Below are 57319 nucleotides of genomic sequence, written 5' to 3'. Positions count from 1 at the left end.
GACGGAAATCTGGTGGTATACGCCGCCGGTGGCGGTCCGGGCAAGGGCGGCGCGCTGTGGGCAACCGGCACGTCGGGTCACTCTGGCGCATACGCATTGATGCAGGACGACGGTAACTTCGTCGTCTACCGCGGCGGTGGTGGTCCGGGCACGGGCGGCGCACTGTGGGCGAGCGGAACTTGGCAGACCGCCCGCTGACCCGCCGGCTCCCGGGCGCGGCACCCAGGCACCATCGCTGCCCCGAGTTTCCCCGCTACCGGCTCGTCACACGGCCTTGGCCGGGTAATCGACCCGCTGCTCGTCGGCCAGCAGACCACCTCCAAGACCTGATCTTGGAGGTGGTCGTGGGACGTCGGCCGAGTGAGTTCGTCCGGCCGGTCACGATGGACGAGGGCCGGAAGTTCCACCGGATCAGCCGGACCGCGAAGGACCCGGTGAAACTCCGCCGGGCGATCGTGGTGCTGATGTCCGCCCAAGGCCAGACTGTCAAAGACATCACAGCGCTGATGCAGGTCGGCGAGGCTACACCCGCGATGACATCCACGCCTTCAGCGAGCGGGGGTTTGACGCGCTGGAACCCAAAATGGAGAGGGGGACGCCCCAAGACGATCAGAGCCGCTCTTTAGGGGCCGGTCCAGCCAGCCACGGGTTGGTCACAGGCCTGATCAAGTATCCCACGCGTCACCAAGCAGATCTCCTCACAATCCCGTCGGAAGTGGCACGAGGAACGCGAGCAAGGGAACGTCCCGGTACTCCCCCTCGGCCCGGTGCTTGAGCGGGACGAAGCGGGTCTGGCAGTCTTCACGGTTCGCCTTCGCACTCGCTGCCGCAGGTGCTACGGCGTTCGTTCAGCAGATGGCGGCGGACTCGTGGGCGCAAGCTCGTGATCGCATCGTCTCGTTCTTCTCACGCCGTGGCGGTGAGGAAGACGTGATCGAGGGAGCGCTAGAGACCTCGCGCGGAGAACTGACGTTGGCCATGTAGGCCGGCGACGAGCAGACCGCCTCGGATGTCGAGACGGAGTGGCGTACGCGATTGCGGCGCACCCTGGTGGCCAATCCGGCTGCCGCTGCCGAACTTCGGGAAGTAATCGACGAATTGGTGCCCAGCTCCAATGAACGACAGGTAGTGGCTGTCCGCAACACAATCAGCGGAGGCGTGCAGCACGGCACGGTGGTTCAGGCCGGCACTGTGGGCTCCCTCAACTTCGGTACACCTCCTGCTCAGGGGTGAGCTGAAGACCCTGTGTGGCCCATGAGCGGACCGCGCCACACGTGCACCGTCTAACCTCGATTCGTCAGCGGTCGTGAGGCAGCGTGACTGGATCGTTGGTTCGCCCTGTTTGTCCAGCGTGATCGCGGGCAGGGACTTCGCATGTCGCTGCGGCTGCGCCGGGGTTCCACGGCACCCGGAGGTGGTGCAGGGTGCTCCTTACTTTGTCGTGTCGGGGTTGTTGGGCCGGTCGTCAGGTAACGGCGGCAGGGCGGTCGGTCGTTGCCAGCAGGTGAAGTTCCACCCTGCCCTTTCCCTGGGTCCCAGACGACGCGGAACGCATGCTGGAGTAGGAGCGAGCGAACCTCACGTGCAGAGCCAGCGCCAGAGCCGGATCGAGGCGACGGTGACCGTCCCGTGAAAGACGTAGGCACTCTTGTCCTAACGGGTCGCGACCGCGCGGAAGATCTTCAGACGGTTGATCGTCCGCTCGACTTCGTTGCGCCGCGGGTAGATCGCTCTGTTGGAAGATCGCCGCCAACACCCTCAACCGGCACTCCCATCACCAGCCGTGCCGTCCGGCCCACCGATCAACAACCGGTCAACACGCACGAGCCGCCGTATCCGCAGTAGCATCCGCGCCAGAGGAGGTCATCCGACTACTCTCGGTCGGTCTGCCAGGCAGCACCACACTGCGGCGGGTGAACAAGTCCTCGCTGTGCCGGGCCCACGCCCGCCTGGGCCCGGAACCGCTGGAGACGCTCTTCCGCCCGGCCGACCTCGATCAGGCCATCGCTTCGCAGGGTGGCGATGGCGTTCCGGATGGTGGGGCCGGGAGACACGAAGGGCGGCAGCCTCACCGTGCCCGAGCGAGCGGACGATCCAGCACGGATCCAGCAACGGGAAACACAACGGGGCCGACCCCCGATGGACCCGACCCCGCTTGACCTGCACGTTTGCGAAATCGCCGCGCCAATGCTACAGCGGGCACTAAACGTTGAAGCGGAACTCCACCACGTCCCCGTCCTGCATCACGTACTCCTTGCCCTCCATGCGGGCCTTGCCCTTGGCGCGGGCCTCGATCACCGAGCCGCAGTCGACCAGGTCGTCGAAGGAGACGATCTCGGCCTTGATGAAGCCCTTCTGGAAGTCCGTGTGGATGACGCCCGCCGCCTCGGGGGCCGTCGCGCCCTTCTTGATGGTCCAGGCGCGGGCCTCCTTGGGGCCAGCCGTCAGGTAGGTCTGCAGACCCAGGGTCTCGAAGCCGACGCGGGCGAGGGTCGCCAGGCCCGGTTCGTCCTGGCCCATGGACTGGAGCAGCTCCAGCGCCTCGTCGTCGTCGAGCTCGATCAGCTCGGACTCGATCTTGGCGTTGAGGAAGATCGCCTCGGCCGGGGCGACGAGCTCGCGCTGCTCGTTCTTGAAGGTCTCGTCGGTCAGCTCCTCCTCGTCCACGTTGAAGACGTAGAGGAAGGGCTTGGTGGTGAGCAGGTGCAGCTCGTGGAGGAGAGCGCCCTGGTCCGTGGACTTGGTGATGCCCGCAGAGAAGAGGGTGCGGCCCTCTTCGAGGATGGCGCGGGCGGACTCCACCGCGGTGAGCACCGCGGCCTTGTCCTTCTGCAGCCGCGCCTCCTTCTGGAGCCTGGGCAGCACCTTGTCGATCGTCTGCAGGTCGGCGAGGATCAGCTCGGTGTTGATCGTCTCGATGTCGTCCTTCGGCGAGATCTTGCCGTCGACGTGGACGACGTTCTCGTCCCTGAAGGCACGGATGACCTGGCAGATCGCGTCGGACTCCCGGATGTTCGCAAGGAACTTGTTGCCCAGGCCCTCGCCCTTCGACGCGCCGCGCACCAAACCCGCGATGTCGACGAAGTCGACCGTGGCCGGGAGCTTGCGCTGGGAGCCGAAGATCTCGGCGAGCGTGTCGAGACGCGGGTCCGGGACGCCGACGACGCCGACGTTCGGGTCGATCGTGGCGAAGGGGTAGTTGGCCGCCAGGACGTCGTTCTTGGTCAGGGCGTTGAACAGGGTCGACTTGCCGACATTGGGCAGACCGACGATTCCGATCGTGAGCGACACGTGACGACTTCCCGGCGAGAGTGACTGAGGTATGTAGAACGGTGCTCCAGTCTAGGCGCTGTGCGCGCGTCGCCCCGATCGCTGCGCCGCCAGCGCGATCAGCCCGGCCGCCAGCCAGGCCGGGCCGACCCACCGTGTGGTGCGCGCGGCCTCGACGATCACGGCGACCGTGACACCGAGGCCGAGGACGGGCGCGGCGACGTGGGCCCACACGTTGACGCGACCGCCGCGCCGCCCATACCGCCGCGATCAAGGTGATCACGCCGTGATCAGCAGCGCCCGGCGTGGCGCCCCACTCGCCCTCGTCGACCTTCGACAGCGCGGGCGGCAGCCGTCTGCCGCGGGCCATCGCGAAGAGCAGCCCGCCGGCCGCCGCCTGGCCGGCGAGCGCCGCGAAGGCGGCGCCGATCGCCTTGCTCGCGGCGACCAGCTGGTGCAGCCAGTGGCCGATCCCGGCCTCGGTCGCGTCGTAGAAGGCCGAGTCGCCGGCCTGCGGGACGACCCGGACCATCTGGGCGTAGCTGAAAGCAGTGAACGCCATCGCCGCGGTCGCCACCACGTAGACGAACGCGACCGCGCCGTGCGCCTTGGCGTCCAGCGTGCCGAAGACGCCGACCGCTGCCATGGGCGCGATGAAGAGCAGCCCGTAGACCACCGGTCGCGGAAACCGAGGGTGCGGCGGAGGGTGCCGTCCACCGAACCCGTCAGGGGCGCGGGCTCCTGCGTCGACGTCATCCGTGCCTTCCCGCATCCTCCGTGCGCCGGCTGTTCCCCTTGCTCCCCCTGCTCCCCCTGCTCCCCCTGCTCCCCCTGCTCCCCCTGCTCCCCCTGCTCCCCGATTGGACCAGACACCGCGCCCCGCTGCCTGTCACAACCCGCCCGTACGATGGAGGGCATGACTGCACCGACCGCCGAACGCCGCGTCCTCCTCGCCGCCCCGCGCGGTTACTGCGCGGGCGTCGACCGAGCCGTGATCACCGTCGAGAAGGCGCTGGAGCAGTACGGAGCGCCGGTCTACGTACGCAAGCAGATCGTGCACAACAAGTACGTCGTGCAGACGCTGGAGAAGAAGGGTGCGATCTTCGTCGACGAGACGGAGGAGGTGCCCGAGGGCTCCATCGTGATCTTCTCGGCGCACGGCGTCGCCCCCGCCGTCCACGAGGAGGCCTCGCAGCGCCGCCTCGCCTCCATCGACGCGACCTGCCCACTGGTGACCAAGGTACACAAAGAGGCCAAGCGCTTCGCGGGCGAGGACTACGACATCCTGCTCATCGGCCACGAGGGCCATGAGGAGGTCATCGGCACGATGGGCGAGGCGCCGGAGCGCATCCATCTGGTCGACGGGCCCGACGATGTCGCCAACCTCCAGGTGCGCGACGAGAACAAGCTGGTGTGGCTGTCGCAGACCACGCTGTCGGTGGACGAGACGATGGAGACCGTCGACCGGCTGCAGGAGCGGTTCCCGGCGCTGGTGAGCCCGCCGAGCGACGACATCTGCTACGCGACGCAGAACCGGCAGGTCGCGGTGAAGCAGATCGGCGCCGACGCCGACCTGGTGATCGTCGTCGGGTCGAAGAACTCCTCGAACTCCAAGCGCCTTGTGGAGGTCGCGCTGCAGGCGGGGGCGAAGGCTTCCCACCTGGTGGACTTCGCGGACGAGATCGACGAGGCGTGGCTCGAGGGTGTGACGACGGTCGGCGTGACGTCGGGCGCCTCGGTGCCGGAGATCCTTGTCGAGGGTGTGCTGGAGTGGCTCGCCGAGCGTGGGTACGGGGACGTCGAGGTCGTCACCTCGGCCCAGGAGAGCATCCAGTTCTCGCTGCCGAAGGAGCTGCGCCGCGATCTGCGTGCCGAGGCGGCGGAGGCTGCCGAGGCTGCTGCGGAGAAGACCTTCTCGCGGGAGTCGCCGTCCGAAGGGTGAGCCCGCTGCCGCGGCCGTAGTTTGGGTCGTATGAATGTCTTCGGTGTGGACATCGGTGGCTCGGGTATCAAGGGTGCCCCGGTGGATCTGGAGCGCGGTGAGCTGGCCCAGGAGCGCTGCAAGGTCCTGACGCCGCATCCGTCGAAGCCGGACGCGGTGGCGGCGGGCGTCAAGGAGGTCGTGACGCATTTCGGCTGGTCGGGGCCGGTCGGGGTGACGTTCCCCGGCGTGGTGACCGACGGGGTGACGCGCACCGCGGCGAACATGGACCCGGCGTGGGTGGGCCTTGACGCCCGCGCGATGCTCGCCGACACGCTCGGCCTGCCGGTCACGGTGCGCAATGACGCCGATGCCGCCGGGATCGCCGAGATGGCCTTCGGTGCGGGCAAGGGGCACGACGGGACGGTGATCCTGCTGACGTTCGGTACCGGCATCGGCAGCGCGGTCTTCGTGGGCGGGCGGCTGCTGCCCAACACCGAGCTGGGCCATCTGGAGCTGGGGGGCCACGAGGCGGAGAAGCGGGCCTCGTCGAAGGCGAAGGAGGACCACGGCCTGAGCTGGAAGCACTGGGCGGAGCGGGTGAGCGGCTATCTGGCCCATCTGGAGATGTTGTTCTCGCCGGAGCTGTTCGTGATCGGCGGCGGTGTGAGCCGCAAGTCGGACAAGTTCCTGCCGTTGATCGATGGCATCAGGGCGCAGGTCGTACCGGCCGCGCTGGAGAACAACGCGGGGATCGTCGGCGCGGCGATGGCTGCCTCCGCCGCGCACGCCCCGTCCGCAGCCTGAGCTGCCCGCCTGACCTACCGGGGCGGGGGCCGGCCGGCGAACTTGCGTACGACGGCGACGACGGCGGCGAGGATCGTCCCGGCGTAGAGCCAGACGGTGTGGGTGGCCAGGCCCGTCACCGTTCCCATGAGGTGGCCGACGATTCCGCCGCTGCCGCTGTCGCCGGTGAAGACGAGGGCCAGCGCGAAGGCGATGGGCGCGCTGACGGGTGCCGCGGCGAGGTCGTAGCGGCGCACCCACAGCGCACCCGCGATGCTCGCGGCGACGAAGACGAGCCCGAAGAAGACTCCGGGGCCGTTGAACAGCCAGGAGTCGATCGCCCCTCCCGCGAGAGTGATCGAGGTGATGACAACGCCGGTGCCGAAGCCGGTGAGCCGGGCGGAGGGGTGGACGATGCGGCTCAGCAGCGTGCCGGGGTGCGCCGGGTGGCCGCCGCGGTGAGCGCGGGTGCGGTAGACAGTCGCCGTGTCGACGGGTGGGCCGTCGGAAGGCACCGTGGCGGAGCGGGCGGCGGACGCTCCGGACGCGGATGCGCCGTGCGCCGGGGGACGGCCGCCCGAACCTGCGGCGCGGGACGGGTGCGAGGTGCGCGTGCGGGGATGGTCCACCCGATAAAAGTAGGGGTGGAAGTAGGAGGAAGCGGGCACCGGACACGCCTAATACCCCGGATCGGCGGTGCGTTCGACCGGTTGTACGTGCCTGAGCCGTCCATAACGACAGCTAACCTCGGCGTATGGCACTCACCACGTCCGCCGAAGCTCCGATCCCCGTCGGCGAGGTCTCCCGTCTGATCGGGGGATGGATCGACCGGCTGGGTGCGGTGTGGGTCGAGGGGCAGATCGCTCAGCTGTCGCGGCGGCCCGGCGCGGGCGTGGTGTTCCTGACTCTGCGCGATCCGTCGCGCGACATCTCGATCACGGTGACGTGTTTTCGCGCCGTGTACGACGCGGTCGCCGACACCGTGACCGAGGGCGCGCGGGTCGTGGTGCACGCCAAGCCGGAGTGGTATGCGCCGCGCGGGCAGCTGTCGCTGCGCGCGTCGGAGATCCGGCCCGTCGGCGTGGGCGAACTCCTCGCCCGGTTGGAGCAGTTGAAGAAAGCGCTGGCGGCGGAGGGTCTGTTCGCCCTCGACCGCAAGAGGCCTCTGCCGTTCCTGCCGCAGCTGATCGGCCTGGTCTGCGGGCGCGCCTCGGCGGCCGAGCGGGACGTGCTGGAGAACGCTCGGCTGCGCTGGCCCGCCGTCCGCTTCGAGGTGCGCAATGTGCCGGTGCAGGGCGCGTACGCGGTGCCGCAGGTGATCGAGGCGGTGCGGGGCCTGGACGCGCATCCGGACGTGGACGTGATCGTGGTGGCACGCGGCGGCGGCAGCGTGGAGGATCTGCTGCCGTTCTCGGACGAGCGGCTGGTGCGGGCGGTCGCCGCCTGTCGCACCCCGGTGGTGTCGGCGATCGGCCATGAGCCGGATTCGCCGCTGCTCGACCTCGTCGCCGACCTGCGCGCGTCGACGCCGACGGACGCGGCGAAGAAGATCGTGCCGGATGTGCGCGAGGAGCTGCTGCGCATCCAGCAGTTGCGCGACCGCGCGCGCCGTATCGTCACCCACCGGCTCGAACGCGAGGAGCATGGGCTGGAGGCGGCGCTGAGCAGGCCGTCGATGGCCCATCCGCACCGGATGGTGGAGGAGCGCGAGGAGCAGATCGCGGGGCTGGCCCAACGCGCGCGGCGCTGTCTCGGGCACCTGCTGGACCGGGCGGACGCGGATGTCGAACACACCCGAGCGCGTGTGCTGGCGCTGTCGCCCGCCGCCACGTTGCAGCGCGGATACGCAGTGCTGCAGCGCGCGGACGGGGCGGTGGTGCGGGCGGCGACGGAGGTCAAGGAGGACGAGACGCTGCGCGCACGGGTCGCGGACGGGGAGTTCTCGGTACGGGTGACCGACGGGCCCGACGGCGGCGACGGCGCGGGCCCTGTCGGTGGCGACTCATAGGCTGGGGCCATGACGGATCAGGACACGCTCGGGTACGAGCAGGCGCGGGACGAGCTCGTCGACGTCGTACGGCAGCTGGAGGCGGGCGGCTCGACGCTGGAGGAGTCGCTCGCTCTGTGGGAGCGGGGCGAGGAGCTGGCGAAGGTGTGCCGCCGCTGGCTGGAGGGAGCACGCGCCCGGCTGGACGCGGCGCTCGCCGAGGAGAGCGCCGCGGACGGCGCCGGGAGCGCGGCGGAGGAGCCCGGGGAAGGGAACACCCACGACGGCGAGGAGTGACAGGCCTCACACGGCAAGCGGGACTACTTGAAGATTCACACGTGTTGGCGTGGGCGAAACCGAGTCCGCTCGATGCGCTGAAGGATGCTGATGTCTCTCATTCTCGACCCCGCCGCCCAGGATCTGCTGTTCCGCGAGGCGCACACGGCGAACGCCTTCACCGATGAACCGGTGACCGACGAGCAGGTCCAGGCCATTTACGACCTGGTGAAGTATGCGCCGACCGCGTTCAACCAGTCGCCGCTGCGCGTGGTGCTCGTCCGCTCCCCCGAAGGCCGCGAGCGTCTGGTGCAGCACATGAGCGAGGGCAACCGCGCCAAGACCGCCAGCGCCCCGCTGACCGCGATCCTCGCCGCCGACAACGAGTTCCATGAGGAGCTGCCGAAGCTCTTCCCGGCCTTCCCGCAGGCGAAGGATGCCTTCTTCAGCGAGCGTTCGGTGCGCGAGCGGTCCGCGACGTTCAACGGCGCGCTGCAGGCTGCGTACTTCATCGTCGGCGTGCGCGCCGCAGGCCTCGCCGCCGGCCCGATGACCGGATTCGACGCCGCCGCCATCAACAAGGAGTTCTTCGGCGACGGCGAGCACTCGGTGCTCGCTGTGGTCAACATCGGCAGGCCCGGCGACGACGCCTACCGCCCGCGTGCCCCGCGTCTGTCCTACGACGAGGTCGTCACCACCGTCTGAGCCCGAGCCGCTACGGCATCACGCGATCAGGTGTGATCACGTACGGGAGAACCTGAGCGCGCCCGCCAGCTGCGCCAGCTGGTCGTACGGCGCCGTGCCGGTGACCATCGTCGTCACCGGACCGTTCTGGCCCTTCTGTTCCAGGACCAGCGCCCGGTAGCGGCCGCCGTCGTATCGCTCCCAGGTCTTTCCGTCCACGACCTGGGAGCCGCTGCGCTGGGATTGCTGCGTCTCGGCCGAGACGAACGTCGCCTCGTCCTCGTTGGACTGCTCGATCGCCGCGTACTGGTTCTCCGGGTCGAGGAACCCCAGGTGCCAGTGGGTGTTCCTGGGGTCGGAGTCGTCGTAGGTGACGGAGGTGGCCCGCCACTGACCGGGGAGTCCGCTGGGCGCTGCCACGGGGTACGGCGCGGCACGGCGTGCCTGCCCCAGCTCGACGGTGTAGTCGACCGGGGTGATCGATTCCTTCGTGCCGCGCGGGAGGAAGAGGGCGTAGATGCCCGCGACGACGAGCCCGATCACCGCCATCGACAGCACCATGTCCCGCACCGTCTGCTTACCGCGCTTGCTTGCCACGCCCACCATCGTCCCCCATGGCCGGGCGGCCCCGATCGGGGGGTGGGTTCGCGGGCATCGACTTATCCTGATCTGGCACCTATCAGACGCTTTCTCGCCCCCTGCTGCGCTGCTCATGTGACAGGCACCCTGCTCAGAGTCGAGCGCGCCAGATACAGTCACAGCACCCTCCCCATACGGCCGTCGCCGTACAGAAAGGTGCGCTCCGATGACCGACCATCATCTGCCGTCCCAGCTCGAGGTGAGCCCCGAGGCTCCCGACCGCAACCTGGCACTCGAACTCGTGCGGGTGACCGAGGCCGCCGCCATGGCCGCCGGCCGCTGGGTCGGCCGTGGTGACAAGAACGGCGCGGACGGCGCCGCGGTCAAGGCCATGCGGACCCTCGTCCACACCGTGTCGATGAACGGCGTCGTCGTCATCGGCGAGGGCGAGAAGGACGAGGCGCCGATGCTCTTCAACGGCGAGCGGGTGGGCGACGGCACCGGGGCCGAGTGCGATGTTGCCGTCGACCCCGTCGACGGCACGACCCTGACCGCCAAGGGCATGCCCAACGCCGTCTCCGTCCTCGCGGTCGCCGAACGCGGCACGATGTTCGACCCGTCCGCGGTCTTCTACATGGACAAGCTGGCCGTCGGCCCCGAGGCGGCCGACGTCGTCGACATCACCGCCCCGCCCGCCGTCAACGTCCGGGCCGTCGCCAAGGCGAAGGGCTGCGCCCCGGAGGACGTCACCGTCGTCGTCCTCGACCGTCCCCGCCACGAGGGGCTGGTCAAGGGCATCCGCGAGACCGGGGCCCGCATCAAGTTCATCTCCGACGGAGACGTGGCCGGCGCGATCATGACAGTGCGCGAGGGCACCGGCGTCGACATGCTCCTCGGCGTCGGCGGCACGCCCGAGGGCATCATCGCCGCCTGCGCGATCAAGTGTCTCGGTGGCGTCTTCCAGGGCCGCCTGTGGCCCAAGGACGACGCGGAGAAGCAGCGTGCCCTGGATGCCGGCCACGACCTGGACCGGGTCCTGCTCACCGACGACCTCGTCAGCGGCGAGAACGTCTTCTTCGTCGCCACCGGCATCACGGACGGAGAGCTGCTGCGCGGCGTGCGCTACGGCGCGGAGACTGCGCACACCTCGTCGCTGGTGATGCGGTCGAAGTCCGGGACGATCCGGCAGATCGACTCCACGCATCGCCTCTCCAAGCTGCGCGCCTACAGCCAGATCGACTTCGACCGCGCCCGCTGACCGCCGCCGGCTCGCCGGCTGCCGCAACTGCCGCAACTGCCGCAACTGCCGCAACGCTCAACGGGCCGGGCGCCGCCGCATCGGCGGTGCCCGGCCCGTTCGCTTTCCCCCGTCGTCGTTCAGCCCGCTGCGGCGATCCGCGGCGCGCGTTGCAGGTCGGCCTCGCGGCGCCGCCGGCGGGCCAGTACGACCCTGCGCTCCGCGGCGGTCAACCCGCCCCACACGCCGTACGGTTCGGGCTGCAGCAACGCGTGCTCCCGGCACTCGATCATCACCGGGCAGCGCGCGCACACCCGCTTCGCGGCCTCCTCACGTGACAGCCGCGCTGCGGTGGGCTCCTTCGATGGCGCGAAGAACATCCCCGCCTCGTCACGCCGGCACGCGGCCTCCGCGTGCCACGGGCCTGCCAGGTCCCGTGGGTGACGGTACGGGGACGGGGCGGCGTCCTTCACGGGCTCGATCGGTTGCAGCACGGGGTACTCCTGACGACGGCTCGGCTTGTGTCACAGCTTGTGTCACCTTGTGTCACCCTGCTGTCCCTGAGCCGTACGACCTGCACCTACCGCGCCCGGCGCGTCCCCGCCCGGTCGTACGACGACGAGACGATGCCGAAGCCTTACCCGCTGTGCGGGCGTTCATGCGGAGAGTCGCGACGAGGTCGCGTTCAGCGCTGCAGGCGTGCCACGCGCTTGCCACGGCGCGGCTTGGCGTCGACGCCGCCGAAGATCGCCGCGCCGGTGAGCACCACCACGGGCGCGTCCGGATCCTCCGACTCGTGCGTCTTGACCTCGAAGCCGCCGAAGATACCGGCGCCCGAGCCACGCAACGTCACGTTCTCCGGGACCTTGACCTCGACGCCGCCGAAGACCGCGACCACGTTGATCACGGTCTCGCGCTGCTCGAAGACGGCCTCGGTCAGGTCGATCTCGATGCCGCCGAAGCAGGCGAAGGCGTTGGTCCGGGGGCCGACGCGCCAGCGGCCCTTGCGGGTGGCGCCGCCGAAGACCGCCACCACGTTGTGTCCGGGCGTCGACGACTCGGCCACCGGGAGCGGAGCCGCCGCGGGTTCCGCGGCGGGCGCGGAACGGCGTGCGGGGAGGTCCCGGACGATGGGTTCCAGCTCCCCGACGGTCTTCGCGGCGTAGGCGGCGTCGATGCGTTCGGAGTGTTCCTCGGGCGTCAGACGCCCTTCGGCAAGGGCATCGCGCAGGATCTCTGCGATGCGGTCCCGGTCGGCGTCGGAGGCGCGTATCTCCGCCTCGGCGTACGGCTTCTGCTCCCCCTGCCCACGGCGGGAGGCGCCCCCTGGCTGCGGTCGCTTTTCAAGGTCCACGACGGACACGATAGCGAAACGCGATAGATCGTGACTAGGGCTCCCGTTGACGTCCGTCGCCGCGGGTGAGCCTTACCTCACAGCATTGGGCCGCCGCGGGCGTTCTACGCTGGGGAGGCTTCGTCGATGCCGCCGAATGAGGACCCCTCGATGCCCCGCTCTTCCCACCCAGCCCACGCGGGCTCTTCCCACCCACCCCAGCCAGCGTTTGCCTACTCCGACCTTCTCCCCCTCGGCGAGGACACCACCCCGTACCGGCTGGTGGCCTCCGAGGGCGTGAGCACCTTCGAGGCCGACGGCCGCACCTTCCTCAAGGTCGAGCCGGAGGCGCTGCGCACGCTGGCGGCGGAGGCGATGCACGACATCTCGCACTACCTGCGTCCCGCGCACCTGGCGCAGCTGCGGCGGATCATCGACGATCCCGATGCCTCGCCGAACGACCGTTTCGTCGCGCTCGACCTGCTGAAGAACGCGAACATCGCCGCCGCCGGCGTGCTGCCGATGTGCCAGGACACCGGAACGGCGATCGTCATGGGCAAGCGCGGCCAGAACGTGCTGACCTCGGGCGGTGACGAGGAGGCGCTGTCGCGTGGCGTGTACGACGCGTACACCGAGCTCAACCTGCGCTATTCGCAGATGGCCCCGCTGACCATGTGGGAGGAGAAGAACACCGGCTCCAACCTCCCCGCGCAGATCGAGCTGTACGCGACGGACGGCGCCGCGTACAAGTTCCTGTTCATGGCGAAGGGCGGCGGCTCGGCCAACAAGTCCTTCCTCTACCAGGAGACGAAGGCGGTCCTCAACGAGGCGTCGATGATGCGCTTCCTGGAGGAGAAGATCCGCTCGCTGGGCACGGCCGCCTGCCCGCCGTACCACCTGGCGATCGTCGTGGGCGGCACCAGCGCCGAGTACGCGCTGAAGACCGCCAAGTACGCCTCCGCGCACTACCTGGACTCGCTGCCGGTGTCCGGCTCCCCCACCGGGCACGGCTTCCGCGATCTCGAGCTGGAACGATCAGTGTTCGAGCTGACGCAGAAGATCGGCATCGGCGCCCAGTTCGGCGGCAAGTACTTCTGCCACGACGTGCGCGTGGTGCGGCTGCCGCGGCATGGCGCCTCCTGCCCGGTGGCGATCGCGGTCTCCTGCTCCGCCGACCGCCAGGCGCTGGCGAAGATCACCGCCGAGGGCGTCTTCCTGGAGCAGCTGGAGAAGGACCCGGCGCGCTTCCTGCCGGAGACCACGGACGCCCACCTCGACGACACCGTGGTCCGTGTCGACCTCAACCGGCCGATGGACGAGATCCGGGCGGAGCTGTCCAAGTACCCGGTCAAGACGCGCCTTTCGCTCTCCGGGCCGCTGGTCGTCGCCCGCGACATCGCGCACGCGAAGATCAAGGAACGGCTGGACGCGGGCGAGGAGATGCCGCAGTACCTGCGGGACCACGCGGTGTACTACGCGGGCCCGGCGAAGACCCCGGAGGGCTACGCCTCGGGTTCGTTCGGGCCGACGACCGCCGGGCGGATGGACGCGTATGTCGAGCAGTTCCAGGCGGCGGGCGGCTCGTTCGTGATGCTGGCCAAGGGCAACCGCTCCAAGCAGGTCACGGACGCGTGCGCCGCACACGGCGGCTTCTACCTCGGCTCGATCGGCGGGCCCGCGGCGCGCCTCGCCCAGGACTGCATCAAGAAGGTCGAGGTCCTGGAGTACGAGGAGCTGGGCATGGAGGCGGTGTGGAAGATCGAGGTCGAGGACTTCCCCGCGTTCATCGTCGTCGACGACAAGGGCAATGATTTCTTCGCGGACACCACCGGCCCGCTGCTGAGCATCGGGCGCCGCTGAACCGTTTGAGCCATCCGGTCCGTGCCCGGGAACACTTCGGTGCTCCCGGGCACTGTCATTGGTATGAGCGGTATGAGCGACGAATTCAGGGTGGAGCACGACTCCATGGGCGAGGTACGGGTGCCCGCGCACGCCAAGTGGCGGGCTCAGACGCAGCGCGCCGTGGAGAACTTCCCCGTCTCCGGGCAGCGGATCGAGCGGGCGCACATCGAGGCGCTGGCACGGATCAAGGCGGCCGCCGCCAGGGTGAACGGCGAGCTCGGGGTGGTGGACAAGGAGGTCGCGGACGCCATCGTCGAGGCGGCGGGCGAGGTGGCGGAGGGCCGCTGGGACGACCACTTCCCCATCGACGTCTTCCAGACCGGCTCCGGCACGTCGTCGAACATGAACACCAACGAGGTGATCGCGACGCTGGCGAGCGAGCGGCTGGGCCGGGACGTCCACCCCAACGACCACGTCAACGCCGGCCAGTCGTCGAACGACGTGTTCCCCTCCTCGATCCACATCGCCGCGACGTCGGCAGTGGTGGGCGATCTGATCCCGGCGCTGGACCACCTGGCCGCGGCGCTGGAACGCAAGGCGAAGCAGTTCGCGGACGTGGTGAAGTCGGGCCGCACCCATCTGATGGACGCGACGCCGGTGACGCTGGGCCAGGAGTTCGGCGGTTACGCAGCTCAGGTGCGCAGCGGGATCGAGCGGCTGCGGGCTGCACTGCCGCGGCTGGCGGAGCTGCCGCTCGGCGGCACGGCGGTGGGAACCGGCATCAACACACCGCCCGGCTTCGCCGCGGCCGTCATCGCCGAGCTGGCGCGGGTCACGGGGCTGCCGCTCACCGAGGCGCGCAACCACTTCGCGGCGCAGGGAGCGATGGACGGCATCGTGGAGACCTCAGGGCAGCTGCGCACCCTCGCCGTCTCCTTGACGAAGATCGCCAACGACCTGCGCTGGATGGGCTCCGGCCCGCGGACCGGCCTCGCCGAGATCAACCTCCCCGACCTCCAGCCCGGTTCCTCGATCATGCCGGGCAAGGTGAACCCGGTGATCCCGGAGGCGGTGGCGATGGTGGCGGCCCAGGTCGTCGGCGACGATGCGACGGTGGCCTGGGCGGGGGCGTCCGGGAACTTCGAGCTCAATGTGATGCTCCCGGTGATCGCCAAGAACGTCCTGGAGTCGGTGCGATTGCTCGCCAACGTCTCGCGGCTGCTCGCCGACCGCACAGTCGACGGGATCACCGCCAACGTCGAGCGGCTGCGCGAATACGCGGAGTCGTCGCCGTCGGTGGTCACTCCGCTCAACCGGTACATCGGCTACGAGGAGGCGGCCAAGGTCGCCAAGCGAGCGCTCGCCGAGCGGAAGACGATCCGCCAGGTGGTGGTCGAGGTCGGCTACGTCGAGCGGGGGCAGATCACCGAGGAACAGCTGGACGAGGCGCTGGATGTGCTGCGGATGACACGGCCGTCGGCATCACCGTCGTAACGGTGCATCCGTAAGATCCCGTCATGACAGCCGACACGCACGCGCTTCTCGATGATGGTCATGACGCCGATGACGGGACCGGACACTGGGCGCCCGGCGAGCATGTGCTGTGGCGCTACCGCGGCAACGGCGACCGTTACCGGGACGAGGTGCACATCGCACGCCCGGTGACGGTGGTGCGGGACGATCCGGAGCTGCTGGCGGTGTGGATGGCACCGGGGACGCCGTGCGTCAAACCGGTGCTCGCGGACGGTACGGCGGTGCACCGCGAGCCGCTCGCCACCCGGTACCGCAAGCCGCGGTCGACGCGCGTCGAGCAGTGGTGGGGCACGGGGGTGCTGAAGCTGGCGCGGCCCGGCGAGCCGTGGTCGGTGTGGCTGTTCTGGAAGCCCGGTTGGCGGTTCAAGAACTGGTACGTAAATCTGGAGGAACCGCGACGCCGTTGGTCCGGAGGAGTGGATTCGCAGGACCACTTCCTGGACATCTCGGTGAATCCGGATCGCACGTGGGGTTGGCGCGACGAGGACGAGTTCGCCCAGGCTCAGACCGACGGGCTGGTGGACCGCGTGCTCGCCGAGCGGGTGCGCGACGCGGGCGTCCGGGCGGTACGGCTCATCGAGGAGTGGGGTTCACCGTTCCGGGACGGCTGGCAGGACTGGCGCCCCGACCCGGCGTGGACGGTGCCCACGCTGCCGCACGACTGGGACCGGCGGCCCGTGTGAGACCTCCCGACGGGGCGTCACCGCGATGGGTCGTCGGACCGGTCGCCGGCGCGTGGAATTGAGTAAGCCCCTTGATACGCCCCTCCCCTTCATACGTAGGATCGTCCTTCGCACCGTCTGCACCATCACAGATTGACAGCACAGATAAAAAGCAAGCCAAGGCCAGTAGTTGACTCAAAGTCAGGGGGGTTCGTGGGCAGCGTTGGCTACGAGGACGGCTACGGGGGCATGGAGCGGGACCGCGCTGGGCAGGCGGAGGCGTTCGACGCGATAGGCGACGGCTATGACAACGCGTTCCCGCACAAGGAGGGGCAGGTGGCCGCCGGTGAGTGGCTCGCCAAGTCGCTGCCGGCCGCCTCGCGCGTCCTCGACATCGGCTGCGGCACGGGGCTGCCGACCGCGCGTCAGCTCACCGAAGCGGGGCTGGAGGTGGTCGGTGTCGACCTGTCAGCCGGCATGGTCGAGCTCGCCCGGCGCAACGTGCCCGACGCCGTCTTCCACCGGCTCGACATCGCCGACCTCGTGCCGGGCGGCCCGCACGACCCGGGCCGCTTCGACGCCGTGACCGCCTTCTTCTCGCTGCTGATGCTGCCGCGCCGGGAGATTCCGTACGCACTGCGAACGGTGCGTGAACTGCTGGTTCCCGGCGGGTTGTTCGCACTGTCGATGGTCGAAGCGGATGTGGACGATTTCGCGATTCCGTTCCTTGGAAACACGATCCGGGTATCCGGATACCTGCGGGACGATTTGCGCAAGGTCGTACGAGACGCGGGATTCGAGATCGTCGAGGAGTCGTCGTACTCGTACGCACCGGCGAGCACAGACGCGCCGCCGGAGGAGCAGCTCTTCCTGCACTGCCGACGGCCCGTCTGAACGGGCAGCAACCGCACCGCGCAAGTGGCCGGCGGCGCACCGACTATACGGATGGAACCTCATAGCGTGACGGAGCACCGCACCCCACGGCGGGCGGCCGACGAGATAACAGCGCCGACCGGCGCCGTCGCGCGCCCGCACACGTCAACCCCGGCCCCGGGCCTCTCCGAACCCCTGAGCGATCCCCGCAGCGGCTTCCGCATGACCGATGGGGACTGTCATCACAGCACCCCGGGAGCGCCGCGCGGTGCGAAGGCAGGGCACGGCCCTCGGCTGCCCGCCCAGTCCCCCGGGCCCGCCGGGCCGCCCGGCTCCTCGGGAACCCCGAGCCCCTCGGGCTCCCCCGGCGATGCGGCTGCCGGACGCCCCCGGCCGAGCGTCGACGCCCCGGCCGGCCCGGCGCTCCCCGCCCCCGGCGCCCACCAGGACGGCTCCGCGCCCGAGCCGCACCCCGTACCGCCGCACAGACCGGAGGAGCGGCGGCCGCGGCCCGAGGTTCCGGCCGCGAGCCCGGAGAGCGAACGGCTGCGCTACGTCGGCGCGGCCACCCGCCGCATCGCCCGCGGGCTCGACCTCGACGAGATCGTGCTCGGCCTGTGCCGGTCCGTCGTTCCGACCTTCGCCGACGCCATCCTCGTCTACCTGCGCGATCCGCTGCCCGTCGGCGACGAGCGGCCCACCGAGCCGTTCGTGCTGCGACTGCGCCGCACCGACCGGATCACCCTCGACCCCACGGACGCATCGTCACCGGGTGCGGGGCCCGGCACCCGACTGCCGCTGGTCCCCGCGCCCGAGGTCAGCGGGGCCGCCGAGACCACCCGGGTGCGCAGCGACGGGCAGCTCGTCGAGGTGCTGCGCGGGGTGCGGCCGCTGTTCGCCGACACCCCGCTCGTGGAAGCAGCCCTCGACGAGCTGGTGGGCACCGCCATGCCCACCGGCCGGCGCGCGATCGTCGCGCCGCTGCGCGGCCGCCGCCGGGTCACAGGGACGGCCGTCCTGCTGCGCCGCACCGACCGGCCGCCGTTCGAGGCCGACGACCTGCTCGTCGCCGCCCAACTGGCGACCCACACCGCGCTCGGCGTGGACAAGGCCGTCCTCTACGGCCGCGAGGCCTACATCGCCGACTCCCTGCAGCGCGCCATGCTCCCCGACTCGCTCCCCCAGCCCACCGGGGTGCGGCTGTCCAGCCGTTACCTCCCGGCGGCCGAGACCGCCCGGGTCGGCGGCGACTGGTACGACGCCATCCCGCTGCCGGGCAGCCGGGTCGCGCTCGTCGTCGGCGACGTCATGGGCCACTCGATGCAGTCGGCGGCGATCATGGGGCAGCTGCGTACCACCGTCCAGACCCTCGCCGGGCTCGACCTGCCGCCGCAGGAGGTGCTCTACCACCTCGACGAGCAGGCCCAGCGGCTCGGCAGCGACCGCATGGCCACCTGCGTCTACGCGGTTTACGACCCGATAGCGCACCGTCTCGTGGTGGCCAACGCCGGGCATCCGCCACCGGTCTTACTGCACGGCAACGGCCGCGCGGAGGTGCTACGCGTGCCGTCGGGCGCGCCGATCGGCGTCGGCGGGGTGCCGTTCGAGGCGGTCGAACTGCCCGCGCCCGCCGGTGCCACGCTGCTGCTGTACACCGACGGTCTCGTCGAGTCGCGGACGCGGGACGTGTGGACGGGGATCGAGGCGCTGCGCGAGCGGCTGCGTGCGGTGGGCTCGATCGTCTGCCCTCCGCCGCTGGAACCGCTCTGCGACGAGGTGCTGGACATCCTCGGGCCCGGCGACCGGGACGACGACATCGCGCTGCTCGCCGCCCGCTTCGACGGGATCGCGCCGAGCGATGTCGCGTACTGGTTCCTCGAGCCGCATCCGCAGACGGCGGGCCGTGCCCGGCGGCTGGTGCGGCGCGCGCTGCACCGCTGGGATCTCGACGAGCTCGCCGACGGTGTGGAGCTGCTGGTCAGCGAGGTGGTGACCAACGCCGTGCGGTACGCGGGGCGGCCCATCACGCTGCGGCTGCTCCGCACCGACGTGCTGCGCTGCGAGGTGGGGGACGATGCGCCGCAGCTGCCGCGGATGCGGCACGCGCAGCCGCAGGACGAGAGCGGACGCGGCCTGTTCCTGGTCAACCGGCTTGCGCAGCGATGGGGCGCGACGCGGCTGAGCGCGGGCAAGGTGGTGTGGTTCGAGCTGGCGCTGCCCGCGCGGACATGACGTCCCGGAGGTGACGTCCCGGACGTGACGCGCCGGGCATGACGTCCCGCACGTGACGCGCCGGGTCGATGTCCAGAAGTCTCCCATAGGTCCCATATCGGGTTTAGGCTTGGACTGTGTCCAATCTGTTGCCGATATGTCGTAGTGGCTGTTGACTGCATGGGGTGACACGCCGACGTCAGTCGATTGATGTGACGACCCCAGCGGCCTGAACCCATCCCATGGGAGGACGCCCGATGAGCACCCCCTACACCACGAACAACGCCGGTATTCCGGTGGAGAGCGATGAGCATTCGCTCACTGTCGGCGCGAACGGTCCGATCCTGCTGCAGGACCACTACCTGATCGAGAAGATGGCCCAGTTCAACCGGGAACGGGTTCCCGAACGGGTGGTGCATGCCAAGGGCGCCGGCGCGTACGGATTCTTCGAAGTCACCAACGATGTCAGCCAGTTCACCAAGGCGGACCTGTTCCAGCCCGGCAAGCGAACCCAGATGCTGGCGCGGTTCTCGACCGTGGCCGGCGAGCAGGGCAGCCCCGATACCTGGCGCGACCCGCGTGGCTTCGCCCTGAAGTTCTACACGGAACTGGGCAACTACGACCTCGTCGGCAACAACACGCCGATCTTCTTCGTACGCGACACGATCAAGTTCCAGGACTTCATCCGGTCGCAGAAGCGCCGCCCCGACAACGGGCTGCGCGACAACGACATGCAGTGGGACTTCTGGACGCTCTCGCCGGAGTCCGCGCACATGGTCACCTGGCTGATGGGTGACCGCGGCATCCCGAAGACGTACCGCAACATGAACGGCTACGGCTCCCACACTTATATGTGGGTCAACGGCGCCGAGACCAAGTTCTGGATCAAGTACCACTTCAAGACCGACCAGGGCATCGACTTCCTCACCCAGGAGGAGGCCGACGAGCTCGCCGGCTCCGAGCCGGATCTGCACCGCAAGGACCTGTGGCAGGCGATCGAGTCCGGCAACGCGCCGTCGTGGACGCTCTACGTGCAGGTCATGCCGTTCGAGGACGCGGCCGACTACCGGTTCAACCCGTTCGACCTGACGAAGGTGTGGCCGCATGGCGACTACCCGCTGATCGAGGTCGGCCGGATGACGCTCGACCGCAACCCGGAGGACTTCTTCGTCCACATCGAGCAAGCCGCGTTCGAGCCGAGCAACATGGTGCCGGGCGTCGGCCCTTCGCCGGACAAGATGCTGCTCGGCCGGCTCTTCTCGTACCCCGACACGCACCGTTACCGGATCGGCCCGAACTACGCGCAGCTGCCGCCGAACCGCCCGCACGTGCCGGTGCACTCCTACGCCAAGGACGGGCCGATGCGCTACGAGCCCAACCGGGTCGGCGCCGTCTACGCGCCCAACTCCAAGGGCGGCCCGGCCGCCGTGCCCGGCGCGTTCGGTGAGATCGCCGGCTGGGAGGCGGCGGGCGACATGGTCCGCGAGGCCTACACGCTGCACCGCGAGGACGACGACTTCGGGCAGCCGGGCACCATGGTGCGGCAGGTGCTCGACGACGCCGCCCGCACCCGGCTGGTGAACAACGTCTCCGGCCACCTGAAGAATGGCGTCTCCCGGCCGGTCCTGGAGCGGGCCGTGCAGTACTGGCGCAACATCGACAAGGAGACGGGCGACCGCATCGCCACAGCGGTCAACGGCATCTGACCGCAGACCGCCCACCGGACGCAGCCCCGTGGCACGTGACCGCCCTCCGTGCCCGGGGCTGCATGGTGCTCAGCCGGTCTGACCCCGCGGGAACCGGGTCGGGCCGCTGCCCGGCGGGGTGGCGCCGCCGGTGCCCGTGTCCGTCGGCGTGGCCGAGGGGGCCGTCACGGTGGGCGTCGGCACGGCAGGGGGTGTGGTCGCCGGGCCGGTAGTGCTCGGCGTCGGCGCCGGGCTCTGCGACGGCGTGGTGCTCGGCGTCCCCGACGGGCTCTGCGTGGCCGACGGCGTCGAGGACGGCGTGGTCTGCGGCTGCACCGCGGCGCCCTGATTGGTCTGCAAGTCGAACTGGAGCGGCGACTCACCGCTGAGCGCCGCCTTGGTGTAGGCGCCCCAGATCTGTGCCGGGAAGCCGCCGCCGTTGACCCGGCCGACGCCGCCCGCACCGGTCAGGGAGACCTGGGCGCCGGTCTTCGGGTCCTGGCCGAACAGGCCGACGGAAGTGACCAGGTCCGGGGTGTAGCCGGTGAACCACGCCGACTTGTTGTCGTCGGAGGTACCCGTCTTGCCGGCCACCTGGCTCGCCTGCTCGGCCGCGGTACCGGTACCGGAGTTGACGACGCCGGTGAGCACCGAGGTCACGGTGTCCGCCGTGGAGCGGCTGATCACCTGGTTGCCGATGGTGTCGGGCAGGGTGACCGCCTCGCCGCCCCGCACCGCCGACTTCACGATCGAGGGGGTGACCTTCTGGCCGTGGTGGTCGATGGTCGCGTAGATCCCGGCCATCGTCATGGGGCTGGCGCCCATCGTGCCGAGCGCGACTGCCGGACCGTCGTTGAGCCCCTTGGTGTCGGAGGGCATGCCGAGCGTCTGCGCGGTCTGCGCGACCTTGTCGAGGCCGACGTCGACGGCGAGCTGCGCGAAGACCGAGTTGACCGAGTTGTCCATCGCGGTCTGCACGGTGATCTTCCCGTAGGAACGGTCGTCCTCGTTGGGCGGGGCGAACGGCGTGACGGAGCCCTGGACCGGGCGGCCGCTGGTGCCGTCGTAGATCGTGTCGGCGCCGATGGTGCGGCCGTCCTGCGTCGTGGAGTTGTTCTCCAGCGCGGAGGCGAACACGATCGGCTTGAAGGTGGAGGCCACCTGGTAGTCGTCGCGGGTCGCGTTGTCGGTGTAGTGCTGCGGGTAGCCGGCGCCGCCGTAGAGCGCGACGACGTCACCGGTCTTCGGGTCGACCGAGACGGCCCCGGGCTGCACGCGCTGGTCGATGGAGCTGGAGGAGGAGAGGTTGTCGGTCAGCTGCGTTCTGACCGCGTTCTCCAGCGCCTTCTGCTTGGCCGGGTCGATGGTGAGCGTGATCGTCCATCCGCCGGCGGCGAGCTGGCCGTCGGTGAGCGCGCCGCTGCTGGTCAGCTGCCTGTCGGCCGCGTCGATGAGGTAGCCGGTCTGGCCGGTGACGCCGGCCGCGCCCTTGGGGCTGACGGGCTGAGGGAAGACCGCGGTGCGGCGCTGCGCGGGGTCGAGCCAGTGCATGCCGACCATGTTGTCCAGGACGTAGTTCCAGCGGGCCAGGGCGAGCTGCTTGCCGGCGGCGGTGGCCGTCGACACGTCGTACTGGCTGGGGGCCTGGACCAGCGCCGCGAGGTAGGCACCCTGCTCGGGGCTGAGCTTGCTGACGTCGACGCCGTAGTAGGCCTGGGACGCGGCCTGGATCCCGTAGGCGCCGCGCCCGAAGTACGCGGTGTTGAGGTAGCCGTCGAGGATCTCTTCCTTGCTCTTCTCCTGATCGACCTTGAGCGAGATGATCAGTTCCTTGACCTTGCGGGTGACTGTCTGGTTCTGGTCGAGGTAGTAGTTCTTGACGTACTGCTGCGTGATCGTCGAGCCGCCCTGCAGGCCCTTGCCGGTCAGGGTGTCGTAGGCGGCGCGGGCCATGCCGCGCAGATCGACGCCGCCGTCGGTGTAGAAGGTCTTGTTCTCGGCGGCGACGAAGGCGTGCTGGACGGCGACGGGTACCTGGCTGAGCGGCACGATCTCGCGGTTGACGTCGCCGGTGCGGGCGATGACCTTGCCGTCGGCGGTCTTGTAGACGTTCGCCTGGGCGGTCGCCTGGGCGTTCGCGCTGGGGACGTCGACCATGAAGTACAGCGCGATGAAGCCGGCCATGCCGAGCAGGATCACGCCGAGGGTGGTACCGAGCAGCCTGCGCAGCCAGCGGCGGCGGCGCGGCGTGCCGATCTCCTTGGCCTCGGTCCTGGCTCTGGCTTTGCCCCTGCTGCCCACGTACCGGTCTCCTCACCTCGCCAACAGTCGCGCACGCGCTCGCACGAACGCGCGATCGACGAAGCTAGCACCGGTTCCGGCCTTTAATTGCCTAAAGTCGCATAATTTCGGTACGTGAGAAGGCCCACGCCGCCCCATGGGAACCATTCAGGATCACCCGTCCCCGGTTTAGGGCCTCGGAAAATGTGATATCACCTTGCTAGGGTGAGCAACCGCACACCGACCGGCCGCCACCAGGCCGAACGCCTTACCACGTCTCAAGGGGGAGCCATGACCGCCGTCGAGAACCGGCCCACCGACATACCGGAGATGCCCAGGCCGCGGATCACGGAACGCCGCGCACTCGGCATGCCGGGCCTGCCGTTCCTGCTGCTCGCGCTGCTCGTGCTGGCCGGCGGCATCGCGCTGATCGTCTCCGGCGCCGGGGCGAGGAGCGGCGGCCACGGCGGCGCCTCCGCCGCCCTGACCATCTGCGGCGCCCTGGTGATCGCCGCCGACGTCGTCATGCTGCGCGGCCTGACCCAGGTCGCCCCCGGCCAGGCCCGGGTCTGCCAGCTCTTCGGCCGCTACCAGGGCACGATCCGGCAGGACGGGTTGCGCTGGGTCAACCCGTTCACCAGCCGCCGCACGATCTCCACCCGGCTGCGGAACAACGAGACCGAGGTGTTGAAGGTCAACGACGCCTACGGCAACCCGATCGAGATCGCCTGCGTCGTGGTGTGGCAGGTCGCGGACACCGCGCAGGCCGTCTTCGAAGTGGACAACTTTACGGATTTCGTGGCAATCCAGACGGACACCGCCGTGCGCCACATCGCCACCAAGTACGCCTACGACGCCCACGGCGAGGAGGAGCTGAGCCTGCGCGAGAACGCCGAGATCATCACCGAGCAGCTCTCCGCCGAGATCGCGGCGCGCGTCGAATCGGCCGGAGTGAAGATCATCGAGTCCCGCTTCACCCACCTCGCGTACGCACCGGAGATCGCCTCCTCGATGCTCCAGCGCCAGCAGGCGGGCGCGATCGTCTCCGCGCGGAAGACCATCGTCGCCGGCGCCGTCGGCATGGTGGAGTCCGCGCTCGCCCGGATCGCCGAGCAGGGCCTGGTCGAGCTCGACGAGGAGCGCAAGGCCGCGATGGTCAGCAATCTGCTGGTCGTGCTCTGCGGCGAACGCGCGGCCCAGCCGGTCCTCAACACCGGCTCCCTGTACCAGTGACGGAAAGGCCCGAACGCAAGCAGGTGCTGCTGCGGCTCGACCCGGCCGTGCACGACGCGCTCGCGCGGTGGGCGGCGGACGAGCTGCGCAGCACCAATGCCCAGATCGAGTTCCTGCTGCGCCGCGCCTTGTCGGAGGCGGGACGCCTCCCACGCGCGGTCCAGCCGATCCCGCGCCGCGGACGGCCGCCCAAGGAGGACTGACACCACGCCACGGCACAGCCGTTCCAGTGGAAGTTCACCACCTCCGACCTGGACGATCTGCTGGCCAGGCTCGACCGGCACACCGCCGATCACCAGGAAGAATCCTCCCAGCATTCGCGCTGACGCATCCACGCCGAGCACCGACCGGGCGCCGCACTCAGCGAGTCGGCGCGCGAGGGAGCCGGCGCCACACCCGAGGTCGAGCACGTCCATCCCGGCCACGTCCGGGAGCATGCGGGCCAAGGCAGGCTGTTCGAGATCTTCGTTGAGCCCCGCATGTTCAGCGCGCATGCGCTGGTATCTCGCAAAGAACCCCGGGTCGTCGTAGACATCGGACCCCCTCGTGCTCACAGCCAGGCCCGCAGGTCGCAGATGTCCACCAGCGGCATCCCCCAGCGCAGCGCGGCGGCTTCCAAGTCAGCAGCCTGGGCCATGAGACCGTCCGGATTCATCACCTCGCAGCACACACCGACCGGCGGCAGGCCGGCCGCCAGGCACAGCGCGACGGTGGCTTCGGTGTGTCCTTGCCGTTCGGCGAGCAGCCCTGGACGGGCGCGCAGCGGGAAGACATGGCCGGGGCGCAGGAAATCATCCGGCCGTGCGTCGGGGTCGGCCAGGCGGCGGACGGTCGCTGCCCGTTCCGCCGCCGAGACGCCGGTGCTGGTGGCGGCCAGGTCGACGGGTACGTGCATGGCGGTGCCCTGCCGGTCACCCTCACCCGGGATAGGGCCGATCTCCAGCCGCTCCAACACCTCCGGCGCGCACGGCACCGTGGTGTGGCCGCATGCCTCGGTAAGCAGGAACGTGAATGCTTGGGGCGGCAGCTGGGCACCGGCGAAGATCACGTCTCCCTCCCCTTCAGTCGCCGGGTCCCACACCACCACGCCTCCCCCCGCGGCCAGTTGGCGCACCACCTTCTCCACACCCGGTTTCCCGGCGACATGACCGGCCCACGGCAGCCCTGTGACGATCCGGTCGATGAAGCCGCGTGCCCGGTCGGGGTTGCGCGTGGTGAGTCGGCTGATCAGGTCCACTTCGAGGTTGACCCTCACCCCCGGCTCCAGCCGCTCCAAAGTGGTGGCCGCTCGGGTAGCGGGAAGGACGACCACCGAAAACCGGTCGCGCAGCCGCTCGGCGACGGTCAGGCTGACCCCGTCGACCGCGAGCGGAGCCTTGGCGAACAACTGCGACATCGACCGCTCCGGCGGGCGGATCCACACCCGGCTGCACCCGCCACCCTCGTCCTCGACCCGCACCACCTTGCCGACCGCGTCCACATAGCCCTGGACCAGATGCCCGTCGAGCCGGTCACCGACGGCCAGCGGAAGCTCGACGTTGACCGGTTCTCCGGCGGCGAGCACATCAAACGTCGACCGGCGCTTCGTCTCCGCCGCCACAGTGGCGACAGCGACCCCGTCGGACAGTGCCCGTACGGTGAGCCGCACTCCGTTCACGCATACCGAGCCGCCCGGCTGGGCGCCGGCGGCGGCTCGGGGTGACCGCACCCCGACCAGGTCCTCATCAATGCTGTCGATGACGCCGACTTCAGCGATGCGTCCAGTGAACACGTGCCAACACCCCTCATCGTCACAAGGCGCTGCGACAGCGCCGTTGATGGTTTGAGAGGGCCCGAGAAAAGCCGCGGGCCGAGGGGCGGGGTCTGACCGCATGGTCCCGGAATCACACCGGATCGTTCCACCCGAGCGGCGGAACTGGCCGACTGTACGGCCACACCTGGGAGTTGCACCTGACAACAGGATAGCCGGATCCGCCACCCACACGCGGCGGGGTTCGCCACCTGTTGGCGCTCAGGTGTCGGCGCGCGGGTCAAGGCGGAAGACGATCAGGGCGATGTCGTCGCGGGCGCCGCTGCTGACGCCGAGGTGCGCGAGCGGGGCGTCGGCGAGGCGTTCGGGGGTATGGCGGGCAGAGCGGGCGAGCGTGTCGGTGAGGCGTTGCAGGCCGGCGTCGATGTCCTCGCCGCGGCGTTCGATGAGGCCGTCGGTGTAGAGCGCGAGGGTGTAGGGCAAGTTGGCCTGGAGGCGGGGGAGGTGTTTGGAGCGGGCTCCCAGCGGAGGGTCGGTGGCCTGGTCCAGAAGATCGCAGGTGCCGTCTTAGTGGAGCAGGACCGGGGGGCGGGTGGCCGGCGCTGCTGTCGGTGATGCGGCGAGCGTGGGTGTCGACGACGGCTTGGACGACGGTGGTGGCCGGCGCACCCTCTAGTGGTCAACCCCCGAAGGACTTCCGGAGCCGACCACTAAGACCAGCGGTCCTCACCGTGATTCACCGCTGTCGACCGTCGCTGACCGCTGGATCTGGCGCGGTAATGGCGCGAGGCACCCCGTCTGTGCACGAAGCCCACTCCGACCAGGAGCGCTAGCCGACGCAGCCGGGGACGCTGCCGGGCGGAGCGCAATTGTCCGGGGTGTTATCCCGCACCTTCGACTGCTTCAGCGTCACTGTCCCGTCGTTGAAGATGCCGCCACCGACGGTGCCGGGGTTGCCAACCGCGATGTTGCCTCGCACTGCGGTGCGGCTCAATCTCACAGTGCCGCCACCGTTGTTGAAGATGCCGCCGCCCCGTTCCGTTGCCGCGTTGTGGCTCACCTCGGAATCGTTGAGCGTCACCGTGGTCCCGGTGTTGTTCCAGATGCCGCCGCCATCGGTGGCGGTGTTGTCGCGCACGCTGGACTGGTTCAGCATCACGGTGCCAGATCTGTTAAGGATGCCACCGCCCAGGAAGCCCGCGGCGTTGTCCTTCACGGTGGAGCGCTCAAGCGTCAGCGTGCTGCCGCCAGCGTTTTCGATGCCGCCGCCGTCGCCGTCTTGGCCAGGAGCACCTGAGGTGCTGTCCTTTACCGTGGACTGGTTGAGCGTCAGCGTGCCGTTATTGAGGATTCCGCCGCCGTCGCCGAAGGGACCGGCGTTGCCATGGGTAATGGTCAATCTGACCAGCCGTACCCGAGCGCCCGCATTGACCGTCACGGTATTGCCGGCGTGGTGGCCATCGAGGATCGCGCGTTCGACCCCGACCAGAGTTAGGCTCTGGGGAATGGTGAATGGGCCGACGCAGGTCCCTTTCACGAACAAGGTCGCCCCCGGCGGGGCGGTGGCGATCGCAGTCTTTAGGGCTGACGGGTTGTGCTTGCAGTCCACCCTAGTGCGGTGAGCGGCCTGGGCCGGGCCCGCCTGGGCTAGGCCAACCGCCGCCATGGCTACCACCACCACAGCCGACGTAGACCGGTGCCGCACCACCTGAGCTGTTCCCGCGAGCATTCAGCCGCTCCTTGTTCATGAACGGGATAGCCCGACGGCCCTATCCCTGCTGGCGTTCTCCTGCCCCGGCGAAAGGGATGCCCCGGTAGGACAGACGACGCGCCACCGGCGGCGGAACGTCCCCAGAACGGCCGGAACGATTGACCGGTACAGCCCACAGCCAGCGGGCGAGCAAGGCCAAGCCGAGGAACTTTGAGCTGGACCTGTCCTGGAGCAATAGATCGGCACCCGTACGCTTGCGGGAATCGGACCAGACACGTGGCATCGTTCGGCCCTATTAGGGTGAGAGATGCGCATGCGAAAGCACCCATACCGATCTTGGTCAGGGGGTTTGCCTGGTCAGGCGGTGATCGCCGTGCGGGGGTTCGAGCTGATGAACCCCCGCTTTACAAGGATGCCAGTCCTCAAGCTTCTTGACCTGCGGCGCTTCCTGCCTTGACGGATGTTGGACCCTTGCCCCCGTAGTGCCCCTGAGTGACCGTCACGTACCGACCGATCTGGCGCGCATCTGGCGCGGGCTTGACCGCGATGGAACAGGCAACTCCCCGTTGTTCCCCGTGAGTCCCCGGTGTTCCCCGCTCCGTCTGGCACGCGTGCGGCACGCCAAACGGCACGGTCCAGGTGTGTCTGATCATCTCGGAGAGACCGTGGGAAACGGACTGATCCACATCGAGAAGGGCTATGAAGGTCGACGCCCCCGCACCTGGATCACCCTCACCCCCACCGGCGACCAAGCGCTCCAAGACGAAATCACCCACCTCAAACGCCTCATCCACCAGATCGAACAAGGCAACTCGACGTGACCGCCACCCCGAGGACGACCCCACGTCGGGAGGCCCCGACCGGAGCCAGGGCCTCCCATCGCGGAGCAATTGTCAGGAGTTGTGGGTCGGGTGTCCTTGGATCTCCTCGACAGGGCAGTTCGGCTCCAGTGGGCCCCGTAGGAGTGCGTCGGGCGGCGACCGCCGGTCAGCTGTGTGTGACCCCCTCGATTTGTGGTTGTGCGTGGGCCTGGTCGGCGAGCGCGCGCAGTTCGTCGGCGTAGGTCGCCCAGACGTCGCCGACGAGGAAGTGACCGACGCCGGGCACAAGGCGCATCCGTGCGCCGGGGACGGCGGCGGCGATGTCACGCGCGGCCGCCACGCGCAGAAGCGGGTCGCGCTCACCGTGCAGCACCAGGGTCGGCACGGTGATCTGGGCCAGTGACCCGCTGTGCCACTTCGCGCCGATCTGGCGGCTCTGCGCTTTCTGGTTGCGGAAGCTGGCGACCTGGTGCGCTGCCTCCTTGTCCACGAACTCGCGCACATCGTGCTCGTCGATGTGTTGGCCGGGCGCGGCCAGGATGCGGGCGACAGCCAGGGCCAGCTCCAGGTTGCCCTGAGGGGTCTCGGGATAGTGAAGCCGGGCGAAACGGGGCAGGCATGCCAGGCGCAGGTAACGCAGGACGCCCAGGCCTTTCGCGTCGCTGGGGACAGCCGAGGAGGTGGCCAGGCTCAGCACGCGCTTCGGGTGGTGGATCGCGATGCGCTGTGCGATGAGCCCGCCCATTGAGTGGCCGAAGAGGTGGGCACCCTCCCAGCCGAGGGCGTCGAGGACGGCGACCGCGTCGTCGGTGAGGTCCTCGACGCTGTAGGCCGGACCTCCGCGCCGCAGCAGGGCCTGGATCGGCGGGCCGACGCGCCGGTCCGGCAGGTGGGTGGACTCACCGGCGTCGCGCTGGTCGTAGGCGACGACGTGGAAGCCGCGGCCGACGAGTTCGGCCGCCAGGCCGTCTGGCCACCAGAACCGTGAGGTGCCCAGTCCCATGACCAGCAACAGCGGGTCGCCGCCGGCGCCGCCCAGATCCTCGAAGGCGATCTGGATCTCGCCGTTGTGCGCGAAGCGCGTCATCGCATCCCTCCCAATTCGCAAACGCCGTTCGCGAACACTGTATGCGATAGATAGGCTGATGACAACGCGGGAGGTAGCAGTGGCAGGACAGCAGGAGTCAGTGATCTGGATGCGGCCGGAGCAAGCGCCGGTCGGACGCCCGGCCGAGCGCAGCCGCGCCGAGATCACCGCTGCCGCGGTGGAACTGGCCGACCATGAGGGTTTGGAGGCCGTCTCCATGCGCCGCGTCGCCTCGGTCCTGGGGACCGGCGCCGCCTCGCTCTACCGCTACGTGGCCACCCGAGATGACCTGCTCGACCTGATGACCGACAGCACCGCGAGCGAATACAGCCTCCCCGCTCCCAGCGGCGACTGGCAGCCCGACCTGCTCGCCATCGCCCGCCAGGCCCGGCAGATCATGCGCCGCCACCCGTGGCTACCGACCCTGGTCATCAGCCGCCCCACCCTCGGCCCCCACGGGGTCGACCTGCTGGAGCACGTGCTCGACGTGCTCGCCGACCACCCGGCCGACCCCACACGCAAAGTCGAGGCTTTCGCCCTCCTCAGCGGCCTGACCGCGCTGTTCGTCCAGAACGAAATGGCTGCCGCGAGCACCAGCCTCACGCGCCAATCCGCCTATCTCCGCCACGTTGCCGCCGCGGGACATCACCCCCGCATCACCGCTTTGTTCGCCGCCTCCCCGCCCGACGGCAACCCCCGCGACCGGTTCGACGCCGTACTCACCCGCGCCCTGACCGGTGTGCTCGGCTGACATCCGCCGCTGCCTGACCACACCGCGACGGCGTGATCAGGCAGCGGCGGCCTCCGTGCGCTTGGCTAGGTACTGATCGACCTCGGCCTCCAGAGCTGCGGCCAGCATCCTGCGGGCGCCCTCGCGGACGATCTCGTCGGTCGGGCCCGCACATCGACCAGAAGTGCGCCGTCTTCGCCGGCTCCGCCGGGAACGTCTCGTCGTGGAAGGCGCGTGCCGTGTCCGGGGCGACGGCCAGATTGAACTGGTCCTCCCAGCGGAACTCAAAGCCGGCGTCCGACAGCGCGTCGTCCCGCTCCTGGGCGCCGTCGCGGCTCGTGGCCAGGGCCGCCGCGTGCGCGGCGATCTTGTACGTGATGACGCCGGTCTTGACGTCGTCACGGTCCGGATGACCCGCGGCGCCCTTACCGCGAGCAGCGATTTCATTGGTCAATGCACGGTATGGCAGATTAGACCCCGTCCAACCCATAGTCCGGTCTAAGCCGGACACCAACCCCTCATGGAGAACCACCCGTGCTCACTATCGGTGACAAGTTCCCCACGTACGAGCTTGTCGGCGTGCATGGCCCGATCGACGACATGAAGTTCGAGACCTTCACGAACAAGAGCTTCGAGAAGGGTTGGTCAGTGGTCTTCTTCTGGCCGAAGGACTTCACCTTCGTGTGCCCGACCGAGATCGCCGCCTTCGGCAAGCTGAACGAGGAGTTCGCCGACCGCGACGCGCAGATCCTCGGTGTCTCCGGCGACTCGGAGTTCGTGCACCACGCATGGCGCAAGGACCACAAGGACCTGCGTGACCTGCCGTTCCCGATGCTTGCCGACTCCAAGCACGAGCTGATGCGGGACTGCGGCGTCGAGGGCGAGGACGGCTTCGCACAGCGCGCCGTCTTCATCGTCGACCCGAACAACGAGATCCAGTTCACCATGGTGACCGCCGGTTCCGTCGGCCGTAACCCCAAGGAGGTCCTGCGGGTTCTGGACGCCCTGCAGACCGACGAGCTGTGCCCGTGCAACTGGAGCAAGGGTGAGGAGACCCTCGACCCGGTCAAGCTGCTGGCAGGTGAGTGAGCGTGGCGCTCGGCGAGCTGAAGTCCGCTCTTCCCGACTACGCCAAGGACCTGAAGCTGAACCTCGGTTCGGTGATCGGCAACAACGACACGCTGTCGCAGCAGCAGCTGTGGGGTACGGTGCTCGCCTGCGCGATCGCCTCGCGCAGCCCGCACGTGCTGCGTGAGCTGGAGCCGGAGGCCAAGGCCAACCTGACGCCGGAGGCCTACACCGCGGCGAAGTCGGCGGCCGCCGTCATGGCGATGAACAACGTCTTCTACCGCACCCGGCACCTGCTGTCGGATCCGGAGTACGGCACGCTCCGCGCGGGCCTGCGGATGAACGTCATCGGCAACCCGGGCGTGGAGAAGACCGACTTCGAGCTCTGGTCGCTGGCGGTCTCCGCGATCAACGGCTGCGGCCAGTGCCTGGACTCCCACGAACAGGTGCTGCGCAAGGCGGGAGTTGACCGCGAGACGATCCAGGAGGCGTTCAAGATCGCTGCAGTGATCCAGGCGGTCGGCACCACGCTGGACGCGGAAGCGACACTCGCCTGACGGCGAGGACGCACGGGGGTTTCGGGGGCATTAGCCCCCGAAACCCCCGTATCTCTACTCCTCTGCGGTGAGCGGTTCGCCCGGCGCCCGGACGGGGGCGGTCACCACCGCCGTCGTACCGTGCGGGCCGTGCGAACGGCGCAGCGCAGCCTCCCGGCCGTGCGCGCGCAGATATCCGACGACGGTGTTCGCCACCGCGACCAGCGGCACCGCGACCACCGCACCCCCGATCGACCCGATCAGCGATCCCGCGGTGACCGAGAGCACCACCGCCAGCGGGTGCACCCGCACCGCACGCCCCAGGATGAACGGCTGCAGGACGTGGCCCTCGATCTGCTGCACGGCGAGCACCACCAGCAGCACCATCAGCATGGTGAACGGCCCGTTGGTCACCAGCGCCACGATCATCGCGAGCGCGCCGGTGACGACCGCGCCCACCAGCGGGATGAACGCTCCCAGGAAGATGACGACGGCCAATGGCACCGCCATCGGCACGCCGAGGAGATAGATGCCGACGCCGATGCAGACGGCGTCGATGAACGCCACCACCACCGTGCCGCGCACATAGAGCGTGAGGGTGCGCCAGGCGCGCGGCCCGGCCCCGGCGATGCCCTCACGCGCCTCGCGCGGGAAGAGCTTGAGCACCCAGTTCCACACGTTCCGTCCGTCGTAGAGGAGGAAGAGGGTGGAGAACATCGCGAGGAACATGCCGGTGAACATCTCGATCACGACGGTGACGCCCTGCAGCCCGGCCGAGGTGATCTGATCGGCGTTGGTGCCGATCGCGTTGTTGAGGTTCTTGGTGATCTGGTTGAGCTGCGCCTCGGTCACATGCAGCGGTGAATTGAGCAGCGACTTCTTCAGCTCGATCACACCGTCCTGCAGCCGGGAGGAGAGCGTGTCGGTGTTCTCCATGACCTGCCAGACCACGAACCAGCCCACCAGGCCCATCACGACGAAGCCGCCGATGAAGGTGAGGGCGGTGGCGAGACCGCGTGGCACCCCAGCGCGCTTGAGGCGCGAGACCGTCGGCTGAAGCAGCGCGGTGATCAGCAACGCCGCGACGAACGACAGCACGACGAGCTCCACCGCGCTGATCACCCTCATCAGCACATAGAGCGCGGCGGCGAGCACCAGCAGCCGCCAGCCCACCTCGGCGGCCACCCGTACGCCCCAGGGAACGGCTTCGACGGGGGCGCGCGGCGCGGCGACCGCGGGCGCGTAGTCGGGGGGCGCTGGTACGTGATCGACCGGCCGCTGCCCTGCGTCGCCGGGGACGTGCCCGGCGACGTCGCCGTCGGCCCCGCCGGCGGGGTCTGCTGATGCGGCACGGTCGGCATCGGCCTCCGCCCGGCGCTCGCCGAGGCGGCCGGCGAACGCGGCGAGCCACCCGGAGAAACCGGGGCGATCTGGCTGCTTCTGCGACATTGCCTTCCCCATACCATCGCCTGCACGGACACCGACGTGTGAACCCGTGAGGAGGACGAGGTTACCGGGGTGCGGGGTTGCTTCCCCGTAAGGGGCAGCCGGACAGTACGGCCGGGCGGGCCGCGGCCAGCGTAAAGCCCCCGGCCCGGCTCTGCGGGATTCGGGGGCTTTGCGTCGGCGGCGCAGCCGCTCAGTACCAGCCGTTGTTCTCCCAGAAGGACTGCGCCTCGCAGGGGCTGCCGTAGCGGCTGTCCATGTAGCTGAGGCCCCACTTTATCTGCGTGGCCGGGTTGGTACGCCAGTCGGAACCCGCGGAGGCCATCTTGTCGCCGGGCAGCGCCTGGACGAGACCGTAGGCGCCGGTGGAGGGGTTGGTCGCCTGGTAGTTCCAGCCGCTCTCCCGGCTCACGATCCAGGAGAAGCACTGGTACTGGTGGCTGTCCCCTATGATCTGCTGCGCCAACGCCTGGATGCCGGAGACGGAAGTGTCGATGGTCTGCTGGAGGGACTGCTCCTCCTCCTGGGCCTTCTTCTCGGCAGCGGCCTTAGCGGCTGCCGCCTCCTGGGCGGCCTTCTTGGCGGCGGCCTCCGCCGCGGCCTTCTGGCGCGCGGCTTCCGCAGCAGCCTGCTGAGCGGCAGCCTGGGCCTCGGCCTGCTGCGTCTGGGCCTGCTCCGTGAAGGACGCGGCCTGCGCGTTGGCCTGCTGCCCGGTGGCTATGGTGTCCAGCAAAGTCGCATCGGCAGCCTCGACAGGCTGCGAGGCGGCGGCGGTCGGCTCGCTGCCTGAGGCAACGCCTACGACGGCACCCACGGTCGTGACCGCAGTGGCTGACGCGACGGCGATTCCCCGGACGGAGATCCGGCTCACACGGTTTCCTTCCAGCACCGTCCGCGTGGTGACCGCGCGGACGCAATCGTGCCCCTGACTCGGGCCTCCCTTGGACCGGACCTGCGTTCATCCGGCTGGTCACTGGAGGCACTGGCCCGGTGCGATCCCCTCGCGGGGCCCGCGTGGTGCTGGGCGGCTCACAACGGCGACGCTGTTCAGTTCTGTTGTTCAACACCGCTGGGGGTGCTGGTGTGTCGTGAGCGGGGCCTGACAGCCTCACACCCTGCCCGAGGCCGCCGCCTGAACGCAATTCTCCTGTGGGTGGTAAAGCTCACACGCTGTTTGAGCCGCCTGTTTTCGGGAAATGCGCGCGTGTCGCGCTCCGGCACGAGTAAGCTGCTGCGCCCTTCGCGGACGCAGCAGCCTCCAAAATGCCCTAACCGGGCTGCATCAGGTGCAGTTGACGCACAGTGGGCTACGGCTGGACATCCTCCAGCATTTCCGTAACCAGCGCCGCAATGGGTGACCTTTCCGAACGGGTGAGCGTCACATGGGCGAACAGCGGGTGGCCCTTGAGCTTCTCGACGACGGCGACCACGCCGTCGTACCGCCCCACCCGCAGGTTGTCACGCTGAGCGACATCGTGGGTGAGAACCACACGCGATCCGGCCCCGACCCGGGAGAGGACGGTCAACAGCACGTTCCGTTCGAGGGATTGGGCCTCGTCGACGATCACGAACGCGTCGTGCAGCGACCGCCCCCGGATGTGCGTCAGCGGGAGCACTTCGAGCATCCCCCGCTCGACGACCTCCTCGATCACCTCTGCCGAGGTCACGGCCGAGAGGGTGTCGAAGACGGCCTGCGACCAAGGACTCATCTTCTCGGCCTCGTTGCCCGGCAGATAGCCCAGCTCCTGCCCGCCCACCGCGTACAGCGGCCGGAAGACCATCACCTTGCGGTGCTGACGCCGTTCGAGGACGGCTTCGAGCCCGGCGCACAGCGCGAGCGCCGACTTTCCGGTGCCGGCCCGGCCGCCGAGCGAGACGATCCCGACCTCCGGGTCGAGGAGCAGGTCGAGGGCGATGCGCTGCTCTGCGCTGCGGCCGTGGATGCCGAACGCCTCGCGGTCGCCGCGCACCAGGCGCACCTTGCCGTCCTCCGTCACCCGTCCGAGTGCCTTGCCGCGCTCGGACTGCAGCACCAGACCGGTGTGTACGGGAAGTTCGTCCGCTATGGGCAGGGCGATCGGCTCGTCGGCGTACAGGGCGTCGATGTCGTCGCCCGCGATCTGGAGCTCCGCCATCCCCGTCCAGCCCGAGGTGATGGCCAGTTCGGCCCGGTACTCCTCGGCGAGCAGACCGACGGACGACGCCTTGATGCGCAGCGGCAGGTCCTTGGAGACGACGGTGACGTCGTAGCCCTCGGCCTGCAGGTTGCGGGCGACGGCAAGGATGCGGGAGTCGTTGTCCCCCAGCCGGAAGCCCGCCGGAAGCACGGCGGGATCCGAGTGGTTGAGCTCGACCCGCAGCGTTCCACCGATCTCGCCGATCGGGATGGGCGCATCAAGACGCCCGTGCCTGATCCGGTACTCGTCGAGCAGCCGCAGCGCCTGGCGGGCGAAGTAGCCGAGCTCCGGGTGGTGGCGCTTGGCCTCCAGTTCCGTCACCACGACCACCGGGAGCACCACTTCGTGCTCGTCGAAACGGGTGAGGGCGTTGGGGTCGGCCAGCAGCACGCTGGTGTCAAGGACATAGGTGCGCCGGTCGTGCTCCCGGCGGTTCTTGCTGGTCACCACGGGTGGACGAACCCCCTCGGGAGAGATCGGGGTGCGACGGCACCGGACGCTGGTGTCACAGCGCGTGCGTCGCCAAGTACTGGGCCGGGGCCGGGCTGCAGGGCCTGGCCGCGGCCCTGCGTCGAGACGCGGTCGATGCCATCGGGTGACAGCACGTCCGTGTGCAATGGGCCTCCCGGGCGGGCGGCACCCTGCCACCCGCTTCTCTCCGACGCCCGTGGCTCGGGTGTCGGCCTGAGGGGGGTATTCCCTTGGGGGTGTGGGGGCATGCCCCCTGTGGCCAAAATCGCCTCGGCCGGGCGGGCCCCGGACAGGCCTAATTGCCGTAGCGGCGGTGGCGTGCGGCGTAGTCGCGGAGCGCGCGCAGGAAGTCGACCTTGCGGAACGCGGGCCAGAAGACCTCGCAGAAGTAGTACTCCGAGTGCGCGCTCTGCCAGAGCATGAAGCCGGAGAGGCGCTGCTCGCCCGAGGTGCGGATGAGCAGGTCCGGGTCGGGCTGACCGCGCGTGTACAGGTGCTCCGCGATGTGGTCGATGTCGAGGATCTCGGCGAGGTCCTCGATGGAGGTGCCGCGGCTCGCCTGCTCCAGCAGCAGCGAGCGGACGGCGTCGGCGATCTCCTGGCGGCCGCCGTAGCCCACGGCGACATTGACGAGCATGCCGTCCACCGCGTCGGTGGCCTGCTCGGCCTCCTTCAGCACCCGCTGGGTGTGCGAGGGCAGCAGATCCAGCGTGCCCACGTGGTGGACGCGCCAGCGGCCGTCCTCGGCCAGGCCGGTGACGGCGCTCTCGATGATGCCGAGCAGCGGGTCGAGCTCTTCGGCCGGACGGCCGAGGTTGTCGGTGGAGAGCAGCCAGAGAGTGACGACCTCGACACCCGTCTCCTGGCACCAGCCGAGAAGATCGGCGATCTTGTTCGCGCCGGCCTGGTGGCCCTGTTCTGCGGTGCCTCCGGCGGCGCGCGCCCAGCGCCGGTTGCCGTCCAGGATGACGCCGATGTGCTTGGGCGCCTGTGCACGGTCCAGGTGGGCCTCGATGCGGCGTTCGTAGAGCCCGTAGACCAGATCGCGCAGATTCTTCATCGTGTCCAGCCCCTCGAACTGTCGGCACCCCGCCGCCACCATACTGCGGCTCCCCGACCGGCAACGACCGGGGTGTGATCGCTCCGGGCTGCCCGGGAGCTGCTCGCAGGGCTGCCCGGACGGCCGCTCAGGCGCGGGCTCACCCGGAGCCGAGCAGCACCCCGCCCAGCGCTCCGAGCAGCATGAACGGGCCGAACGGGATCGGTGTCTTCCGGTTCGCCCGTCCGGCCGCCAGCAGGATCAGCCCCGTGATCGCACCGAGCAGGAATCCGGCGAACGTCCCGGCGAAGAGCACGGGCCAGCCGTACCAGCCCAGGGCGAGACCGAGGGTGGGCGCCAGCTTGACGTCACCGAACCCCAGACCGGACGGATTGATCAGCAGCAGGACGAAGTACGCGGCCCCGAGCACCACCCCGCCGAGCAGCGCACGCGTCCATGACCCCTCGTGCCCGGGTACCAGCGCCACCACCCCCAGCGCGGCCGCGGTGCCGGTGCCGAGGGGCAGGGTGAGGACGTCGGGCAGTCGCCGCACGGCGAGGTCGATCCGGGTGAGCAGCATCGCGGGCGGGACGAGCAGCAGCCAGGCCGCCAGCTCGGGCCTGGCCCCGTTGGTCAGGGCGAGCGCGACGCAGACGAGGGCGCTCAGGACGGCCGACCCTGCCGCCCCCGCCCCCTGCGGCAGGCGGCGGCCGGTGGCGGTCGCCCCGGTGAACCGGCGTGCCAGTCGCGGGAGCGCGATCCCGGTGCCGGCCCCCCACGCCGCCGCCGCGGCGACGATCACGTCCTGGATCACGTCTCGGGTCACGTCTTGACGAGGTTCCCCTTGCCGATGGTGCCGATCTGGATGCTGTTGGCGATGCGGTACATCGTGTCCACCCAGCTGCCCGCGCCCTTGCCGGAGGCGGTGATCAGCACGACGACGGGCCGGCCGCTCGCCGTCTTGGTGGTGACCTCGGTCACGCGACGCGGCAATCCGTCCGTTTTGGAGAGGAATGCGTAGTTCACCTCTGTCGAGAGGTGGCCGCCCATCTTGAACGGCGTGCTCGGCTTGGCCGTGAGCTTGTACCCCTTGGGCGTCGGCGGCTTGCGCGTCAGCACCTCGACGTCGGCGATCTGGGTGCCGTGCTCGTCGAGGTGGGCCGCGGCCAGCACCCCCGGCGGCAGATCGGCCGTGGCGGTCCTGCGCCAGTCCTTGGGGACGGCGAAGGCGATGCCATGGGCATTGAAGTACGTCCAGCCGTCCGGTGCGCCCTTGCCCACAGCGCATCCCGCACTTGCCGCACCCAGCAGCATGACGGCGCCAACCGCCGTCGCACACCGCTTCGTTGTGCCGATCGAGCTACTCACTCTCACCCTCACTCAGGCAATCCCGGACGCGGCAATGACGTCATGCACTGGCCGAAGCCCTACGTTACCCGCGTTACCCGCGCGGCGATCCGAACCTCTGAGCGGACCGCGCTTTCGATCACATTCCGTTACCAGGATTACCCCAGCTTCACGCGCACGTGAATTCGATCAGGATGCGAGGTGTCACGAGGGTGACGCGTGGAAGAGAAAGCGGCGAAAAGAGGAGAAAAGGGGGAGAAAAAGAGGAGACGGGCCGATCCGCGGGGTGGGATGCGGATCGGCCCGAGGGGGGGACTTTTACTGTAGCGCGCGGCACGGGGTCTCGGAGACCATCTGACACGGCCGGGCGCGTTGCCGCGCCAATGGCCTGGCATTGGTCTGGACCAGCGGGGGCTTCGGGGAGGGTTGACAGTGGCGCGACGGCGGCTGCGGGACGGCAGCGGCGTACTCAGGATGGGTCAGCGTGCGGTGGAGCTGGAGATCGCGGCGTCGCACCGGGCGCGCACCCACGGCCTGCTGGGCCGGGACGGAATCGACGGCATGATCCTGCTCACGCCCGCCGGCGGCGTCCATACCTTCGGTATGCGCTTCGCGATCGACGTCGCGTACCTCGACCGCCGGATGCGTGTGCTGGCGGTGCGGACGATGCGCCCGGGCCGGCTCGGCCGTCCCCGGCTGCGCGCCCGTCACGTCCTGGAGGCGCAGGCCGGCGCCATGCGGGGGTGGGGGTTGCGGCCCGGTGTGACCGTGACGGTGGAGGTCACGAGGATCACGGAGACGTCGACGGCGGGGTGAAGGAGATCTCGACGCGGCGGTTCTGGGCACGGCCCGCCTCCGTCGAGTTGTCCGCGACGTAGTACTGGTTGCCGTACCCGCGCACGTCGAAGGTGTTGCCACCGGTGATCTGCGGGGCGAGCGCCTGATAGACGGCGTTGGCCCGCTCCTTGGCGAGCACCTGGCCGTGCTCGACCGTGCCGAGGTTGTCGGTGAAGCCGAAGACGCGGATGGCGCCGGTCACATGGCGGTTGTTGATGTCCGTGGCGATGGCGTTGATGCGGTCGAGGGCGGCGGGGTTGAGCTGGTAGCTGTCCTTGGAGAAGAGGACGTCCGCTTCGAGCGCGTAGGTGATCTCGGTGTTGGACTGCGACTCGGTCTCTGCGTTGTCGGAGTCCGACACGACCGTGGTGATGTCGAGGACCTTGGGCGGCGCGAGGGTGTCGCCCTGCGGGAGCTTGAGCGCGGGGGACGAGGTGTCGATCGGGGTGGGCGCGGAGGGCGTCGCGGACGGCAGGGGCGAGGGGGAGGAGCTGCCGTCGGCACGGGCGTCGGTGGCGAGGGCGAGGGCGAGCACGGCCGATGCGGCGACGGCGGCGGTGCGCAGGGGGGTGTGAGGCATCGCGGTTCTCATCCCTGGGAGATCTGGATGGTGGCCGGCGGCATGGTGGGCAGCTCGAAGTCGACCTGCGTGGTGGACTGCGGCGGCGCGGGGAACTGGGCGAAGAACGGGACGGACTGCTTGGGCTCGATCCCGACCAGGCCCATCGTGCACAAGCACTTGCCCTCGGTGTCGCGGAGCACGTAGTAGCGCTTCTTGCCGGTCTCGTCGACGAGGACGGCGCCGGCGACGGACGGTCCCGACGACTGGACGGCCATCTCCTGGCCCGTCCACGAGGTGGCGTTGAAGGGGCTGGTTCCGTTGTTGGTGATGGTGCCCTGCACGGTGACGAAGCCGCCCGCGTCCCGGATGGCCGAGGTGATGTCGACCTCCATGCCGTCCTCGCCCTTCAGCTGCGCGAGCGTCTGGGAGGGGCTCGGTGCCGCCGCGGGCTGACCGCCGGTGGACTGGGCTCCTCCGGACGCGTTCTTCGTCGGGGACGCCGTGGGCTTCGCGTGGGAACTGCCGCCGCCACCGCAGCCGGTGAGCGCCAGGGCCAGGCAGAACGCGAGCGTGCCGACCGCCGCCCCCTTACGGCTGGTTGAGCTCTGCACCATGCTCATGTCCCCGGTCCTTACGTGCTGAGATGAACGGTGAAGAAATCGGCCAGGTCGAGGTGGAAGCCTGCTGCGGTCGGGTCGATCGAGATGTCGTTGCCGTCACAGGTGAGGCGGATGGAGTTCCCGTTCTTTCCCTGCACCGTGCAGCGGGGTTCGATGACGGCGGTGGCCGTCGCCGTGGCGTGCATGGACTGCGTCCCCTGGACCGGGGAGCCGCCGACCGTGTCGAGGCTGATGACCTTGACCGTGTAGCCGGGCTCTCCGTTGGCTGGATCGCACCTCGTCACGCTCGCACGGTTGTCGGCGGCGTACTGGCCTGCGGCGGCACAGTCATTGGCTCCCGGCTGGAGCAGAGTGCCGAGTTGCGCGAGATTGCCGCTGGTGAGGGCCTTCAGCAAAGCGTCCTGCACGCCGTCGCGTTCGCTGCGTGCGGCCGCCAGCGCGGCGGCATCGGCGGCGGTCTGGGCGTCGCCGCGCACGGCCGAGGCCTGGCCCACGGCGAAGAAAGCGACAGCGAGCAAGAGCAGTGCCGCTACCGCCACGATGTAGAGCGGGAGGGTCTGTCCTTGCTCGCTGCGGGGGCCTGCGGCCCGGTTCAGTGGCTCGTGATCTTTGTGATCTCGTTGAGGATGCCGTTGAGGACGGCCTGTCCGATGCTTGTCGTGCTCGCCAGCACGCCGATGATCACCGCGATCACCACCGCGATCCCCAGGTACTCGAACGACGTCTGGCCCTCGTCCGCGTGTGCTGTGGCGTGTGCTGTCATGCGTGCGCGAAACGCCGTGATCCGTCGCGTCACCCATGCGTTCATCTCGGCCCCTGCCCCTCGGCGGTTGTCCCCGTCCTTCCCCCCGTCGGTCACGGGAAGCGTACGACGCGGTCACGCCCCGCACCCAGGGTCCACGGGCCCAAATCCTCGTCCTGGCGCGGCTGCTCATGGGCACGCCCCGGCCCTCCGCCGACCCAGCCATACGGCGATGGCCTGGCCGCGGCGGGTTGCGCCCAGCTTGGCGAAGATGCGGTTGATGTGGTTCTTGACCGTCTTCTCGCTGACGAAGCAGGCGGCGGCGATCTGCGGATTGCTCAAGCCGTCGGCAACCAACTCCATGATCTGCCCCTCCCGTTGGCTGAGGCCGAACCGAGCGCGCGCATCGCCCACATCGGATTGCAGATGCAAATTCCGTTGCGGTTGCAAAGGTACACCGCCGGCCGTCCCCTGCGCAGCCCCTTCGGCGGCTCCTTCGGCAGCCGCCCGTACCCCCGCGAGCACAGCCGTCGCCGCGGTCGGCGTGAGGTGAGCGCGGCCTGACGCCGCGTCGCGCACGGCCGCCGTCAGCCCGGCCGTGTCGAACTCGCCGTGCACCAGATAGCCGGCCGCGCCCATCCGCACCGCCTCCCGCACCACGTCGCCTTCACCGCTGTAGGTCAGCATCAGCACGGCCGCACCCGACGCGACCAGTTCAGGGAGCGCGGCCAGGCCGCCGCCGCCCGGCATCCGCACGTCGAGGAGCACCACCTCGGGGTGAAGGCGACGTGCCGCCGCAACCGCCTCCACGCCGCCCCGCGCCTCTCCGACCACGTCCGTCCCGAGGACGGCTCGCAGTGCGGCGCGGACCACCGCGCTGTCGTCAACCACCAAGATCCGCAATGCCGTTCACCCCCAGCGGCAGTTCGACCCGTACCTCCGTGCCCTTGCCCGCCGGGCCGGTCACGCTCAGCCGGGCACCCATCGCCTTCACTCGCTCGGCCATCCCGATCAGGCCGAAGTGGCCGGCCTCGCACAGCGGTTCCAGCGCCCCGGCGTCGACTCCCACGCCATCAGGCAGTCCGTGTCCGTCGTCCGTCACCGTGATGGTGAGAACCACCTTCGACGCTCCCGCGTGCCGCTCGGCGTTGTCCAGTGCTTCGGCGACGACGGCGGTCAGCTCCCGTACCGGATCGCACGGTCCGGCGGTGGCGCCGGTGCCGAGCGCCGCCCGCAGCCGTCCCAGCAACGCCCGTGACTCCGCCGCGGCCTGCCGCGCCGAGGAGGCGAGCAGCGCGGCGCGGGAGCGTACCTCGGGCGAGGCGTCGGGGGCGGCGGAGACGGAATCCGCCAGGCCCTCGGCCGCGAGCGCGACACCGGCGAGCGTCTTGGCCACGGTGTCGTGGAGCTCACGTGCGACGCGGGCGCGCTCCTCCCCCACGGCGCGTTCCGCGGCGAGCTTGGCACGGGTGTCGCCGAGTGCCTGGGTGGCCTCGCCGAAACGCAGCAGCAGGCGACGCAGGACGGTCCCGGTCCAGCCCGCGATCGCGTAGAAACCGGGCAGCAGCAGGGAGTTGGCGGGGTCGGCGCCGACGCCGGGGGCGAGGGCGAGGACGGCGGCGAGGACGACGGCCTGCAGGACGGTGAACCAGGCGGCGCCCTTGCCGCCGTACACCAGGCCCGCGAGCAGCGGAGTGCACGCGCTCAGATATGCCAGCGGGCTGTCCGGCGACGCCGCGAGGAGCAGCAGCGCGGCGAAGAGCGTGTCGCCGAGCAGCAGCAGGGGGTGGCGCAGCAGCAGCGGGCCGAGCCGCTCCCAGTCGCGGAAGAGCGCGTACGAGGTCATGAAGGTGACCAGGAGCGCGGCGCCGACGGCCCACTGGTAGGGGCCCGGATCCGCCCCGTACATCACGATCGGCGCGGAGATCGCGATCATCGCGAGGCGGAAGGCGAAGACGTGCCGGCACAGCGCCTGCAGGGCGCTCAGTTCCAGCCGGAACCCGGCGATATGCGGCTCGCCCATGGCACTACCCATTTCCGAGGATCTGCGCGAAGTCGATGCGCGAGCCGAGGATCGTCCCCGTGATCAGCAGGATCATGGTGGCCGGTACGAGCACCATGGTGATGACGGCGGTGGCTCGCGGGACGGTGCGGGCGGCGCGCCTGCGCGCGTTCTGTGCCTCGGTGCGCCGCATGTCCTGCGCGATCTGCAGCAGCGTGCGGGCAATGGGCGCGCCGAGCTCCTCGCCCTGCTGCAGCGCGGTGACGAACTGGCCCACCTGCTCGGACCTGTTGCGCTTGCGCAGCTGCTCGAAGGCGTCGCGGCGGCTGACGCCGACGTCCATCTGGCGCAGCGCGATGCGGATCTCGTCCGGCCACGGGCCGCGGTAGGTCTCGGCGACGCGTTCCAGCGCCTGGCGGAAGCCGAGTCCCGCGCTCACGACGACGGCGAGGACGTCGAGGAAGTCCGGCAGGGTCCGCTCGATCTCGTCGCGGCGCCTGCGGACGGCGAGCCAGATGCCGAGGTCGGTCCAGCCCCAGCCGTAGCCGATCATCAGCAGCGCCAGGCTCCAGTGGCCCTTGACGAGCAGCACGAGCGCGGCGAGCCCGCCGAGCGCCCCGTAGACGGCGCGGCGGGCGGCGTAGCGGTCGACGGTCAGGCCGTACGGGTTGCCCGCGTGGTCGATGCGTGCGCGGGCCCGGGCCACCCGGGCCGGGCCCATCATGCGCAGGACGAGCGGCGCGTAGCGCATGCCGAGCCGGTCGACGGCGTTGCCGACCCGCGTGGTGCGGGTGCTGCCGACGTCCAGGGCGAGCGCCAGGTCGTCGGGCAGCTTGGTGTCGGCGCGGTAGAGGGCGACGCCGTAGCAGACGCCGGCGACGCCGAGCGCGAAGAGCGCGGCCAGTGCGAGCGCGAGTCCCCTCACGTCCCCTCCCTCTCCGTCATACGTCGATCCGGGACATGCGGCGGATCATGGCGAATCCGACGACGTACAGTGCGAGCGAGACGAGCACCGCGATCCGGCCTGCCGTCGAGCCGGTCATCGCGGCGAGCGAGCCGGGCATGATCTGGTCGAGGAGCAGCAGCGAGCCGATGCCGATCGCGGGCACGGCGTAGGCGGTGACCGTCACCTGTGACATCTGGGTGCGCACCTCGCGCCGGGTTTCCTTGCGCTCCTCGAGCGTCACCGTCAGGTTGCGCAGCGATTCGACGAGGGAGCCGCCGGCGCGTGAGGAGAGCACGAGCGTCGAGACGAGGACGACGAGTTCGCGGGAGGGCAGCCGGTCGCGCAGCTCGCCGAGGGCGTCCTCGATGGAGTGGCCGACGGCGAGGGCGTCGGAGACCTTCCGCAGCTCCTCCCCCGCCGGGGCTTCGAGCTCTTCCGCGGCCATGGAGACGGCCGTGCGCAGGGCGAGCCCCGCCTGGGTGGCGTTGGCCAGCACCCGGGCCAGCTCGGGGAGTTGGCTGATGAACTTCTCGGTGCGCATCCGGCGGCGCCAGCTGAGGAACGAGTACGCGACCCACAGCGCGAGCAGTGCGGCGATCGGGCCGAAGAAGGGAGCGAAGACGAGGACGGCGACGGCCCAGGCACCGACGACGAGTCCGATGACGGCGGCCACGAACTGCCCTGGGGTGAGCGCCGTCCCGGTGGCGGCGAGGTTGGCGGCGAGCCGCCGGCCCCAGAGGGTGCGGCGCACGGAGCGGTCGAGGCGGGCGAACGGGATGACGCGGGCGCGCGGTTCGCCGGGCTCGGTGGCGAGCCGTTCGAGGAGCGCGGCGCGCTGGGCGCGGCCGCGGGTCCAGCTGTGGACGCCCCAGACGCCGAGCACGCAGGCGAGCAGCGTCACCCCGATCACGATCAGCGGGAGTTGGTCGCGCAGGGCGTTCACAGGGACGCCTCCCGGGTGGCGAGGTCGAGTTCGGATGCGGCCGTCCCATAGGCGGCGGGGACAGGCTCGCCGCTCAGCTGGAGCCGCTCGGCGAGGCGGCGCGGCAGCGGGAAGTGCTCGTACCAGCCGCGGACGATGCGGTCGGGCGCAAGCGGCTCGGGCCGGTATCGGGTCGCGGTGGCCAGCCGGTACGCGTCGCGGCCGCGCGAGGAGAGTACGGCGATCTCGCTCACCTTCCGCGTGCCGTCGACATGTCGCTGAAGCTGCACGATGACGTCGACCGCACTGTTGATCTGGTCGCGCAGCGCCTCGAAGGGGATCTTGACCTCGCTCATCGAGGCGAGCGTCTGCAGCCTCATCAGCGCGTCCTCCGCGGAGTTGGCGTGCACGGTGGCGAGCGAGCCGTCGTGCCCCGTGGACATCGCCTGCAGCATGTCGAGCGTCTCGCCGCCGCGCACCTCGCCGACGATGATCCGGTCGGGCCGCATGCGCAGCGAGTTGCGCACCAGGTCGCGCACGGTGATCTGCCCCTGGCCCTCGACGTTGGGCGGCCGCGTCTCCAGACGGATGACGTGCTCCTGCTGCAGCTGCAGCTCGGCGGCGTCCTCGACGGTGATGATGCGCTCGCCCTCGGGGATGAGCCCGGACAGGGCGTTGAGCAGCGTCGTCTTGCCCGATCCGGTGCCGCCGCAGACGATGACGTTGAACTTCGCCCGCACCAGGGAGCCGAGCAGCATCAGCATGTGCTCGTCGAGCGTGCCCAGGCCGATCAGCTCGCTGAGGGTGTAGGCGCGCGGGAAGCGGCGGATGGTGAGGGTGGGGCCGGTGAGGGAGAGCGGGGGGATGATGACGTTGACGCGCTCGCCGGACGGCAGGCGCGCATCCACCATCGGATTGGACTCGTCCACGCGGCGGTTGACGGTGGAGACGATGCGTTCGATGGTCTGCAGCAGCTGCTCGGTGCTGGTGAAGCGAGCGGCGACCTGCTCGACGCGGCCGGCCCGCTCGACGTAGATCCGGTCCGGGCCGTTGACCATGATCTCGGTGATGGAGACGTCCTCGAGGAGGGGTTCGAGGATGCCGAGGCCGAGCGCCTCGTCGACGACGCGGCGGATGATGCCGGTGCGTTCGGGGCCGGAGAGCACAGGGCCCTCGCGGCTGATGATGTGGCCGAGGACCCGTTCGAGGCGGGACCTGCGCTCATCGGTGGCGAGCGCGGACATCTCGGCGAGGTCGATCTCCTGGAGCAGCTTGGTCCGGTAGACGGCGATGAGGTGGCCCTCGTGGTGAGCGTGCGGGGCGGATTCGTCGGCGGGGGCGAGGCGGTCGCGGAGGCTCACGGCGTACTGTCCTCCTTCGGCATTGTCGCGGTGCGGTGGACGGGCCCGAACAGGCTCATGCCGGGGATGACGGAGGGGATGTCCATGGTGACGTCGACCTTCACGGCCTCGCCCTCGTCGGTGGGGTCGACGTGGGTGCCGGACTGCAGCCAGCCGCTGACGCTGTCGAGGCCGGCCTGCCGGGGGTCGGCCTCCGGGTCGTGCAGCGACGCGGTCCGCGCGGCGGTACGTGCGGCGGTGGTGGCCTGGGAGGCGGTGTAGGCGGCGAGCCCGAGCTGGATCCCGGCGAGGGCGATGAGCAGCAGTACGGGCAGGATCCCCAGGAACTCCAGCGACGCCTGCCCGCGCGCACTCTCCGCGCCCCGCGCTCCCCGAAGCCGCTTCATCGCGTGTCCTGTTCGTCCGCCGCGGCTGCGTGGCCGTGGACGGTCAGCGGGAAGTCGACCGCCCCGGGGAAGAGCACCGGGACCTTCAGGCCGACGGTGACGGAGACCAGGCCGCCGCCGGTCGCCACCGGGTCCACCTGCGCGTCACCGCGCCATGCGCCCGGCAGGTCGGCCAGCGCCGCGGCCCGGGCGTCGTTGCCGACGGCGGCCGCGCGAGCCGCCTCGTCCGCGGCGTTGCCCGCAAGGGTGAAGGTGTAACCGGCGAGCACCGCCTGCCAGATGAGGACCAGCACGACGAGGATGACCGGTGTCATGCCGAGGAATTCGAGGGCCACCTGTCCCTGGTCGCCCTTGGCCAGTTCACGGCGCCTGCGCCGGGCCTGCGCGGGCGGCGTGGCCGGGACGTCCGCGGTGCCGGTGATGCCGAGCTCGGCGGCGAGCGCCCACAACGCCTGTTTGACGCCGGAGCGGTTGTCCAGGTCCTGGAGGCGTCCCGCGTCGATGACGCCCTGCAGTTCCTTGAAGGCGGCGGGGACCACGGTCCTGGCCACCCGCGTCCCGGTGATCCGCATGATCAAGGACGGCTGTATCTCGCTCGCGCGGGTGTGCCGGTTGACGGTGACGATGACGTCCTCCGGCTTGCGGATCTGCAACCGGTCCCACAGCCGTACCATCCGCTTGGCGGCGCGCACCGCGACCACGTCCGGGGTGGTGACGAGCACCGCCGTCTCCGCGGTCTCGACGGCGACGGCGTTGGCGTTGGTCATCTGCGTGCCGCAGTCCACCACGACGACGTCGAAGCGCCCGCGCAGCGCATGCAGCAGCTGGCGCGCCGAGCGGTCGGTGACGTCCTCGCCGCGCTCGCCGTCCGCGGGCGCCAGCAGCAGCGCGAGGCCGGACGGGTGGACGTACATGGCGTCCTGGAGCACCCGGCCGGTGATCTCGCCGATGTCGGCGAGATCGGCGATGGAGCGGCGGAACTGGACGTCGAGGTAGGAGGCGACGTCACCGGCCTGCAAGTCCATGTCGACCAGTGCCGTGCTGCGTCCTGCGGCGTGCGCGGCGAGCGCCAGTTGGACGGCGCTGACGGTGGTGCCCGTGCCGCCCTTGGCACCGGCGACGGCGATCAGCGTCCCGCCGGGGCGCGCGCCCGCGCCGCCCGGCAGCTCGCGCCCGGGGCTGAGGTGCCGTCGTACGCCGACCGACCAGGCCGCCGCGGCGTCGACGCGCGCCGCCAACTCGTCGTACGCCAGCGGCAGCCCGACCACCGAGCGTGCGCCGGACTCCATCGCCGCCGCGTAGAGCGCCGGGCTCGGGTCGGAGGTCATCAGCACGACGCCGACGGCCGGGAAGCGCAGGGCGATCTGCCGTACCAGGTCGAGTGCGGGCATCGGCGTGACGCGCTCATGGACGAGGACGACTTCGGGCAGCTGGTCGAGGCCGTTCTCACCCGCTCGGGCGAGGGCGTCGAGCAGGGCGGTGGTGTCCGGCAGTACCTCGCCGGGGTCGGTGGCGGGCAGTTGGCCGAGCAGGCCGGTCAGCGTCCGGGCGGTATCGGGGTCGGCGGCCGCGGAGAGGATGCGGACGGTCATCATTGGCCTCCCGCCGGTGTCGGGCCCTTGTCCGCGGAGAGGGTGTAGGTCTGCTCGTTGGGCGGGATGGTGCTGGTGTCGCCGGGTGCGATGAGGGCGAGGCGTACGTGGCGGGCGAACGACTCGGCATAGGCGACGCGTTGGGCGTCGGCGGCGTCGAGGGCGAAGGTGATCGGAACTTCCTGGGTGGTCGTGCTTCCGTTGCCGCTCTGGTCGGAGCTGTTGTCCCCGCCGCCGACCGCGCTGGTCGCCTTGGCCTGGCCGACGTCCATGACCTGGGCGTCCTCCACGATGATCTTCGAGACGTCGGGGCCGTTGTTGTTGGCGGAGGCAAAGGTCGCGAAGATGTTGACGCGCGAGCCGGGGGTGATCTGGCCTGCGACGCCCGTCTCGCCGTCGATCATGATCGCGATCTCCATCTGGCCGGGTGCGAGTTGCGGCTTGTCGTCGATCATGTCGGTCTGCAGCAGGGAGCCGCGTTTGAGCCCGGTCGCGGCGATCTTGCCCTGCAGCTGGGAGAGGTCGGTGACGGCCGTGGACGGCCGCCAGCGCTGGGGTATCTCGATCCGCTCCACCTGGTCGGCGGAGAGGGCCTTGTACGCGGGGACGTCCTGGGTGAGGCGGTAGGCCGTGACCTTCGGGCCGACCTGGGACTCCACATTGGCGACGACCGCGAAGACCCCGGCGAACGCGACGATCGCGCACAGCAGGGAGAGAACGAGCAGGATGATGCCGCGCCGCTGACGTGAGTTCATCGGTGGGTGGCCCTATCGACGTCGGTCCATGGGTTCGTCTGTTCGTACGTCTGGTCGTACGGCTTGGTTCTCGACACGGGTGGAGCAGAACAAACACCGGTCGCCGATGATCTCCAGTGCGCACCACCGGCAGGAGGTACGGCGCACCGAGGTGACGAGCTGGTACAGCACCCCGGGATCGGCGATGTGCGCGGTGAATTCGGCGACGCGTGAGGTGCCCCACCAGTGAGCGCAGTCCTCGGGCGCAGCGACGTCCCGGACATGCTGCGGGCGCCATGCGCGGGCGAGCGGGCCGTGGATCCAGGAGGTGTCGAAGGAGCCGGAGGCGGCGACGGTGAGGTGCGTGGGGTAGGCCGGCCCCGGCAGGACGTCGCGCTCGGTCGCCTCGACGACCCGGGGCTCGGGGGTCGCGGCGACGGCGAACTGCCTGCCCGGGATGAGGGATTTGAGGTGGGATCCGACGGATACGTTCACCCGGTCGAGTCTGGCGACCGAGCCGAGGAGTGCACCCGCGTAGAAGTAGTGGGCGAGCAGCGGCGCGGCCCCGGCGAGCACTCCGGGGCCGAGGTCGGTGGCGGACAACTGCCGCAGCTGCTCGGCGAGGAGCGCGGTGGCGAGCGGGGGCAGCCCGACGGGTATCAGCGCCATCCGGTCGGCCGCCAGCACGGAGCGGACGGTGTGCAGCCTGCGCCGGGCGGGGTCGGAAGCGTCCGGCGGGACGAGGACGACGAGATGTCCGTGCACGTCGAGTGCGGCACTGCAACGCAGGACGTGCTGTTCGAGAGGGAGCGACGCATCCCTCGCGACTGCCGTCATGACGCCGGCCACGTGATGACCTCCCCACCGCCCGTTTTGGGTTCAGCCTATCGGCGCGTAGTCAGTCATATGCCGAAAGTCGCTCAACGGGCAATGGCCGGGTGACGGCGGCTGATGTATTGACAAGCTCATTGGTCTGGACCATTCTTCACGTCAATTTCCCATGCCCTTCCCCTGCGGAGGCAGCAATGGACCATCCGTCCCCCATCCCCTCATCCCCCTCACCTCCAAGGCGCCGATGGCAGGCCTCGGTTGCCGCCCTTGCCACGGCGGCGCTCTCCGGCGCGGCGCTCTTCGCCACCGGCGCCGCCGGGACGGCGACCGCGGCCACCTCCAACCTCGCCGCCAATCCCGGCTTCGAGTCGGGCCTGAGCGGCTGGACGTGCGACTCCGGCACCGCCACCACCGTCAGCAGCCCTGTCCACGGCGGCAGTTCGGCGCTGCAAGCCACCCCCACCAGCTCCGACGACGCCCAGTGCTCGCAAGTGATCAGCGTCCAGCCCGACTCGACGTACACCCTCAGCGGCTGGGTGCAGGGCTCGTACGTCTACCTCGGCGCGAGCGGCACGGGAGGCACCGACCCCTCGACGTGGACGCCGTCGGCCAGTTCGTACACGCAGCTGTCCACCAGCTTCACCACCGGCGCCTCCACGACGTCGGTGACGATCTACGTCCACGGCTGGTACGCCCAGCCCGCGTACTACGCCGACGACATCAGCGTGACCGGCCCGGCGGGCACCGGCTCCCCGACACCGACTCCCACGCCGACTCCCACACCCACTCCGACGCCGACGCCGACGCCGACGCCGAGCAGCGGCAGCGGCCTGTCCGCCCACGTCCTCACCGGCTACTGGCAGGACTTCTGCAACGGCGCCACCGTGCAGAAGCTGACCGCCGTCAACAGCCAGTACGACATCATCGCCGTCGCCTTCGCCAACGCGACCTCCACGCCCGGCGCGGTCGACTTCAGCCTCGACTCGTGTCTGAACTACTCCACGAGCCAGTTCGAGTCCGACATCCAGACACTGCACTCGGAGGGCAAGAAGGTCATCATCTCCGTCGGCGGCCAGAACGGCACGATCTCCGTCAGCGACTCCACCTCGGCGACCAACTTCGCCAACAGCGTCTACTCGCTGATGAAGACCTACGGCTTCGACGGCGTCGACATCGACCTGGAGAACGGCCTGAACCCGACTTACATGAGCCAGGCGCTGCGCGACCTGTCCTCCCTCGCCGGGCCGAGCCTGATCATCACGATGGCGCCGCAGACCATCGACATGCAGTCCACCTCGGCGGACTACTTCGCCACCGCGCTGGACATCAAGGACATCCTCACCGTCGTCAACACCCAGTACTACAACTCGGGCTCGATGAACGGTTGTGACGGAAACGTCTACTCCGAGGGCACCGTCGACTTCATCACCGCACAGGCCTGCGTCGAGCTGACGGGCGGCCTCGCCCCGTCCCAGGTCGGCATCGGCCTGCCGGCCTCCGGCAGCGCGGCCGGCAGCGGCTACGTGTCGCCGACGGTCGTCAACGACGCGCTGGACTGCCTGACGCAGGGCACCAACTGCGGATCGTTCAAACCGTCGACCACCTACCCGGCGCTGCGCGGTGCGATGACCTGGTCGACCAACTGGGACGCCTCCAACGGCGACCAGTTCGCCGACACGGTCGGCCCGCACGTCCACGCGCTGCCGTGACCCGCGGACGGCCCCGGACATAGGCTGATCACGTAAGAAGAAAGCGTGTGCGGGCGCCTGAAAGGACCGTCCTCCTGCCAGGCCCCGCGCACGCCATCCGTGAAGACACGGGAGGCCGCCGATGGATGCCGGAGCCATGGACGACGCCGCACTGGACGCCCTGCGCGCCGAGCGCGTGGACTTCCGGTTCAAGGGCCTGCCGCCGGATGCCGAGGGCCTGACCGTCGGCGAGCTCGCCGCGCAGCGCCGCTCCCTCTTCGACGGCGGCTTCACCACTCCCGTGCTGACGCTCTCCGCACCCGCGCTCGACCACAATCTCGCGCAACTCGGTGCCTACGCCGACAAGCACGGCCTCGCCTTCGCCCCGCACGGCAAGACCTCGATGGCCCCGCAGCTGTTCGCCCGGCAGCTCGCCCACGGTGCCTGGGGGATCACGGCGGCGATGCCGTCCCAGGTCCGGGCGTACCGCGCCCACGGGGTGCAAAGGATCTTCCTCGCCAACGAGGTGGTGGACGAGGCCGCGTTGCGCTGGCTCGCCCGAGAGCTCGACGCCGACCCCGGCTTCCGGTTCATCTGCTACGTCGACTCCGTACGCGGCGTGCGGCTGATGGACGCGGCGCTGCCGCGCCGGCTCGACGTCGTGGTGGAGCTGGGCGCGCCGGGCGGCCGTACCGGCGTACGAGACGAGGCGACCGCGTCCGAAGTCGCCGAGGCGGTCGCCGCCTGCGACCACCTGCGACTGCTCGGCGTCGCCGGATACGAGGGCGAGATCCCGCAGCCGTCGGAGCCTGCGGTGCGCGCGTGGCTGGAACGACTGGTCGCGCTGGCCCGGCGGTTCGACGCGGCGGGGCTGCTCGCGGAGGCGGACGAGATCGTGATCAGTGCGGGCGGCAGCGCCTGGTTCGACACGGTGGCCGAGGTGCTCGAACCCGTCGCCGGCCTGTCGAAACCGGTGCTGAAGCTCTTGCGTTCCGGCGCGTACGTCACGCACGACGACGGCCGCTACCGCGCGGTGACCCCGTTCCGCGACCGCGTCCCCGGCGAGGGCTCGCTGCGGGCGGCGTTCCGGCTGTGGGCGCAGGTCGTCTCGCGCCCGGAGCCGGGCCTGGCCGTGGTGAACGCCGGCAAACGCGACGTGTCGTACGACATGGACCTGCCGGAGCCGCAGTTCGTGCGGCGGGCGGACGGCTCGACCAGCGCCGCCGAGGGGATGCGGGTGACGAAACTCTCCGACCAGCACGCGTTCGTCGCACTCCCCGGCGATGGTCGGGTCGAGGTCGGAGACTGGATCGGCCTCGGTCTCTCCCATCCGTGCACGGTCTTCGACAAGTGGCAGCTGATTCCGCTGGTCGCGGAGGACGGCAGGGTCACGGACTACATCCGGACCTTCTTCTGACGGCCCTGCGATGGACCTCGTCATCCGGAGCGCACGCGTCGTCGACGGCACCGGGGCGGCCGCGTACCGCGCTGACGTCGCCGTCGCGGGCGGCCGGATCGCGCAGATCCGTCCGCAGTACGGCGGCCCGGGCCCACGCCCCACGGACGCCCGCCGCACCCTCGACGCCGACGGCCTCGTCCTGGCCCCCGGCTTCATCGACATGCACGCCCACAGCGACCTCGCCCTGCTGCGCGATCCCGACCACTCCGCCAAGGCCGCGCAGGGTGTGACCCTCGAAGTCCTCGGCCAGGACGGCCTCTCCTACGCGCCCGTCGACGACCGGACGCTCGCCGACGTCCGCACGCAGATCGCCGGCTGGAACGGGGACGGCTCCGACATCGACGTCACCTGGCGGTCTGTCGGCGAGTATCTCGACCGTCTCGACGAGGGCATCGCCGTCAATGCCGCGTACCTCGTCCCGCAGGGCACCGTGCGGATGTTGGTCGTGGGCTGGGACGACCGTCCGGCCACGCCCGCCGAACTCGGCACGATGAAGCGGCTGGTGGCCGAGGGCCTGGAACAGGGCGCGGTCGGACTCTCCTCCGGCCTCACCTACACACCGGGTATGTACGCCTCCGACGCCGAACTGACCGAGCTGTGCCGCGTCGTCGCCGCTTACGGCGGCTACTACTGCCCGCACCACCGCTCGTACGGAGCCGGGGCGCTCAAGGCGTACCAGGAGATGATCACCGTGGCGCGGCGCGCCGGGTGCCCCCTCCACCTGGCGCACGCCACGCTCAATTTCCCGGTGAACGCCGGCCGCGCGCCCGAGCTGCTCGCACTGCTTGACGGGGCCCTGGACGCGGGACATGACATCACGCTGGACACCTACCCCTACCTGGCGGGCTGCACGACGCTCGCCGCGCTGCTGCCCAGCTGGGCCACCGAGGGCGGCCCGGAGGCGACGCTCGCCCGGCTGCGGACCGATACGACCGCCGAGCGGATCCGGCACGTGCTGGAGACAGAGGGCTCCGACGGCTGCCACGGCGTGCCAGTCGACTGGGAGACCGTGGAGATCTCCGGCGTCGGCGATCCCGCGCTCTCACGCTACGTGGGCGCCACGATCTCCCGGTCCGCCGCCGAGCGCGGCGAGCGGCCCTTCGCCACCGCCCGCCGGCTGCTGGTCGAGGACCGGCTGCGGCCGACGATCCTGCACCACGTCGGCGACGAGGAGAACGTCCGCGCAATCATGCGCCACCGCACGCACACCGGCGGCAGCGACGGAATCCTGATGGGGGACAAGCCCCACCCCCGTGCATACGGAACTTTTCCGCAGTATCTGAGCCGCTACGTCCGCGAGCTCTCGGTGCTCTCGCTGGAGGAGTGCGTCGCCCGTCTGACGGGGCGCCCGGCGGCCCGCCTACGGCTCCACGACAGGGGGGTCATCCGCCCCGGATACCGCGCCGACCTGGTGCTTTTCGACCCGGAGACGGTCGCCCCCGGCGCCACGCCGGAGCGGCCGCGCACCCTGCCGCACGGGATTCCGTACGTCCTCGTCAACGGCCGGTTCGTGATCGACGAGGGCAGTCGCTCGGACGCGCTGCCCGGCCGTTCCGTGCGCGGGCGTGGCGAAAAACACCGAGCGTGCCGTGTTACGCACCCGTAAGGTGTCGGACATGCAGGTCATCCAGTCGACGAAGCTCGCCAACGTCTGCTACGAAATCCGCGGTCCGGTGCTCGAGGAGGCGATGCGGCTGGAGGCTGCGGGCCATCGCATCCTCAAGCTGAACACGGGCAACCCCGCACCGTTCGGCTTCGAATGCCCGCCCGAGATCCTCGAGGACATGCTGCGCACGCTCGGCGACGCGCACGGCTACGGGGACGCCAAGGGCCTGCTGTCCGCGCGCCGCGCGGTGATGCAGCACTACCAGACCAAGGGCATCCCGCTGGACGTCGAGGACATCTTCCTCGGCAACGGCGTCTCCGAGCTCATCCAGATGTCCATGCAGGCGCTGCTCGACGACGGCGACGAGGTGCTGATCCCGGCGCCGGACTATCCGCTGTGGACCGCCTCGGTCGCGCTCGCGGGCGGCACGGCGGTGCACTACCGGTGCGACGAGCAGGCCGACTGGATGCCCGACCTCGCCGACATCGAGCGCAAGGTCACCGACCGCACCAAGGCGATCGTGGTGATCAATCCGAACAACCCGACCGGCGCCGTATACGACGACGAGCTGTTGCGCGGGATCACCGACATCGCCCGCCGCCACAACCTGATCGTCTGCTCGGACGAGATCTACGACAAGATCCTCTACGACGACGCCACGCACACCCCGACCGCGGTGATCGCTCCCGACCTGCTCACCCTCACCTTCAACGGCCTGTCGAAGGCGTACCGGGTGGCCGGCTACCGCAGCGGCTGGCTGGCGGTGTGCGGCCCGAAGTCGCATGCGTCGAGCTACATCGAGGGCCTGACGATCCTGGCCAATATGCGGCTGTGCGCCAACATGCCCGCGCAGCACGCGATCGCCACGGCACTCGGCGGCCACCAGTCGATCAACAGCCTGGTGCTTCCAGGAGGACGGCTGCGGGCCCAGCGCGACGCGGCGTTCGAGGCGCTGACGCGCATACCGGGCATCACGTGCGTCAAGCCGAAGGGCGCGCTCTACGCGTTCCCGAGGCTCGACCCGAACGTGTACAAGATCAAGGACGACCGGCAGATGGTGCTCGATCTGCTGCGTGCGGAGAAGATCATGATTGTTCACGGCACGGGCTTCAACTGGCCCGAGCCGGATCACTTCCGCATCGTCACCCTCCCGCGAGCGGAGGACCTCACGGAGGCAATCGACCGCATCGGGCGCTTCCTGGACGGCTACGGGCAGCCCTGACGCCGGGCGCTGCGCCGAGGCGCGGGGCCCGGGGGCGTGTCTCCCGCCGTCTCGGCTGAGGCCGGGTGCCACGCCCTCCCGACCGCCCGTTACCGGGGACACGGACACACCCGAGGGCCGGATCGCTGGTGCGATCCGGCCCTCGGGGTGAGGGTCGGCGCGGCCCGCCCGGCGAGCGAGGGTGGTCGGGGTGCTCACCGGGCTCTCTGCTCGCGTGCGTCGCTCACAGGGGCCCTGCCTACCGCCGGTGTGCCTCCCGCGCCGCACGCGCGGGAGGCACACCGGATTCTTGGAGACCGTCAGCCGAGCCGCTGGACGAGCGCGCGGTACTGGTCCCACAGCTCCTTCGGCGTGTGGTCACCGAAGGTCTCCAGGTGCTGCGGGATCAGCGCGGCTTCGTCGCGCCAGACGTCCACGTCGACCGAGAGCAGCAGGTCGAGGTCGGCCTTGTCGATGTCGAGTCCCTGTGTGTCGAGCGCGCCCTGCGCCGGCAGGATGCCGATCGGGGTCTCCACGCCCTCGGCCTCGCCGTTCAGACGCTCGACGATCCACTTGAGCACGCGGCTGTTCTCACCGAAGCCCGGCCACACGAAGCGGCCGTCCGCGTCCTTGCGGAACCAGTTGACGTAGTAGATCTTCGGGAGCTTCGCGGCGTCGTGCATCTGGCCGATCTTGAGCCAGTGGCCGAAGTAGTCACCCATGTTGTAGCCGCAGAACGGCAGCATCGCGAAGGGGTCGCGGCGCAGCTCGCCGACCTTGCCCTCGGCAGCCGCCGTCTTCTCGCTGGCGACGTTGGCGCCGAGGAAGACGCCGTGCTGCCAGTCGAAAGACTCGGTGACCAGCGGCACCGCGCTCGCGCGCCGTCCGCCGAAGAGGATCGCGGAGATCGGCACGCCCTTGGGGTCCTCCCACTCGGGCGCGATGATCGGGCACTGCGAGGCGGGCACCGTGAAGCGGGCGTTGGGGTGGGCGGCCGGGGTCCCGGAGGCCGGCGTCCAGTGGTTGCCCTTCCAGTCGGTCAGGTGAGCCGGCGGCTCCTCCGTCATGCCCTCCCACCACACGTCGCCGTCGTCAGTGAGCGCGACGTTGGTGAAGACCGAGTTGCCGTACATGGTCTTCATCGCGTTGGCGTTGGTGTGCTCGCCGGTGCCGGGCGCGACGCCGAAGAAGCCGGCCTCGGGGTTGATCGCGTAGAGGCGGCCGTCCTCGCCGAAGCGCATCCAGGCGATGTCGT

General features: G+C 70.0%; 53 protein-coding genes and 4 pseudogenes (2 of these 57 only partly in view). 24 read left to right on the top strand and 33 right to left on the bottom strand.

The window, feature by feature from the left end; genetic code table 11:
- On the top strand, positions 1-198 hold the 3' end of the coding sequence (locus NGB36_RS17315; protein ID WP_255921199.1) for a hypothetical protein. Its footprint begins 2574 nt before the window's first position; only the last 198 of its 2772 coding nucleotides appear in the window; its start codon lies off the left edge, out of view; the stop codon is at positions 196-198.
- Positions 199-2202: 2004 nt separating this feature from the next.
- On the opposite strand, the gene ychF is transcribed toward NGB36_RS17315, so the two are convergent.
- Both ychF and NGB36_RS17300 read right to left on the bottom strand, forming a co-directional pair.
- A complete protein-coding gene (gene ychF, locus NGB36_RS17305) occupies positions 2203-3291 on the bottom strand; it encodes a redox-regulated ATPase YchF (protein WP_255921198.1) in 1089 nt (362 codons plus the stop codon).
- A gap of 51 nt (positions 3292-3342) precedes the next feature.
- A pseudogene (locus NGB36_RS17300) lies at positions 3343-4026 on the bottom strand (hypothetical protein).
- Positions 4027-4186: 160 nt separating this feature from the next.
- Here NGB36_RS17300 and NGB36_RS17295 point away from each other — a divergent pair.
- The gene (locus NGB36_RS17295) at positions 4187-5212 is read left to right on the top strand and encodes a 4-hydroxy-3-methylbut-2-enyl diphosphate reductase (RefSeq protein ID WP_255921197.1); all 1026 of its coding nucleotides are present in this window, start codon (positions 4187-4189) and stop codon (positions 5210-5212) included.
- A gap of 30 nt (positions 5213-5242) precedes the next feature.
- Positions 5243-5998 carry a polyphosphate--glucose phosphotransferase gene (gene ppgK, locus NGB36_RS17290; protein ID WP_255921196.1) on the top strand — a complete coding sequence of 252 codons (756 nt, stop codon included), beginning with the start codon at positions 5243-5245 and terminating at the stop codon, positions 5996-5998.
- 14 nt (positions 5999-6012) lie between these two features.
- Here ppgK and NGB36_RS17285 read toward each other — a convergent pair whose 3' ends face one another.
- Positions 6013-6606, bottom strand: coding sequence for a DUF6542 domain-containing protein (locus NGB36_RS17285; RefSeq protein ID WP_255921195.1), 594 nt, complete (start codon positions 6604-6606; stop codon positions 6013-6015).
- A 125-nt stretch (positions 6607-6731) separates the two neighbouring features.
- Between NGB36_RS17285 and xseA the strand changes: the two genes are divergently transcribed.
- From xseA to NGB36_RS17270, 3 genes are all read left to right on the top strand, one after another.
- Entirely contained in the window at positions 6732-7985 is a 1254-nt protein-coding gene (gene xseA / locus NGB36_RS17280) for an exodeoxyribonuclease VII large subunit (RefSeq protein ID WP_255921194.1), read from the top strand.
- A gap of 9 nt (positions 7986-7994) precedes the next feature.
- On the top strand, positions 7995-8261 hold the full coding sequence (locus tag NGB36_RS17275) for an exodeoxyribonuclease VII small subunit (RefSeq protein ID WP_255921193.1): 267 nt from the start codon (positions 7995-7997) through the stop codon (positions 8259-8261).
- 90 nt (positions 8262-8351) lie between these two features.
- Complete coding sequence (locus NGB36_RS17270) at positions 8352-8945, top strand: malonic semialdehyde reductase (RefSeq protein WP_255921192.1); 594 nt, start codon at positions 8352-8354, stop codon at positions 8943-8945.
- Between the two features lie 36 nt (positions 8946-8981).
- Here NGB36_RS17270 and NGB36_RS17265 read toward each other — a convergent pair whose 3' ends face one another.
- Positions 8982-9530 carry a DUF4245 domain-containing protein gene (locus NGB36_RS17265; RefSeq protein WP_255921191.1) on the bottom strand — a complete coding sequence of 183 codons (549 nt, stop codon included), beginning with the start codon at positions 9528-9530 and terminating at the stop codon, positions 8982-8984.
- A 199-nt stretch (positions 9531-9729) separates the two neighbouring features.
- On the opposite strand from NGB36_RS17265, the gene glpX reads away from it, so the two are divergent.
- A complete protein-coding gene (gene glpX, locus NGB36_RS17260) occupies positions 9730-10761 on the top strand; it encodes a class II fructose-bisphosphatase (RefSeq protein ID WP_255921190.1) in 1032 nt (343 codons plus the stop codon).
- A 119-nt stretch (positions 10762-10880) separates the two neighbouring features.
- Here the strand turns inward: glpX and NGB36_RS17255 are convergent, their stop codons facing one another.
- Positions 10881-11234 carry a WhiB family transcriptional regulator gene (locus NGB36_RS17255; RefSeq protein WP_255921189.1) on the bottom strand — a complete coding sequence of 118 codons (354 nt, stop codon included), beginning with the start codon at positions 11232-11234 and terminating at the stop codon, positions 10881-10883.
- 191 nt (positions 11235-11425) lie between these two features.
- Positions 11426-12094 (bottom strand): DUF1707 SHOCT-like domain-containing protein, encoded by a 669-nt coding sequence (locus NGB36_RS17250; protein ID WP_372509466.1) that lies wholly within the window; start codon positions 12092-12094, stop codon positions 11426-11428.
- 150 nt (positions 12095-12244) lie between these two features.
- On the opposite strand from NGB36_RS17250, the gene NGB36_RS17245 reads away from it, so the two are divergent.
- The 6 genes from NGB36_RS17245 to NGB36_RS17220 all read left to right on the top strand — a co-directional run bounded on the left by NGB36_RS17245 (position 12245) and on the right by NGB36_RS17220 (position 20900).
- Positions 12245-13933: a fumarate hydratase gene (locus NGB36_RS17245; protein ID WP_255921188.1), complete on the top strand. Its 1689-nt coding sequence runs from the start codon at positions 12245-12247 to the stop codon at positions 13931-13933.
- 63 nt (positions 13934-13996) lie between these two features.
- Positions 13997-15409 carry a class II fumarate hydratase gene (locus tag NGB36_RS17240; RefSeq protein ID WP_372509465.1) on the top strand — a complete coding sequence of 471 codons (1413 nt, stop codon included), beginning with the start codon at positions 13997-13999 and terminating at the stop codon, positions 15407-15409.
- Positions 15410-15432: 23 nt separating this feature from the next.
- Positions 15433-16131 (top strand): cytidylyl-2-hydroxypropylphosphonate hydrolase, encoded by a 699-nt coding sequence (gene fomD, locus NGB36_RS17235; RefSeq protein ID WP_255921187.1) that lies wholly within the window; start codon positions 15433-15435, stop codon positions 16129-16131.
- A 228-nt stretch (positions 16132-16359) separates the two neighbouring features.
- Complete coding sequence (locus tag NGB36_RS17230) at positions 16360-17004, top strand: class I SAM-dependent DNA methyltransferase (RefSeq protein WP_255921257.1); 645 nt, start codon at positions 16360-16362, stop codon at positions 17002-17004.
- A gap of 66 nt (positions 17005-17070) precedes the next feature.
- On the top strand, positions 17071-19215 hold the full coding sequence (locus NGB36_RS17225) for a SpoIIE family protein phosphatase (RefSeq protein WP_255921186.1): 2145 nt from the start codon (positions 17071-17073) through the stop codon (positions 19213-19215).
- 236 nt (positions 19216-19451) lie between these two features.
- Positions 19452-20900 (top strand): catalase, encoded by a 1449-nt coding sequence (locus NGB36_RS17220; RefSeq protein ID WP_255921185.1) that lies wholly within the window; start codon positions 19452-19454, stop codon positions 20898-20900.
- A 69-nt stretch (positions 20901-20969) separates the two neighbouring features.
- Here the strand turns inward: NGB36_RS17220 and NGB36_RS17215 are convergent, their stop codons facing one another.
- Positions 20970-23180, bottom strand: coding sequence for a transglycosylase domain-containing protein (locus NGB36_RS17215; RefSeq protein WP_255921184.1), 2211 nt, complete (start codon positions 23178-23180; stop codon positions 20970-20972).
- A gap of 270 nt (positions 23181-23450) precedes the next feature.
- Between NGB36_RS17215 and NGB36_RS17210 the strand changes: the two genes are divergently transcribed.
- Positions 23451-24392: an SPFH domain-containing protein gene (locus tag NGB36_RS17210; protein WP_255921183.1), complete on the top strand. Its 942-nt coding sequence runs from the start codon at positions 23451-23453 to the stop codon at positions 24390-24392.
- The gene (locus NGB36_RS17205) at positions 24389-24595 is read left to right on the top strand and encodes a type II toxin-antitoxin system antitoxin (protein ID WP_255921182.1); all 207 of its coding nucleotides are present in this window, start codon (positions 24389-24391) and stop codon (positions 24593-24595) included. Before NGB36_RS17210 ends, NGB36_RS17205 begins: the two co-directional genes overlap by 4 nt.
- Before the next feature lie 117 nt (positions 24596-24712).
- Here the strand turns inward: NGB36_RS17205 and NGB36_RS33805 are convergent.
- From NGB36_RS33805 to NGB36_RS17190, 4 genes and pseudogenes are all read right to left on the bottom strand, one after another.
- Positions 24713-24886: pseudogene (locus NGB36_RS33805) on the bottom strand (methyltransferase domain-containing protein); the annotation flags it as partial.
- Positions 24887-24942: 56 nt separating this feature from the next.
- Complete coding sequence (locus tag NGB36_RS17200; RefSeq protein ID WP_255921181.1) at positions 24943-26163, bottom strand: 3,4-dihydroxy-2-butanone-4-phosphate synthase; 1221 nt, start codon at positions 26161-26163, stop codon at positions 24943-24945.
- 240 nt (positions 26164-26403) lie between these two features.
- Positions 26404-26818: pseudogene (locus NGB36_RS17195) on the bottom strand (PP2C family protein-serine/threonine phosphatase); the annotation flags it as partial.
- A gap of 153 nt (positions 26819-26971) precedes the next feature.
- On the bottom strand, positions 26972-27751 hold the full coding sequence (locus NGB36_RS17190; RefSeq protein ID WP_255921180.1) for a right-handed parallel beta-helix repeat-containing protein: 780 nt from the start codon (positions 27749-27751) through the stop codon (positions 26972-26974).
- A 743-nt stretch (positions 27752-28494) separates the two neighbouring features.
- Between NGB36_RS17190 and NGB36_RS17185 the strand changes: the two genes are divergently transcribed.
- Positions 28495-28674, top strand: a complete 180-nt coding sequence (locus NGB36_RS17185; RefSeq protein WP_255921179.1) for a transcriptional regulator — start codon at positions 28495-28497, stop codon at positions 28672-28674.
- A gap of 166 nt (positions 28675-28840) precedes the next feature.
- Here NGB36_RS17185 and NGB36_RS17180 read toward each other — a convergent pair whose 3' ends face one another.
- The gene (locus NGB36_RS17180; protein ID WP_255921178.1) at positions 28841-29761 is read right to left on the bottom strand and encodes an alpha/beta fold hydrolase; all 921 of its coding nucleotides are present in this window, start codon (positions 29759-29761) and stop codon (positions 28841-28843) included.
- Between the two features lie 79 nt (positions 29762-29840).
- Between NGB36_RS17180 and NGB36_RS17175 the strand changes: the two genes are divergently transcribed.
- Positions 29841-30512 carry a TetR/AcrR family transcriptional regulator gene (locus NGB36_RS17175; RefSeq protein WP_255921177.1) on the top strand — a complete coding sequence of 224 codons (672 nt, stop codon included), beginning with the start codon at positions 29841-29843 and terminating at the stop codon, positions 30510-30512.
- Between the two features lie 142 nt (positions 30513-30654).
- Here NGB36_RS17175 and NGB36_RS34060 read toward each other — a convergent pair.
- Positions 30655-30906 (bottom strand): annotated as a pseudogene (locus NGB36_RS34060) (phosphomethylpyrimidine synthase ThiC); the annotation flags it as partial.
- A 119-nt stretch (positions 30907-31025) separates the two neighbouring features.
- Between NGB36_RS34060 and NGB36_RS17165 the strand changes: the two are divergent.
- Together NGB36_RS17165 and NGB36_RS17160 are read left to right on the top strand one after the other, a co-directional pair.
- The gene (locus tag NGB36_RS17165) at positions 31026-31580 is read left to right on the top strand and encodes a peroxiredoxin (protein WP_255921176.1); all 555 of its coding nucleotides are present in this window, start codon (positions 31026-31028) and stop codon (positions 31578-31580) included.
- Positions 31581-31582: 2 nt separating this feature from the next.
- Positions 31583-32116 carry an alkyl hydroperoxide reductase gene (locus NGB36_RS17160; RefSeq protein WP_255921175.1) on the top strand — a complete coding sequence of 178 codons (534 nt, stop codon included), beginning with the start codon at positions 31583-31585 and terminating at the stop codon, positions 32114-32116.
- A 54-nt stretch (positions 32117-32170) separates the two neighbouring features.
- On the opposite strand, the gene NGB36_RS17155 is transcribed toward NGB36_RS17160, so the two are convergent.
- From NGB36_RS17155 to NGB36_RS17130, 6 genes are all read right to left on the bottom strand, one after another.
- Entirely contained in the window at positions 32171-33544 is a 1374-nt protein-coding gene (locus tag NGB36_RS17155) for an AI-2E family transporter (protein ID WP_255921174.1), read from the bottom strand.
- A gap of 190 nt (positions 33545-33734) precedes the next feature.
- Entirely contained in the window at positions 33735-34412 is a 678-nt protein-coding gene (locus tag NGB36_RS17150; protein ID WP_255921173.1) for an aggregation-promoting factor C-terminal-like domain-containing protein, read from the bottom strand.
- Between the two features lie 436 nt (positions 34413-34848).
- Complete coding sequence (gene phoH2, locus NGB36_RS17145; protein ID WP_255921172.1) at positions 34849-36168, bottom strand: RNA 5'-3' helicase PhoH2; 1320 nt, start codon at positions 36166-36168, stop codon at positions 34849-34851.
- A gap of 316 nt (positions 36169-36484) precedes the next feature.
- The gene (locus NGB36_RS17140; RefSeq protein ID WP_269470262.1) at positions 36485-37291 is read right to left on the bottom strand and encodes an isoprenyl transferase; all 807 of its coding nucleotides are present in this window, start codon (positions 37289-37291) and stop codon (positions 36485-36487) included.
- Positions 37292-37388: 97 nt separating this feature from the next.
- Positions 37389-38054, bottom strand: a complete 666-nt coding sequence (locus NGB36_RS17135; RefSeq protein WP_255921171.1) for a prepilin peptidase — start codon at positions 38052-38054, stop codon at positions 37389-37391.
- Entirely contained in the window at positions 38051-38509 is a 459-nt protein-coding gene (locus tag NGB36_RS17130) for a hypothetical protein (protein WP_255921170.1), read from the bottom strand. The genes NGB36_RS17135 and NGB36_RS17130 overlap by 4 nt, the downstream gene beginning before the upstream one ends.
- Before the next feature lie 540 nt (positions 38510-39049).
- Between NGB36_RS17130 and NGB36_RS17125 the strand changes: the two genes are divergently transcribed.
- Positions 39050-39391 (top strand): DUF192 domain-containing protein, encoded by a 342-nt coding sequence (locus NGB36_RS17125; RefSeq protein WP_255921255.1) that lies wholly within the window; start codon positions 39050-39052, stop codon positions 39389-39391.
- Here the strand turns inward: NGB36_RS17125 and NGB36_RS17120 are convergent.
- The 13 genes from NGB36_RS17120 to NGB36_RS17060 form a co-directional block, all read right to left on the bottom strand.
- The gene (locus NGB36_RS17120; protein ID WP_255921169.1) at positions 39366-39992 is read right to left on the bottom strand and encodes an OmpA family protein; all 627 of its coding nucleotides are present in this window, start codon (positions 39990-39992) and stop codon (positions 39366-39368) included. The genes NGB36_RS17125 and NGB36_RS17120 overlap by 26 nt on opposite strands.
- A gap of 8 nt (positions 39993-40000) precedes the next feature.
- Positions 40001-40594, bottom strand: a complete 594-nt coding sequence (locus NGB36_RS17115; protein WP_255921168.1) for a hypothetical protein — start codon at positions 40592-40594, stop codon at positions 40001-40003.
- Between the two features lie 11 nt (positions 40595-40605).
- Positions 40606-41190, bottom strand: a complete 585-nt coding sequence (locus NGB36_RS17110) for a pilus assembly protein TadG-related protein (RefSeq protein ID WP_255921254.1) — start codon at positions 41188-41190, stop codon at positions 40606-40608.
- Positions 41187-41357, bottom strand: a complete 171-nt coding sequence (locus tag NGB36_RS17105) for a hypothetical protein (RefSeq protein WP_255921253.1) — start codon at positions 41355-41357, stop codon at positions 41187-41189. The genes NGB36_RS17110 and NGB36_RS17105 overlap by 4 nt, the downstream gene beginning before the upstream one ends.
- Before the next feature lie 168 nt (positions 41358-41525).
- Positions 41526-42209 carry a LuxR C-terminal-related transcriptional regulator gene (locus NGB36_RS17100; protein ID WP_308288868.1) on the bottom strand — a complete coding sequence of 228 codons (684 nt, stop codon included), beginning with the start codon at positions 42207-42209 and terminating at the stop codon, positions 41526-41528.
- Positions 42210-42219: 10 nt separating this feature from the next.
- Positions 42220-43359, bottom strand: coding sequence for a sensor histidine kinase (locus NGB36_RS17095; RefSeq protein WP_255921166.1), 1140 nt, complete (start codon positions 43357-43359; stop codon positions 42220-42222).
- A gap of 4 nt (positions 43360-43363) precedes the next feature.
- Positions 43364-44263, bottom strand: a complete 900-nt coding sequence (locus NGB36_RS17090) for a DUF5936 domain-containing protein (protein WP_255921165.1) — start codon at positions 44261-44263, stop codon at positions 43364-43366.
- Between the two features lie 16 nt (positions 44264-44279).
- Complete coding sequence (locus NGB36_RS17085; protein ID WP_255921164.1) at positions 44280-45227, bottom strand: type II secretion system F family protein; 948 nt, start codon at positions 45225-45227, stop codon at positions 44280-44282.
- Entirely contained in the window at positions 45224-46567 is a 1344-nt protein-coding gene (locus tag NGB36_RS17080; protein WP_255921163.1) for a TadA family conjugal transfer-associated ATPase, read from the bottom strand. The genes NGB36_RS17085 and NGB36_RS17080 overlap by 4 nt, the downstream gene beginning before the upstream one ends.
- Positions 46564-46953: a TadE/TadG family type IV pilus assembly protein gene (locus NGB36_RS17075; RefSeq protein WP_255921162.1), complete on the bottom strand. Its 390-nt coding sequence runs from the start codon at positions 46951-46953 to the stop codon at positions 46564-46566. The genes NGB36_RS17080 and NGB36_RS17075 overlap by 4 nt, the downstream gene beginning before the upstream one ends.
- Entirely contained in the window at positions 46950-48545 is a 1596-nt protein-coding gene (locus NGB36_RS17070; protein ID WP_255921161.1) for a CpaE/TadZ family protein, read from the bottom strand. Before NGB36_RS17070 ends, NGB36_RS17075 begins: the two co-directional genes overlap by 4 nt.
- Positions 48545-49300, bottom strand: coding sequence for a Flp pilus assembly protein CpaB (gene cpaB, locus NGB36_RS17065; RefSeq protein WP_255921160.1), 756 nt, complete (start codon positions 49298-49300; stop codon positions 48545-48547). The genes NGB36_RS17070 and cpaB overlap by 1 nt, the downstream gene beginning before the upstream one ends.
- Positions 49301-49312: 12 nt before the next feature.
- A complete protein-coding gene (locus NGB36_RS17060; protein ID WP_255921159.1) occupies positions 49313-50128 on the bottom strand; it encodes a hypothetical protein in 816 nt (271 codons plus the stop codon).
- Positions 50129-50304: 176 nt separating this feature from the next.
- Between NGB36_RS17060 and NGB36_RS17055 the strand changes: the two genes are divergently transcribed.
- The 4 genes from NGB36_RS17055 (at position 50305) to NGB36_RS17040 (ending at position 56085) form a co-directional block, all read left to right on the top strand.
- Positions 50305-51819 carry a chitinase gene (locus NGB36_RS17055; RefSeq protein WP_255921158.1) on the top strand — a complete coding sequence of 505 codons (1515 nt, stop codon included), beginning with the start codon at positions 50305-50307 and terminating at the stop codon, positions 51817-51819.
- 121 nt (positions 51820-51940) lie between these two features.
- On the top strand, positions 51941-53215 hold the full coding sequence (locus tag NGB36_RS17050) for an amino acid deaminase (RefSeq protein ID WP_255921157.1): 1275 nt from the start codon (positions 51941-51943) through the stop codon (positions 53213-53215).
- A 10-nt stretch (positions 53216-53225) separates the two neighbouring features.
- The gene (locus tag NGB36_RS17045) at positions 53226-54863 is read left to right on the top strand and encodes an N-acyl-D-amino-acid deacylase family protein (protein WP_255921156.1); all 1638 of its coding nucleotides are present in this window, start codon (positions 53226-53228) and stop codon (positions 54861-54863) included.
- A 10-nt stretch (positions 54864-54873) separates the two neighbouring features.
- On the top strand, positions 54874-56085 hold the full coding sequence (locus NGB36_RS17040; RefSeq protein ID WP_255921155.1) for a pyridoxal phosphate-dependent aminotransferase: 1212 nt from the start codon (positions 54874-54876) through the stop codon (positions 56083-56085).
- Between the two features lie 299 nt (positions 56086-56384).
- Here the strand turns inward: NGB36_RS17040 and NGB36_RS17035 are convergent, their stop codons facing one another.
- A protein-coding gene (locus NGB36_RS17035; RefSeq protein ID WP_255921154.1) for a phosphoenolpyruvate carboxykinase (GTP) crosses the window boundary here: on the bottom strand, positions 56385-57319 show its 3' portion. 868 nt of this gene lie beyond the right edge of the window; only the last 935 of its 1803 coding nucleotides appear in the window; its start codon lies off the right edge, out of view; it ends in the stop codon at positions 56385-56387.

The sequence above is a fragment of the Streptomyces humicola genome (assembly GCF_024436035.1).
Lineage (GTDB): Bacteria > Actinomycetota > Actinomycetes > Streptomycetales > Streptomycetaceae > Streptantibioticus_B > Streptantibioticus_B humicola.
This window is presented reverse-complemented; position numbering and strand designations above follow the sequence as displayed.

Coding starts and splice junctions, on each gene's coding strand:
- NGB36_RS17140 (WP_269470262.1), bottom strand. CDS start 37,291: ATGGTGGCGGCGGGGTGCCGACAGTTCGAGGGGCTGGACACGATGAAG.
- NGB36_RS17055 (WP_255921158.1), top strand. CDS start 50,305: ATGGACCATCCGTCCCCCATCCCCTCATCCCCCTCACCTCCAAGGCGC.
- NGB36_RS17295 (WP_255921197.1), top strand. CDS start 4,187: ATGACTGCACCGACCGCCGAACGCCGCGTCCTCCTCGCCGCCCCGCGC.
- NGB36_RS17155 (WP_255921174.1), bottom strand. CDS start 33,544: ATGTCGCAGAAGCAGCCAGATCGCCCCGGTTTCTCCGGGTGGCTCGCC.
- NGB36_RS17070 (WP_255921161.1), bottom strand. CDS start 48,545: ATGACCGTCCGCATCCTCTCCGCGGCCGCCGACCCCGATACCGCCCGG.
- NGB36_RS17230 (WP_255921257.1), top strand. CDS start 16,360: ATGGAGCGGGACCGCGCTGGGCAGGCGGAGGCGTTCGACGCGATAGGC.
- ppgK (WP_255921196.1), top strand. CDS start 5,243: ATGAATGTCTTCGGTGTGGACATCGGTGGCTCGGGTATCAAGGGTGCC.
- NGB36_RS17115 (WP_255921168.1), bottom strand. CDS start 40,594: ATGAGCATGGTGCAGAGCTCAACCAGCCGTAAGGGGGCGGCGGTCGGC.
- NGB36_RS17125 (WP_255921255.1), top strand. CDS start 39,050: ATGGGTCAGCGTGCGGTGGAGCTGGAGATCGCGGCGTCGCACCGGGCG.
- NGB36_RS17120 (WP_255921169.1), bottom strand. CDS start 39,992: ATGCCTCACACCCCCCTGCGCACCGCCGCCGTCGCCGCATCGGCCGTG.
- NGB36_RS17050 (WP_255921157.1), top strand. CDS start 51,941: ATGGATGCCGGAGCCATGGACGACGCCGCACTGGACGCCCTGCGCGCC.
- glpX (WP_255921190.1), top strand. CDS start 9,730: ATGACCGACCATCATCTGCCGTCCCAGCTCGAGGTGAGCCCCGAGGCT.
- NGB36_RS17045 (WP_255921156.1), top strand. CDS start 53,226: ATGGACCTCGTCATCCGGAGCGCACGCGTCGTCGACGGCACCGGGGCG.
- NGB36_RS17270 (WP_255921192.1), top strand. CDS start 8,352: ATGTCTCTCATTCTCGACCCCGCCGCCCAGGATCTGCTGTTCCGCGAG.
- cpaB (WP_255921160.1), bottom strand. CDS start 49,300: ATGAACTCACGTCAGCGGCGCGGCATCATCCTGCTCGTTCTCTCCCTG.
- NGB36_RS17240 (WP_372509465.1), top strand. CDS start 13,997: ATGAGCGGTATGAGCGACGAATTCAGGGTGGAGCACGACTCCATGGGC.
- NGB36_RS17040 (WP_255921155.1), top strand. CDS start 54,874: ATGCAGGTCATCCAGTCGACGAAGCTCGCCAACGTCTGCTACGAAATC.
- NGB36_RS17210 (WP_255921183.1), top strand. CDS start 23,451: ATGACCGCCGTCGAGAACCGGCCCACCGACATACCGGAGATGCCCAGG.
- NGB36_RS17075 (WP_255921162.1), bottom strand. CDS start 46,953: ATGAAGCGGCTTCGGGGAGCGCGGGGCGCGGAGAGTGCGCGCGGGCAG.
- xseA (WP_255921194.1), top strand. CDS start 6,732: ATGGCACTCACCACGTCCGCCGAAGCTCCGATCCCCGTCGGCGAGGTC.
- NGB36_RS17245 (WP_255921188.1), top strand. CDS start 12,245: ATGCCCCGCTCTTCCCACCCAGCCCACGCGGGCTCTTCCCACCCACCC.
- NGB36_RS17265 (WP_255921191.1), bottom strand. CDS start 9,530: ATGGTGGGCGTGGCAAGCAAGCGCGGTAAGCAGACGGTGCGGGACATG.
- NGB36_RS17220 (WP_255921185.1), top strand. CDS start 19,452: ATGAGCACCCCCTACACCACGAACAACGCCGGTATTCCGGTGGAGAGC.
- fomD (WP_255921187.1), top strand. CDS start 15,433: ATGACAGCCGACACGCACGCGCTTCTCGATGATGGTCATGACGCCGAT.
- NGB36_RS17275 (WP_255921193.1), top strand. CDS start 7,995: ATGACGGATCAGGACACGCTCGGGTACGAGCAGGCGCGGGACGAGCTC.
- NGB36_RS17105 (WP_255921253.1), bottom strand. CDS start 41,357: ATGACAGCACACGCCACAGCACACGCGGACGAGGGCCAGACGTCGTTC.
- NGB36_RS17095 (WP_255921166.1), bottom strand. CDS start 43,359: ATGGGCGAGCCGCATATCGCCGGGTTCCGGCTGGAACTGAGCGCCCTG.
- NGB36_RS17180 (WP_255921178.1), bottom strand. CDS start 29,761: ATGACGCGCTTCGCGCACAACGGCGAGATCCAGATCGCCTTCGAGGAT.